The sequence below is a fragment of the Micromonospora chalcea genome (assembly GCF_002926165.1).
Classification (GTDB): Bacteria; Actinomycetota; Actinomycetes; order Mycobacteriales; family Micromonosporaceae; genus Micromonospora; species Micromonospora chalcea.
On sequence record NZ_MAGP01000140.1, the window covers coordinates 1 to 40,497 of the forward strand.

38 protein-coding genes are annotated in these 40,497 nt (G+C 74.1%); 17 read left to right on the plus strand and 21 right to left on the minus strand.

Annotated elements, in window-relative coordinates; genetic code table 11:
- Nucleotides 1-117: 117 nt before the first annotated feature.
- From BAW75_RS23515 to BAW75_RS23535, 5 genes are all read right to left on the minus strand, one after another.
- Entirely contained in the window at nt 118-1,128 is a 1,011-nt protein-coding gene (locus BAW75_RS23515; RefSeq protein WP_104114950.1) for an aldo/keto reductase, read from the minus strand.
- Between the two features lie 11 nt (nt 1,129-1,139).
- Nucleotides 1,140-2,087, minus strand: coding sequence for an LLM class flavin-dependent oxidoreductase (locus BAW75_RS23520; RefSeq protein ID WP_104114951.1), 948 nt, complete (start codon nt 2,085-2,087; stop codon nt 1,140-1,142).
- A gap of 69 nt (nt 2,088-2,156) precedes the next feature.
- A complete protein-coding gene (locus tag BAW75_RS23525; RefSeq protein ID WP_064448296.1) occupies nt 2,157-3,035 on the minus strand; it encodes an oxidoreductase in 879 nt (292 codons plus the stop codon).
- A gap of 73 nt (nt 3,036-3,108) precedes the next feature.
- Complete coding sequence (locus tag BAW75_RS23530) at nt 3,109-4,443, minus strand: low temperature requirement protein A (protein WP_043329334.1); 1,335 nt, start codon at nt 4,441-4,443, stop codon at nt 3,109-3,111.
- A 44-nt stretch (nt 4,444-4,487) separates the two neighbouring features.
- Complete coding sequence (locus BAW75_RS23535) at nt 4,488-5,054, minus strand: TetR/AcrR family transcriptional regulator (protein WP_104114952.1); 567 nt, start codon at nt 5,052-5,054, stop codon at nt 4,488-4,490.
- A gap of 148 nt (nt 5,055-5,202) precedes the next feature.
- Here BAW75_RS23535 and BAW75_RS23540 point away from each other — a divergent pair, with 148 nt between their 5' ends.
- Nucleotides 5,203-6,147: an SDR family NAD(P)-dependent oxidoreductase gene (locus BAW75_RS23540; protein ID WP_104114953.1), complete on the plus strand. Its 945-nt coding sequence runs from the start codon at nt 5,203-5,205 to the stop codon at nt 6,145-6,147.
- Nucleotides 6,148-6,208: 61 nt separating this feature from the next.
- Here BAW75_RS23540 and sucB read toward each other — a convergent pair whose 3' ends face one another.
- Together sucB and lpdA are read right to left on the minus strand one after the other, a co-directional pair.
- Nucleotides 6,209-8,059 carry a 2-oxoglutarate dehydrogenase, E2 component, dihydrolipoamide succinyltransferase gene (gene sucB / locus BAW75_RS23545; protein ID WP_104114954.1) on the minus strand — a complete coding sequence of 617 codons (1,851 nt, stop codon included), beginning with the start codon at nt 8,057-8,059 and terminating at the stop codon, nt 6,209-6,211.
- Nucleotides 8,060-8,124: 65 nt separating this feature from the next.
- Complete coding sequence (lpdA, locus tag BAW75_RS23550; RefSeq protein WP_043329337.1) at nt 8,125-9,516, minus strand: dihydrolipoyl dehydrogenase; 1,392 nt, start codon at nt 9,514-9,516, stop codon at nt 8,125-8,127.
- Between the two features lie 178 nt (nt 9,517-9,694).
- On the opposite strand from lpdA, the gene BAW75_RS23555 reads away from it, so the two are divergent.
- Entirely contained in the window at nt 9,695-10,024 is a 330-nt protein-coding gene (locus tag BAW75_RS23555) for a hypothetical protein (protein ID WP_013287729.1), read from the plus strand.
- Between the two features lie 75 nt (nt 10,025-10,099).
- On the opposite strand, the gene BAW75_RS23560 is transcribed toward BAW75_RS23555, so the two are convergent.
- Complete coding sequence (locus tag BAW75_RS23560; RefSeq protein ID WP_064448300.1) at nt 10,100-11,668, minus strand: leucyl aminopeptidase; 1,569 nt, start codon at nt 11,666-11,668, stop codon at nt 10,100-10,102.
- Between the two features lie 166 nt (nt 11,669-11,834).
- Here BAW75_RS23560 and gcvT point away from each other — a divergent pair, with 166 nt between their 5' ends.
- On the plus strand, nt 11,835-12,959 hold the full coding sequence (gene gcvT / locus BAW75_RS23565; protein ID WP_167435612.1) for a glycine cleavage system aminomethyltransferase GcvT: 1,125 nt from the start codon (nt 11,835-11,837) through the stop codon (nt 12,957-12,959).
- A 42-nt stretch (nt 12,960-13,001) separates the two neighbouring features.
- On the opposite strand, the gene BAW75_RS23570 is transcribed toward gcvT, so the two are convergent.
- From BAW75_RS23570 to BAW75_RS23585, 4 genes are all read right to left on the minus strand, one after another.
- The gene (locus BAW75_RS23570) at nt 13,002-14,291 is read right to left on the minus strand and encodes a DUF2314 domain-containing protein (protein ID WP_104114955.1); all 1,290 of its coding nucleotides are present in this window, start codon (nt 14,289-14,291) and stop codon (nt 13,002-13,004) included.
- 63 nt (nt 14,292-14,354) lie between these two features.
- Nucleotides 14,355-15,128, minus strand: a complete 774-nt coding sequence (gene cobS / locus BAW75_RS23575; RefSeq protein WP_104114956.1) for an adenosylcobinamide-GDP ribazoletransferase — start codon at nt 15,126-15,128, stop codon at nt 14,355-14,357.
- A complete protein-coding gene (locus BAW75_RS23580; RefSeq protein ID WP_104114957.1) occupies nt 15,118-17,106 on the minus strand; it encodes a bifunctional adenosylcobinamide kinase/adenosylcobinamide-phosphate guanylyltransferase in 1,989 nt (662 codons plus the stop codon). The genes cobS and BAW75_RS23580 overlap by 11 nt, the downstream gene beginning before the upstream one ends.
- Nucleotides 17,107-17,154: 48 nt before the next feature.
- A complete protein-coding gene (locus BAW75_RS23585; protein WP_064448305.1) occupies nt 17,155-17,364 on the minus strand; it encodes a hypothetical protein in 210 nt (69 codons plus the stop codon).
- A gap of 175 nt (nt 17,365-17,539) precedes the next feature.
- On the opposite strand from BAW75_RS23585, the gene BAW75_RS23590 reads away from it, so the two are divergent.
- Nucleotides 17,540-17,740, plus strand: a complete 201-nt coding sequence (locus tag BAW75_RS23590) for a hypothetical protein (protein ID WP_043329344.1) — start codon at nt 17,540-17,542, stop codon at nt 17,738-17,740.
- On the plus strand, nt 17,737-18,531 hold the full coding sequence (locus BAW75_RS23595; protein ID WP_043329346.1) for a site-2 protease family protein: 795 nt from the start codon (nt 17,737-17,739) through the stop codon (nt 18,529-18,531). The genes BAW75_RS23590 and BAW75_RS23595 overlap by 4 nt, the downstream gene beginning before the upstream one ends.
- A gap of 51 nt (nt 18,532-18,582) precedes the next feature.
- On the opposite strand, the gene BAW75_RS23600 is transcribed toward BAW75_RS23595, so the two are convergent.
- Both BAW75_RS23600 and BAW75_RS23605 read right to left on the minus strand, forming a co-directional pair.
- Entirely contained in the window at nt 18,583-19,581 is a 999-nt protein-coding gene (locus BAW75_RS23600) for an aldo/keto reductase family protein (RefSeq protein WP_030500117.1), read from the minus strand.
- A 42-nt stretch (nt 19,582-19,623) separates the two neighbouring features.
- Entirely contained in the window at nt 19,624-20,283 is a 660-nt protein-coding gene (locus tag BAW75_RS23605; RefSeq protein WP_104114958.1) for a TetR/AcrR family transcriptional regulator, read from the minus strand.
- Nucleotides 20,284-20,363: 80 nt separating this feature from the next.
- Here BAW75_RS23605 and BAW75_RS23610 point away from each other — a divergent pair, with 80 nt between their 5' ends.
- The gene (locus BAW75_RS23610; protein WP_104114959.1) at nt 20,364-20,843 is read left to right on the plus strand and encodes a cupin domain-containing protein; all 480 of its coding nucleotides are present in this window, start codon (nt 20,364-20,366) and stop codon (nt 20,841-20,843) included.
- Nucleotides 20,844-20,851: 8 nt separating this feature from the next.
- Here BAW75_RS23610 and BAW75_RS33045 read toward each other — a convergent pair whose 3' ends face one another.
- A complete protein-coding gene (locus BAW75_RS33045; RefSeq protein ID WP_244206237.1) occupies nt 20,852-25,708 on the minus strand; it encodes a WG repeat-containing protein in 4,857 nt (1,618 codons plus the stop codon).
- A gap of 162 nt (nt 25,709-25,870) precedes the next feature.
- Here BAW75_RS33045 and BAW75_RS23625 point away from each other — a divergent pair, with 162 nt between their 5' ends.
- From BAW75_RS23625 to BAW75_RS23635, 3 genes are read left to right on the plus strand one after another with little or no spacing between them, the layout of a single operon-like run.
- The gene (locus tag BAW75_RS23625) at nt 25,871-26,722 is read left to right on the plus strand and encodes an ABC transporter permease (RefSeq protein ID WP_064448306.1); all 852 of its coding nucleotides are present in this window, start codon (nt 25,871-25,873) and stop codon (nt 26,720-26,722) included.
- Nucleotides 26,723-26,741: 19 nt separating this feature from the next.
- Nucleotides 26,742-27,569 (plus strand): ABC transporter permease, encoded by an 828-nt coding sequence (locus BAW75_RS23630; protein WP_244206238.1) that lies wholly within the window; start codon nt 26,742-26,744, stop codon nt 27,567-27,569.
- On the plus strand, nt 27,566-28,543 hold the full coding sequence (locus tag BAW75_RS23635; protein ID WP_064448308.1) for an ABC transporter ATP-binding protein: 978 nt from the start codon (nt 27,566-27,568) through the stop codon (nt 28,541-28,543). The genes BAW75_RS23630 and BAW75_RS23635 overlap by 4 nt, the downstream gene beginning before the upstream one ends.
- Here the strand turns inward: BAW75_RS23635 and BAW75_RS23640 are convergent.
- Nucleotides 28,527-29,087, minus strand: a complete 561-nt coding sequence (locus BAW75_RS23640; RefSeq protein ID WP_043329354.1) for a helix-turn-helix domain-containing protein — start codon at nt 29,085-29,087, stop codon at nt 28,527-28,529. The two genes, BAW75_RS23635 and BAW75_RS23640, sit on opposite strands and share 17 nt — an antisense overlap.
- A gap of 67 nt (nt 29,088-29,154) precedes the next feature.
- Between BAW75_RS23640 and BAW75_RS23645 the strand changes: the two genes are divergently transcribed.
- Nucleotides 29,155-29,901, plus strand: a complete 747-nt coding sequence (locus BAW75_RS23645) for an AzlC family ABC transporter permease (protein WP_069088990.1) — start codon at nt 29,155-29,157, stop codon at nt 29,899-29,901.
- Nucleotides 29,895-30,203, plus strand: coding sequence for an AzlD domain-containing protein (locus tag BAW75_RS23650; RefSeq protein WP_069088991.1), 309 nt, complete (start codon nt 29,895-29,897; stop codon nt 30,201-30,203). The genes BAW75_RS23645 and BAW75_RS23650 overlap by 7 nt, the downstream gene beginning before the upstream one ends.
- A 70-nt stretch (nt 30,204-30,273) precedes the next feature.
- Here BAW75_RS23650 and BAW75_RS23655 read toward each other — a convergent pair whose 3' ends face one another.
- The 3 genes from BAW75_RS23655 to nadA form a co-directional block, all read right to left on the minus strand.
- Complete coding sequence (locus tag BAW75_RS23655) at nt 30,274-30,882, minus strand: DUF3043 domain-containing protein (RefSeq protein WP_104114961.1); 609 nt, start codon at nt 30,880-30,882, stop codon at nt 30,274-30,276.
- A gap of 80 nt (nt 30,883-30,962) precedes the next feature.
- The gene (gene murA / locus BAW75_RS23660; protein WP_030500128.1) at nt 30,963-32,318 is read right to left on the minus strand and encodes a UDP-N-acetylglucosamine 1-carboxyvinyltransferase; all 1,356 of its coding nucleotides are present in this window, start codon (nt 32,316-32,318) and stop codon (nt 30,963-30,965) included.
- A gap of 214 nt (nt 32,319-32,532) precedes the next feature.
- A complete protein-coding gene (gene nadA, locus BAW75_RS23665; RefSeq protein ID WP_187693530.1) occupies nt 32,533-33,708 on the minus strand; it encodes a quinolinate synthase NadA in 1,176 nt (391 codons plus the stop codon).
- Nucleotides 33,709-33,751: 43 nt separating this feature from the next.
- Between nadA and BAW75_RS23670 the strand changes: the two genes are divergently transcribed.
- From BAW75_RS23670 to BAW75_RS23685, 4 genes are all read left to right on the plus strand, one after another.
- Complete coding sequence (locus BAW75_RS23670; RefSeq protein ID WP_205797307.1) at nt 33,752-34,912, plus strand: glycerate kinase family protein; 1,161 nt, start codon at nt 33,752-33,754, stop codon at nt 34,910-34,912.
- A gap of 137 nt (nt 34,913-35,049) precedes the next feature.
- Entirely contained in the window at nt 35,050-35,418 is a 369-nt protein-coding gene (gene erpA, locus BAW75_RS23675) for an iron-sulfur cluster insertion protein ErpA (protein ID WP_043329360.1), read from the plus strand.
- A gap of 178 nt (nt 35,419-35,596) precedes the next feature.
- Nucleotides 35,597-36,571, plus strand: coding sequence for a carbohydrate kinase family protein (locus BAW75_RS23680; protein ID WP_064448311.1), 975 nt, complete (start codon nt 35,597-35,599; stop codon nt 36,569-36,571).
- Nucleotides 36,568-37,119 (plus strand): P-loop nucleotide/nucleoside kinase family protein, encoded by a 552-nt coding sequence (locus tag BAW75_RS23685; protein WP_043329365.1) that lies wholly within the window; start codon nt 36,568-36,570, stop codon nt 37,117-37,119. The genes BAW75_RS23680 and BAW75_RS23685 overlap by 4 nt, the downstream gene beginning before the upstream one ends.
- 59 nt (nt 37,120-37,178) lie before the next feature.
- Here the strand turns inward: BAW75_RS23685 and BAW75_RS23690 are convergent, their stop codons facing one another.
- Complete coding sequence (locus BAW75_RS23690; protein ID WP_043329366.1) at nt 37,179-37,397, minus strand: sulfurtransferase TusA family protein; 219 nt, start codon at nt 37,395-37,397, stop codon at nt 37,179-37,181.
- On the minus strand, nt 37,394-38,545 hold the full coding sequence (locus BAW75_RS23695; RefSeq protein ID WP_104114962.1) for a cysteine desulfurase family protein: 1,152 nt from the start codon (nt 38,543-38,545) through the stop codon (nt 37,394-37,396). Before BAW75_RS23695 ends, BAW75_RS23690 begins: the two co-directional genes overlap by 4 nt.
- 171 nt (nt 38,546-38,716) lie before the next feature.
- Here BAW75_RS23695 and ctaC point away from each other — a divergent pair, with 171 nt between their 5' ends.
- Both ctaC and BAW75_RS23705 read left to right on the plus strand, forming a co-directional pair.
- Nucleotides 38,717-39,688 (plus strand): aa3-type cytochrome oxidase subunit II, encoded by a 972-nt coding sequence (gene ctaC, locus BAW75_RS23700; RefSeq protein WP_064445179.1) that lies wholly within the window; start codon nt 38,717-38,719, stop codon nt 39,686-39,688.
- 10 nt (nt 39,689-39,698) lie between these two features.
- Nucleotides 39,699-40,127 (plus strand): cytochrome c oxidase subunit 4, encoded by a 429-nt coding sequence (locus BAW75_RS23705; protein WP_064445180.1) that lies wholly within the window; start codon nt 39,699-39,701, stop codon nt 40,125-40,127.
- The last annotated feature ends 370 nt before the right edge of the window (nt 40,128-40,497 follow it).

Consider the following 40,497-nt stretch of genomic DNA (forward strand, 5'->3'; position numbering starts at 1 on the left):
GTGACGTGCAGGAACGGGGTCACCCGGACCAAGCCGACGGATCCGCTCCAGGACAGCAACGTCGGTCAGGCGGTGAGTCAGACCAGGCCGGGTGACCCCACCCCTACATCCTCACTGTCAGGCGTCGGCCGGGGCGGTGCGCAGGTCGGCGAGCAGGCGTTCCACCTCGGCGAACGCGGCCTGCGGCAGCGGCCCGTACGCCAGCGCTCCCAGGTTCTCCTCGGCCTGCGCCACGGTCCGGCAGCCGGGGATCGGCAGCGTGTGCGGGCTGCGGGCGAGCAGCCAGCCCAGCGCGCCCTGGGCGAGCGTGCGGCCGTCGGCGGTCAGCGCCGCACGGACCCGGGCCACCCGCTGCGCCCACTCGGCGCGCGGTACGCCGCCGGTGAACCAGTCCAGCCACTCCGGTGCCACACCGCGGACGTCGTCGCCGCCCCGGGCGGTCGGCGCGTCCTGGTACTTCGCGGTGAGCAGGCCCATCGCCAGCGGCCCTCGATTGAGGCTCGCCAGGTCGAACTCCGCGCACACCGCGAGCATGGCGGCGTTGTCCCGCAGCACCGACTGGTCGTGCTGGATCGCCGCGCAGTGCGGTCCCGCCTCGGCGAAGGCGCGCGCCGAGGCGGGGTCGTCGGTGCTCCAGCCGTACGCGCGAATCTTCCCCTCCGCGACCAGGTCCTCCAGCGTGCCGACGAGGTCCAGCGCCCGTGGCACCGGCAGGCCGCCCAGGTGGAGCTGGTAGAGGTCGACGTGGTCGGTGCCGAGCCGGCGCAGCGAACCCTCCAGGCTGCGCCGCGCGTACTCGGGACTGGCGTCCTCGCCGAGCGCCTGGCGGGTCTCCTCGTCGGTGGGATAGCCGAACTTGGTCGCGATGACCGCGCGGTCCCGGCGGCCCGCCAGCGCGCGCCCGAGTACCCGCTCGCTGTGCCCGGCGCCGTAGTTGCTGGAGGTGTCGAACAGCGTCGCGCCCAGGTCGAGAGCCCGGTGGACGGTACGCACCGACTCGTCGTCGTCCACCTCGCCCCAGCCCAGCGGCTGCGTGCCGTCCCAGAGCGGACCGCCGATCGCCCAGCAGCCCATGCCGATCGCGCTGACCTCGATGCCGCTGCGGCCCAGCCGTCGTGTCGTCGTCATGCGCCCAGTGTTCACTTTCGAGTGTGCTCGAAGTCCAGCGCTTTTCCGGCCAGCCGGGGCAGCAGCGGCAGGAGCGGCGCCACCGCGTCGGCGCGTACCGCGAAGTGGGTGACGCCCCAGCGGCGCTCGTGCCCGGCCACCGCCGCGACGATCTCGTCGGGCGTGCCGGCCAGCACGAACGGGGTGGCCAGCACCTCCGCCGGGGTGAGCCCGGTCTCGGCGGCAGTTGTGGCGGCGGCCGCCTCGGCGTCGTCGGTGACCGCGACGTGCTGGACCAGCGCCTCCAGCAGCGGCGGCGTCTCCCGGCCGGCCGCTCCGGCCGCGACGTGGGCGAGCTGCGCCTCGATCTGGTCGGCCCGCCACCGGACGCTGTGCTGGTGGCCGTCGGCCAGGGTGCGGCCGAAGCCGGTCAGACCGACCACGTCGGCGTGCTTCCCGGCCCAGCGCAGCAGCGTCGAGTTGGCCGTGCCGACGGTCAGCGGGATCCGGTCCTGCACCGGGCGCGGCCGGTGCAGGCGTGCCGCGTACGCGGTCAGCTCCTCGGTGTCCACAGTGACCTCGTCGCCGGCCAGCAGCGCCCGTACCGCCTCGGCCACTGCGACGCAGCGGCGGACCCGGGCGGCGACGTCCGGGCGCTCGCGCCCGACGGCCCGCCACTCGGCCGGGGTGTGGCCGGCGCCGAGCCCGAGCCGGGCCCGCCCGCCGGAGACCACGTCCAGCGTGGCCACGTCGGCGGCGAGCAGGATCGGTTCCCGGACAGCGGCGTTGGAGACGTACGAGCCGAGGCCCAGCGTGCTGGTCACGGCTCCGGCGGCGGCCAGCGCGACGAACGGCGACGCGCAGTCGCCCGGATGGTCGGCGGCGAACAGCGCGTCGAAACCGGCCGCCTCGACGGTGCGGGCCAGCTCGGTCCAGCTCGCCGCGTCGGTGGGATGGGCCTGTACGGAGAAGGTCGCCATCGCCTCAGCATCGGCGCGCGCCGGGCCGCGAGCCACCCCGCGCGCGCCGATTCTGCCGACGGCCGAACGTCACACGGCGTCGAGGCGGGCCAGGTCGGCGGGGGAGAGGCGCAGCGCGGCGGCGGCGACGTTCTGCTCCAGGTGCGCCGGGTCGCCGGTGCCGGGGATGGCCAGCACGTTCGGGCCGCGGGCCAGCGTCCACGCCAGCCGGACCTGGGCCGCCGTCACGCCGTGCTCCCGGGCCACCGCGAGCACCTCCGGGTGCTCCTCGCCGGTCGCGCCGGCCTCCCGACCGCTGGTGACGAGGGAGAAGAACGGCACGAACGCGGTGCCGTGCGCGGCGCAGTCACGGATCAGCTCGTCGTGCTGACGGCGGTAGCCCAGGCCGTACGAGTTCTGCACACACACCACCGGTGCGATGGCGCGCGCCTCGGTGACCTGGTGGGGGCGTACGGCGGAGACGCCGAGGTGCCGGATCAGCCCGGCGTCGCGCAGCTCGGCGAGCGCGCCGAAGTGCTCGGACAGCGGCTCCGGGCCGTGCACCCGCAGGTTCACCACGTCCAGGTGGTCGCGGCCGAGCTGGCGCAGGTTCTCCTCCACCTGGCCGCGCAGCTGGTCCGGGCGGGCCGCCGGCAGCCACTGCCCGGACGGGTCCTTGCCCGGCCCGACCTTGGTCACGATGACCAGATCCTCCGGGTACGGCCACAGCGCCCGGTTGATCAGCTCGTTGGCCGAGCGCAGCGGCGAGAAGTAGAACGCGGCCGTGTCGATGTGGTTGACGCCCAGCTCGACGGCGCGGCGCAGCACGGCGACGGCCCGGTCGCGGTCGCTCGGGCTGCCGTCGGCGTTCGCGGTCAGCCGCATCGCGCCCAGGCCCATCCGGTTGACGGTCAGGTCGCCGAGCTGCCAGGCGCCGGCCGCGCCGGCGTGGACGGTGTCGATGGTCATGTGGCCCCCGTATCCCTCAGGTGTGGCCCCGCGGCGGGGCCGACAGGTTTCACGGAGGCGGCGGGCCGGTGGTTCACTCGCCTTCGTCGCGGTCGTCGGGCCGTTCGTGCCAGCGGGCCCGCCAGGCCGCCTCGTGCGCCTCGTGGCTGGCGCGTTCCTCGAAGACCAGCTTCCGCAGGGCCCGCCGGCCCTCGTCGAAGACGATCACTTCGACGGCCACCATACCCACGGTGATGGCGGTGAGCATGCCCAGCGCGGCCAGCCCCGGCACCCGTTCCGCGACCGGGATGCTCAGGCCGAGCAGCAACGCCGTCGCGACCCGCGTCCAGCTCAGCGTGCGCAGGGTACGGAGCTGGAACAGCATGTTGCCGCAGAGATAGCAGATCACGCCGCCGAACAGCAGCGGCACGCTCGGCCCGTGCCCCGGCTCGCTGGGCGGCACGTTCGGGTCGGCGATGCCGTGCACTATCGTCTCGGCGCCGAGCGCGAACAGGATGATGCCCGCGATCATCGGCAGGAACAGGTAGGCGTACGCGTCCCGGGCCATCGCCACCCGGGGGCCGTCCTGCGCGACGTGCAACGCGATCCGGGCGGCCGGCCCGATCATGTCGTAGTGCGCCCACCAGAGCGCGGCGGTGAAGAAGATGCCGAGCACGGCCGCGGTCACGGCCGGCCAGGTGGGCGGCTGGCCGAGCAGGTTGCTGCCGACGCCGACCGAGATCACGGACTCGCCCAGCGCGATGATCAGGATCAGGTCGTACCGCTCGGTCCAGTGTTCGGCCGATGCGACGCCCCAGCCCCAGGTGCCGGCGAGGATGCCGGTGCCGTACTGGAGCAGGACGACCACCGCCCACAGCACGTCGCGGAGCACCGCCGCGGAGAACAGGTCGTCGATCCTCGGCGGCAGCAGCGCGGCGACCAGCAGCAGCGCGGTGCTGCCGATCAACTCCGGGGCGAACCGGAGGAGTTGCCGGCGCTCGTTCGGGCTGTCCCGGACCGCGTGCCGGTACAGCAGCAGGTGGATCAACCGCAGGACGGTGTAGCTGAGCGCCGCGACCATCGGCCCGGCCGCGTTGCCGGTCGGGTCCCGGAACGCCTGTGGCAGCGACAGCGCGAACGTGAACAGCGCGGCCATGCCGACTGTCATGAGCACCGGGACGAAGCCTTCGCCGAGGCGTACCCGGGTGGCGACCACGCTGTGCACCACCCACGACCACCAGAGCACGGCGAGGACCAGCAGCGCGTGCAGCAGCGCCCCGCCGGTCACCTGCAGGGCGGTGGCCCGGGTGATGATGAAGAACGAGAAGACGAAGACCAGGTCGAAGAAGATCTCGAACCGGTCGACGCGGGCGCCCGGGGCCACCGGCACCGCCGGCCCCAGGCGTCCCCGCCACCGGTTCGAGCCCACCGGCCGAGTCTGTCAGCGCAGGTCGGGCCGGGTGGCCGATTCGGTCAGCCCGTCCGGTGGCGCAGGCCGTCCATCAGCAGGTCGAGCAGGCGTCCGGCCTGGGCGTGCTGGTCCGGCTCGCCGGCCACCAGGGACACCCCGCTGAGGCTGGCGAGCACGTCGGCGGCGGCCACGTCGGCGCGTACGGCACCGGCCGCCGCGCCGGCGGCGAGGAGTTCGCCGAGCGCGGCCAGCAGCAGGTCGCGGCTCTGCGCGTACGGGTTGGCGCCGGAGGCGATGACCAGCCGCAGGGCGTCGGCCATGCCCCGCTTGGTGGCGAGGTAGTCGACGAACCGGTCCATCCACGTGCGCAGCGCCACGTCGGCGGGCCGGTTGGCGAGCAGCGCCGGCGCGGCGTCGCAGAGCTTCTCCAGCTCGTTGCGGTACGCCGCCTCGATGAGCGCTTCCCGGCTGGGGAAGTGGCGGTAGAGCGTGCCGATCCCGACCCCGGCCTCCTTGGCGACGCGGTCGAGCGTTACCTCCGCGCCCGCCTGGGAAAACGCCTGCACCGCGGCGTCCAGCAGGCGCTGCCGGTTGCGCAGCGCGTCGGCGCGCAGCGGTCGGTCGGGCACGGTTCCTCCTCGGCTCGACCGGGTCGCGGGCCCCGGTCGGTGGTAACCGGAGTCTCCTCCGGTTATGCTGAGCAAGTAACGGAGGATCCTCCGCTTCTCATCGTAGCGGGCGGACATCGGTCCGCGTCGCCGTCGACAAGGATGGACCATGACAACCCCGACACCAGTCACGACCCCGTTCGACTCCGAGACCACCGCCCTGGAAGTGGTCCGCGACCTGGACCTGACCGGCCGGCGGGCCGTCGTCACCGGCGGCGCCTCCGGGATCGGCGTGGAGACCGCCCGCGCGCTCGCCTCCGCCGGAGCGGACGTCACCCTCGCCGTCCGCAACACCGAGGCCGGTCAGCGCGCCGCCGCCGAGCTCACCGGCGCCACCGGCAACGACCGGATCCTGGTCGCCCCGCTCGACCTGGACGATCTCGCGTCGGTGGCCGCGTTCGTCCGGAACTGGGACGGGCCGCTGCACATGCTCGTCAACAACGCCGGGATCATGGCCTCCCCGGAGATGCGTACCGAGCAGGGCTGGGAGATGCAGTTCGCCACGAACCACCTCGGGCACTTCGCGCTCGCCACCGGACTGCGCCCGGCGCTCGCCGCGGCCGGTGGCGCGCGGATCGTCTCGGTCAGCTCGGCCGCCCACCTGCGGTCGCCGGTGGAGTTCTCCGACATCCACTTCCGGCAGCGGCCGTACGACCCGTGGCTGGCGTACGGGCAGTCCAAGACCGCGAACGTGCTGTTCGCGGTGGAGGCGACCCGCCGCTGGGCCGACGACGGCATCTGGGCCAACGCGCTGATGCCCGGCGCGATCCGGACCAACCTGCAGCGCTACATCACCGAGGAGGAGTTGGCCCGGATGCGCGCGCAGAGCGGTGGCGGCGCGGCCTCGTTCAAGACCCCGGAGCAGGGCGCGGCGACCTCGGTGCTGGTCGCCACCTCACCGCTGCTCGACGGCGTCGGCGGCCGGTACTTCGAGGACTGCCAGGAGGCCGGGCCGAACCAGCCGGGCACGCGGACCGGCTGGGCGCCGTACGCCCGGGACCCGGAGGCCGCCGAGCAGCTCTGGACGGTATCCGAGGAGCACCTGAAGGGCTGAGGCCGCTGACGACGAAGGGGGCGCGCGGCATGTCGCCGCGCGCCCCCTCGCCGTCTCGGATCTACAGACCCAGCTCGGCCTCGAAGTTGCCGGCCTCCAGCCGCTCCTTCACCGCGGTGAGGAAACGGGCCGCGTCGGCGCCGTCGATCAGCCGGTGGTCGTACGACATGGCCAGGTAGACCATCGACCGGATCGCCACGACCTCGCCCAGCTCCGGGTCGTTCACCACGACCGGGCGCTTCACCACAGCGCCCGTGCCGAGCATCGCCGACTGCGGCGACGGCACGATCGGGGTGTCGAACAGGGCGCCCCGGCTGCCGGTGTTGGTGAGCGTGAACGTCGCCCCGGCCATCTCGTCCGGGGTGATCTTGTTGGCCCGGGTGCGCTCGGCCAGGTCGGCGATCCGCTTGGCGATGCCGCCCATGTTCAGGTCACCGGCGTTGTGGATGACCGGCACGAGCAGGCCGCGCTCGGTGTCCACGGCGATGCCCAGGTGCTCCGCGGCCGGGTAGGTGATCGTCCCGCCCTCCAGGTCCATGCTGGCCTGGACGATCGGGTACGTCTGGAGCGCCTCGACGGCGGCGAGCGCGAAGAACGGCAGGAACGACAGCTTCACGCCGTGCTTGGCCTGGAACGACTCCTTCGCCCGCGCGCGCAGCTTCGCGACCCGGGTGACGTCCACCTCGACCACGGTGGTCAGCTGGGCCGTCTCGTGCAGCGACTGCTGCATCCGCTTGGCGATGGTGGCCCGGATACGCGGCAGCTTCTCCGTCGTACCCCGCTTGGCGCTCGGCTGCGGCTTGGCGGCCGGCTGGGCCGGCGCCTCCGCCTTCGCGGCCGGAGCGGCGGCGGTCGGCGCGGGCTTGGCGGCCTTCGCCTTCTCCGCCGCCTCCAGCACGTCCTGCTTGCGGATGCGGCCACCCACGCCGGTGCCCTTGACCGAGCCCAGGTCCACGCCGTGCTCGGCGGCGAGCTTGCGCACCAGCGGCGTCACGTACCCGGCGGAGTCCTCGCCGTGCTCGGCCGGAACGCTCCGGCGCTGCGTGGCGGCCGGCGCGGCCGGCTGGGCCGCCGCCTCGGCCTTGGCCGGCTGCGCGGCCTGCTCCGCCTCGGCGGCCGGCTCGTTGTAGGCCGCGCCCGGCGTCGGCTCCTCGACCTTCGGCTCCGGCTTGGGCTCCGGCTTGGGCTCGGGCTTCGCCTCGGCCTTGGGCTCCGGCTTGGGCTCGGGCTTCGGCTCCGCCTTCGCGGGCGCGGCACCGGCCACCCCGACGATCGCCAGCACGGCGCCGACGTCGGCGGTCTCGTCCTCGGCGACCTTGATCTCCTGCAGCGTGCCGGCGACCGGCGACGGGATCTCGGTGTCGACCTTGTCGGTGGAGACCTCCAGCAGCGGCTCGTCCACCTCGACGGTCTCACCGACCTGCTTGAGCCAGCGGGTGACGGTGCCCTCGGTGACGCTCTCGCCCAGGGCCGGCATGGTCACCGGCGTGCCCTCGCCCGACGACGCCGCCGGCTGGGCCGGCTCCTCGACGGCCGGCTGCTCGGCCTCGGCGCCCGGCTCGGCGGCGGCCTCCTCGGCCTGCTGCTCCGGCTCGGGGCCGGTGCCCTCGGCGGCGGCGGTCGGCTCGGTGGCCGGCTCGGCCTCCTGCTTCGGGGCCGCGCCCGCGTCCTCGCCCTCAGCGGCGATGACCGCCAGCTCGCTGCCGACCTCGGCGGTCTCGTCGTCGCCGACCACGATCCGGCTCAGCACGCCCGCCGCGGGGGACGGGATCTCGGTGTCGACCTTGTCGGTCGACACCTCGAGCAGGGGCTCGTCGACCTCGACGGTGTCACCCTCCTGCTTGAGCCAGCGCGTGACGGTGCCCTCGGTGACGCTCTCGCCGAGCCGGGGCATGGTGACCGATACCGGCATGTTCTCCAGACTCCTTCATTCCCTGGTGGGATTCTCGCCCGTCGCCGGACGCCGCGGTTGTCGTGTCAGGCGTGCGCGTGCAGCGGCTTGCCGGCCAGGGCCAGGTGCGCCTCGCCCAGAGCCTCGTTCTGCGTCGGGTGGGCGTGCACGAGCTGCGCCACCTCGGCCGGGTACGCCTCCCAGTTGTAGATGAGCTGCGCCTCGCCGATCAGCTCACCGACCCGGGCGCCGACCATGTGCACGCCGACCACCGGGCCGTCGTCCACCCGGACCAGCTTCACGTGGCCCGCGGTCTTGAGGATCTGGCTCTTGCCGTTGCCGCCCAGGTTGTAGTTGTACGTCTTGATCTTGTCGGCGCCGTACTGCTCCTTGGCCTTCGCCTCGGTCAGGCCGACCGACGCCAGCTCCGGGTCGCAGTACGTCACGCGCGGGATGCCGGCCTCGTCGATCACGGCCGGGCTCTTCCCGGCGATCTCCTCGGCGACGAAGATGCCCTGCTGGAAGCCGCGGTGCGCGAGCTGCAGGCCGGGCACGATGTCGCCGACCGCGTAGACGTTCGGCACGCTGGTGCGCAGCCGCTCGTCGGTCAGCACGTAACCGCGGTCCATCTTGACGCCCTGCTCCTCGTAGCCGAGGCCGGCGGTGTTCGGGCCGCGGCCCACGGCGACCAGCAGCAGCTCGGCCTCGACCGTGTCACCGCCCTGAATCGTCAGCTTCACGCCCTTGTCGGTCTTCTCGACCTTCTCGAACGGCTTGCCGACCTTGAAGTTGATCTTCCGCTTGCGGAACGCCCGCTCCAGCGCCTTCGACGACTCCTCGTCCTCGGCGGCGACCAGGCGGGGCAGCGCCTCGACGATGGTCACGTCCACGCCGAAGGACTTCCAGACGCTGGCGAACTCGACGCCGATCACGCCGCCGCCGAGCACGATCGCCGAGGACGGCACGCGGTCCAGGGTCAGGGCGTGGTCGCTGGTGATGATCCGCTCGCCGTCGACGTCCAGGCCGGGCAGGCTCTTCGCGTACGAGCCGGAGGCCAGCACGACGTTACGGCCGGTGTAGCGCTTGCCGTCCACCTCGACGACGTTCTTGCCGACCAGCTTGCCGGCGCCCGCCACGAAGGTGATCTTCTTGCTGCTGCCCACCAGGCCCTGCAGGCCCTTGTACAGGCGGGAGATCACGCCGTCCTTGTACGAGTTGACCGCCTTCATGTCGATGCCCACCAGCTCGGCCTTCACGCCGAACTGCTCGGACTCGCGGGTCTGGTCGGCGATCTCGGCGGCGTGCAGCAGCGCCTTGGTCGGGATGCACCCGTTGTGCAGGCACGTCCCGCCGAGCTTGCTCTTCTCGATGAGGGCGACGGAGAGGTCCAGCTGGGCGGCACGCAGCGCCGCCGCGTAGCCGCCGCTACCACCTCCGAGGATGACGATGTCGAAGGTCGTGTCGTTCGGCTCGCTCACATCCAACTCCCAGGTCGCGTCACTGCATCGGGGGTTACGGCGGAGTAACAGGCACACCCCACCTCGGTCATCTTGTCACCACCACGGACCGGGCGCGTACCGAGGTGCCCAACGACACGTCGGTGACACGTACCCTTGGCACCGTCCTCGATGACGGCTTGGGGGAGGAGTGGATTCGGTGGGGTTGTTCCGACGACGAAAGCGGGCCGCCCCGGCGAGCCGCGACCGTGCCGCCGACCGCGCCGATCTGGACCACTTGGAGAACTTCGTCCGGACCCGTAAGGGCGTCGAGGCGTACATCGAACCCCGTACGACGGTCACCGAGACCACGATCATGCTGATCGCCGACGACGGCGAGTGGACCCGGCGGCGCGTGGGCGGGCCGGACGAGGCCCGCCGCTGGGCGCACCGGATCGCCATCCCGATCTACGACGTGCGGCTGATGGGCTATCCGCAGCGCATGCGCGACTACAACGAACGCCGCAAGCGTCGTCCCGAGTTGTTCTGAGCGGGCGCGGGCGCGGGTGTTAAAAAGGGCCCCTTCTACAACGCGAGGCGTTAAGAAGGGGCCCTTCCTTACACGTCAGCCGTTGGTGGCGACGTCCTCGACCAGGTGCACGAGCGTACGCACCGGCACGCCGGTGCCGCCCTTGGTCCAGTAGCCGGTCGCCTCGCCCGAGTGGTAACCCGGACCGGCGATGTCGATGTGCGCCCACGCCACGTCGTCGGTGACGAACTCGCGCAGGAACACGCCGCCCTGCAGCATGTGCCCGGCCCGGTCCATCCCGGCGTTGACCTGCGAGATGTCCGCGACGTCCGACTCCATGCCCTTGCGCACGTCGTCCGGCAGCGGCATCGGCCAGGCCGGCTCACCGGTCGCGTCACCGGCCACCCGCACCCGCTCGCACAGCTCCGGGGTGCCCATCACACCGGCGATCCGCTTGCCCAGCGCGATCACCTGCCCGCCGGTCAGCGTGGAGGTCTCGAACAGGTAGTCCGCGCCGTCCGCGCAGGCCCGCGCCATCGCGTCGGCCAGCACCATCCGGCCCTCGGCGTCGGTGTTCAGCACCTCCACCTTCTTGCCGTTGAACATGCTGATCACGTCGCCCGGCCGGTAGCTGGCGCCCGACGGCATGTTCTCCGCCATCGGCAGGTAGCCGGTGACGGTGACCGACGGCTTGAGCGCCGCGATCGCCAGCATGGCCGCGCCGACCGCCGCCGCGCCGGCCATGTCCGACTTCATCTCCCACATGCCCTGCGCCGGCTTGATCGAGATGCCGCCGGTGTCGAACGTGATGCCCTTGCCGACCAGCGCGACCCGCTTGCCGTTGCCGCCGCCCTCCGGCGTCCAGGTGAGCTTCACCAGCCGCGGCGGGGCCTCGGAGCCCTGGCCGACGGCGAGGATGCCGCCGTAGCCACCGGCCTTGAGCGCCGCCTCGTCCAGCACCTCGACCTCCAGCCCCGCCTCGCGGGCGGCGGCGGAGACGGCGTCGGCGAACGCCGGGGGACGCAGCTCGTTCGGCGCGGTGTTCACCCAGTCCCGGCTGGTCCGCACCGCGCCGGCTACCGCCTGCGCCCGCGCGACCTCGGCCTGGGCGGTCGCGTCGGCCGCGTCCGGCACCGCCACCAGCACCTCGGCCACCGGCTCACGGCGGGCCGGCTGCGGCTTGGTCTTGTAGCCGGCGAACCGGTAGCCGCCCAGCAGCGCGCCCTCGGCGACCGCGCGCAGCGCGGCCGGGGCGTCGGCGTCGTCGGGCAGCGGCAGGGCCAGGGCGACGCGCGCCGCGCCGGCCAGCGCCCGTACGGCGGCGCCGGCGGCCCGGCGCAGCGACTCCGGGGCCGGAGCGGCGCCCGAGGGCTCCGGGCCGAGGCCGACGGCCACGACCAGCGGGGCGGTCACGGTGCCCAGCGTGGCCAGCTTGATCACCTCGCCCGGGCCACCTGTCGCGCCGAGCAGGGCCAGCGTCTCGGTCAGCTTTCCGTCGAACGCGGCGGCGATGCTCTCCCCGCCGGTGGCCAGCAGCAGGGCGTGGGCGGGTGCGCCGCTGCCCGGCTCGGTGGTCTGGCTGTGCACGCCGATCACGATCGCGTCGACGGCGAGTTCGGCGGGGTCGGTGTCGACCAGGCTGAGGGTGGTGCGGGGCGATGTCACGAAAGCTACTCCGGGCGGGCCGGGCCGGCCGCGTCGTCGCGTACCGGCGGTGAAGGTGTCTCCGGCGGCAACCTACCCGCCGGAAGGCGTGGGTGTCCCGCCGATGCGCGCCGACGGGATCCCGCCGATGCTAACCACAGTCGTCGCGGCCGGTAAGTTGCCACCCATGACCGAGGTGACCTCCGACGCCGCCGAGACCCGGCTGCGCCGCTCCCCGCTGCACGAGCGGCACACCGCGCTCGGCGCGAAGTTCGCCCCCTTCGGGGGCTGGCAGATGCCGCTGGAGTACGCCGGTGGCGGCGTGCTCAAGGAGCACACCGCCGTCCGCGAGGGCGTCGGCGTGTTCGACGTCTCGCACCTGGGCAAGATCCGGGTCACCGGGCCGGGCGCGGCGGACTTCGTCAACGCCTGCCTCACCAACGACCTCGGCCGGATCGCCCCCGGTCAGGCGCAGTACACGCTCTGCTGCGACGACGCCACCGGCGGCGTGGTGGACGACATCATCGCCTACCTGCACGCCGACGACCACGTCTTCCTGATCCCCAACGCCGCGAACACCGCCGAGGTGGCCCGCCGGCTGCGCGCCGCCGCGCCCGCCGAAGTCACCGTCACCGACGAGCACGAGGCGTACGCGGTGCTCGCCGTCCAGGGCCCGCGCTCGGCGGACCTGCTGGGCGCGCTCGGCCTGCCCACCGGGCACGACTACATGAGTTTCTCCACCGCCACGCTCGACGGGGTGGAGCTGACCGTGTGCCGCACCGGCTACACCGGCGAGCTGGGCTACGAGCTGGTCGTGGCGTCCGAGCACGCGGTCGCCGTCTGGGACGCGCTCTTCGCCGCAGCCGGCGACGTCCGTGCCTGCGGCCTGGCCGCCCGGGACACGCTGCGCACCGAGATGGGCTACCCGCTGCACGGGCAGGACCTGTCCCCGGAGATCACCCCGGTGCAGGGCCGCTCCGGCTGGGCGGTGGGCTGGGACAAGCCGGCGTTCTGGGGCCGCGACGCGCTGCGCGCCGAGAAGGCCGCCGGACCCGCCCGTACGCTGCGCGGCCTGACCGCTGTCGACCGGGCCATCCCGCGCCCCGGCATGGCCGTGTACGCGGGCGACCGGCAGGTCGGCACCGTCACCAGCGGCACGTTCAGCCCGACGCTCAAGCACGGCGTCGCGCTGGCGCTCGTCGACACCGACCCGAAGCTGGCCGACGGCGAGGAGCTGGAGGTGGACATCCGGGGCCGCCGTGCCCGGATGCGCCTGACCCGGCCGCCGTTCGTCAAGCCCTCGGTGCGCTGAGGCCGGAGGCGGATCGGCCCTCGGCGCGCTGAGCCGCGCGGGTCAGTCCTCGCCGCGCTCCCCGGCGTCGAGGACTGCCTGCGTCCAGCCGCCCTCCAGCACGCCGGTGCCGTCCAGCACCGCCCAGTCGACCACGTCCGACGCCTCCACCACCACGGGTGAGCCGATCCGTACGCTCGGGTCGGTGTTGGCGTCGCTGGCGCTCGCGCCGACGATCCGTTCCGGGCTCTCCCACGAGGTCACCCCGGCCCAGACGTACTCGGGGCCGTCGTCGCCGGGCAGCCCGTACTTGACCACGAGCTGGCTCTCCTCGGGCAGCCGCCCGGCCAGGAACCGGGCCCGGATGTCGCCGAGCGCCTCCCGGGCGGTCTCCACCGCGCGGCTCATCGCGTCACCGGTGCGGGTGTAGCGCACGTCCGGCTGGATGCCGTTGAACAGCGTCGCGCAGGCGGCGGCGAAGTAGCGGCCGGGCGGACCCGGATGCCCGGGCGGCGGGTTGAGGCTCAGGAACGAGTCGGCGTCCGGGTCGGTGGCCGGGTCCAGCTCCAGCCGCAGCAGCACCGGCGCGGTCGCGCCGTGCTGCTCCGGATTGCCGTACGCCACGGCGATGTCGTGCCCGGTCACCGTGGCCAGCACGGGAAGCTGCACGAACGCCGGCACCTCCTCGCCGGCCAGCCCGTCGGTCCAGTCCCGCAGCAGCCGCCGGGCCGCGCCGGTCATCACCGCGCCCCACGCCCGGGTCAGGTGGTCCGGCACGCCCTGGGCCTGCAACTCCAGCAGGCCGAACCGGCGCAGCCCCTTCGTGGTGAACCACAGCCCGTCGGAGTCCGAGGAGTAGGGCACCAGCACCCAGTCGACGAGCCGGATCCGGCCCTGCTCGTCGAGCCGCGAGCGCAGCGCCGCCGCCGGGTCGAGGAACTGGAGGCCGAAGACGTCCACCACGTCCCCGCCGACCGTCTCGGCGACCGCGGCGGCCACCGCGCGGGCGGCCCACTCGTGCGCGGGCGGCCAGCCCGGCCGGTACTCGGCCTGCACCACCACCAGGTGGGTGGCGGCGGCCAGCCGGGCCAGTTGCTCCTCGGTGGCGCCGAACGCGGTGAGCAGGTCCGGCGGCAGCTCGGGGAACTCGTCGACGGTACGGGTGTCGACGGTCATCAGCGGGCTGTCGAGCATCTGCTTGGCCAGCCCGTGCACCGGCTCGGCGAGCCGCCCGGCCAGCCCTTCCACTGCGGTCTTCGGGCTCACCTTGGGCAGCCCGGTGATCGGCACCAGATAGGTCGCGTCGAGCGACTCGGGCACCGGTACCGGCAGGAAGTCGTCCGTGATGAGCATGCCGTCCCCCTCGACCGCGCCGGTGCACTCGCCCCGAACGCTACCCGCCCGGACCGGTGACGCTCAGCCGGTCAGCACCAGTCCCAGGTAGGACAGCGTGGTGACGATCTCCACGAGCGCCCCGAGCACGTCGCCGGTGATGCCGCCGAAGCGGCGTACCAGGTGCCGGAGCAGCCCGGCCGCGACGGCGAGCGCGCCGAGCACGGCGATCGGCCCCTGCCACGGACGGTCCGGCGCCGCGGGCACGGCCGCCAGCGCGACGGCGACCGCGCCGAGCGCCAGCGCGCCCCACCCGACGGTGCCGGCCACGAGCGCGCCCAGGCCCTCCGGCCGCGCGGCCGGCACGCCGCGCCGGCAGGCCAGGCCGACGGCGAGCCGCCCGGCCGCGGCCGCGGCGACCACGGCGGCGAACGCGGCGAGCGCGTCCCGCCCGGCCAGCTCCGCGAGCACCGCGCTCTGGAGCAGGAGTACGATCACCAGCGCGACCACCCCGAACGGGCCGACGTCCGGCTGCTTCATGATCTCCAGCGCGGCCGGACCACGCCGGTACGAGCCGAGCGCGTCCACGGTGTCGGCCAGCCCGTCCAGGTGCAGCCCCCGGGTGAGCAGCGCGCCCAGCCCCACCGTGACCACGGCGGCGACGAGCGGTGGCGCGAGCGCGCCGGTGAGCAGCAGCACCCCGCCGAGTACGGCGCCGAGCAGCGCCCCGACCAGCGGGGCGAGCGCCATCGCGGTGCCGGCGGCGGCCCGGTCGACCCGGCCGGCGCGTACCGGTGCGGTGGTGAACGTGGTGAGCGCCAGCCGGATGCCGTCGGCGAGCCGCGACTCAGTCGGCACGTCGGCCGGGGGAGACCGGCTCGTCGGACCCGATCGTGGTCGGTCCCGGCCCGGCCGGCTCCGGCTCGGCGAAGTCCGGTTCGTCGCCGGTCCGGCCGGCGTCGCTGTCGTAGCTGTCGTCGCCGCCCAGCGACGGGTGCGCCGGCAGCGTGGCGGCGAGCGTCAGCGCGGAGCGCAGCAGCGGCAGCGCGGCCAGCGCGGTCGCCCCCTCGCCCAGGTCGAGCCGCAGGTCCACCAGCGGGGTCAGGCCGAGCACGTCGGCGGCCAGTCGCACACCCGGACGGCCGCCGTGGTCGGGCAGCAGGCACCAGTGCCGCGCCTGCCCGGCCAGGTCGCGGCTGACCATCGCGGCGGCGGTGCCGACCGGGCCGTCCAGCAGCACCGGCACCTTACGGGCGGTGGCGCCCAGCAGGACGCCGGTGGCCAGCGCGATGTCGCCGCCACCCAGCTCGGCCAGGATGTCCTTGGCCTCGCGGGACGAGCGCCGGGTGCGGTGCAGCGCGTCCCGTACCGCCGCGCAGCGGACCATCCAGGCGGTGTCGTCGATCTCGCCCTGCTCGGTGATCACCCGGCCGAGCACGGTGGGCGGCTCCGCGCCCGCGGTGGCCGCGAGCACCGCCGCGGCGGCGGCCTCGGCGCCCGCACCGCACGCGGCGAGCACCAGCAACTGCACCCCCGCGTCGGCGGCCTGCTCGGCGAGCCGCCAGCCGTAGCGCAGCGCCGCCTCCACCTCGTCGCCGGGCAGGGCTGGGCGGTCCTCGATCGGCGCCGACGTGGGCGCCTCGACGATCTGCAGGTCGGCGTGGTTCTCGGCGGCCAGCCGGGCCAGCGCGCCCCGGCCGGCGCGGGCCTGCCGGGCCCGGCGGGCCGACTCACCGGCCGGCGCGCCGGCCGACACGCCGCCTTCGTGGTCGCCCTGGATCAGCAGTACGCGCACCGAGTCCCACGGCCGCGGCATCGAGGTGCCCTGGGTGGCGGCCGCGAAGCCGACCACCTGCTCCAGCACGCCCAGACCGGCGCCGGGAAGGTCGAGCGTGGCGAGCCGGTCCACCGCCTGCGGACCGGTGTAGTCATCCGGCATCGGCAGTTCCATGCCCGGCTGGATCACCAGGCCGGTGGCGATCATCGGCAGCGCCATGGTGGGGGCGGCCCAGTCACCCGTACCGGGCTCGTCGGACGTGGCCGGGGCGGGCAGCGGGGCGGCGGCGGGGGTGAGTACCTCGGGCAGCGTCACGTCCCCGGCGCCGAGGTCGGCCGGTACGGCCTGAGCCGGCGCGGTCCGGCTCGCGGCGGCTCCGGTCGGCGCGGCCTGGTCCGGCGCGGGCCGGGGTGCCGTGGCCCAGGATGTCGCGACCTGGGGCGCCGCGTCGCGGCTCGGCCCGGCCTCGGGCGACGTGCCGGCGGGCGGCACGGCGTGGGCGGGGGCCGGAGCGGCCGGCTTGAGCCATGTGGTCTGACCGGCGACCACCAGCGCGACCGCGTCGCAGGCGTCGGCGACCGCGCGGTTGGCGGCGCCGAGCGCGTCAGTGAACGCCCGGCCGAGCGGCGTGGTGGGCACCAGGGACAGGCCCACCTCGGGGCTGACCAGCACCAGCCGGGCGGTGCTGGAGCGCACCGCCGCGGCCAGCTCGGCGATCGTGGCGGTGTCGTCGGCCGGCTGGTGGGCCGGGTCGAGCAGCACCGTCACCCAGCCGCCCAGGTCGTCCACGAGCAGCGTCTCGTTCGGCCCGGCGGCGGCGATCACCTCGACCAGTCGGCCCGGGTTCGCGGCCGTCTCCTCGGTGGTCCAGCTCCCCGGCCGGCGGGCGCGGTGCGTCGCGAGGCGGGCCGCCCACTCGATGTCCTCGGGATCCCCGGCCGGGGCGGTCGCCACGTACCGGACCGTGGGCGCGTCGGCGACCAGCGACTCGGCGATCTCGGACTTGCCGGAGCGGATACCGCCGAGCACCAGGAGGGTGTGCCACCCGTCAACGGACATGCTCCGTACCTTAGATGCCGCCGCCCCGGCGGGGCAGTGAGAGGTGGCTCATCGCGGTCGGCGCTCGGGGGCCTCGAAGCGATAGTCGTTGGGATTCACGTCACCCGGCTTCGGATCCTCCTGCCAGGCTCCCTCGCCGGGGCGGGCGAGAAGCGCGTCGAGCAGTTCCTCCCGGTCCATCTCGTGGGCCGCCTCGATGCCGCCGCGTACCGCCATCGCCCGTATCTCCTCGGTGTCCATCTCCCGCAACGGCCGCATGGTGTCCTCCCTCGCTGACGACGTCCGGCGTGGATACCCCGCTGGTGACGGCCGAACCTTGCGGGCACCCGCGCGTCGGCCCGCGCCGGTCGAGGGGTGAAGCGTCGTGGGCGGGCGACTAGGCTTGCGGAGGTTTGGCGTCCTGCGGGACGACGGCGGCGAGGGGAGACGCGGCATGGCGTGGAGCTGGCGGTACGAGGGCACGAACGGCGACGCGGTCGACGGGCCGGACGAGTCGTTCACGAGCCAGGCGGACGCCGAGTCGTGGATCGGCCAGACCTGGCGGGAGCTCGCGGCATCCGGCGTCACCACCGTCGTGCTGGTCGAGGACGACCGGGTGGACTACCGGATGAGCCTGCAACCCCCGGCCGAATGACCGGCTACGACCGCCCCGGCGAGCCGCTGGTCCTCGGCGTGCCCCGGGCGGCGTTCCGGCCGAGCCCGATCTTCCTGGCCCTGGTCGCGCTCTTCGTGGCCAGCGGGGTGATGGCCTGGAACCGGTACGGCAACGTCCGGTTCGACGTGTTCCTCTTCGTGGTCTCCGGCTGGCTGGTCTCACTGTGCCTGCACGAGTACGCCCACGCCGTGGTCGCGTACCGGGCCGGTGACCGGGACATCGCCCACCGGGGCTACCTGACGCTCAACCCGCTGAAGTACACCAGCCCGCTGCTGTCGATCGTGCTGCCGGTGGTCGTGGTGTTGCTCGGCGGCATCGGCCTGCCCGGCGGCGCGGTCTGGGTGGACCGGCACGCCATCCCGGGGCGGCTGCGGCACACGCTGGTCAGCCTGGCCGGGCCGGCCACAAACGTGCTGTTCACGCTGGTGCTGGTGGCCGCGGTGGCGTGGGGCCCCGAGCTGGGCGGGCCGCTGGAGTTCTGGGCCGGTGTCGGGCTGCTCGCGTTCCTCCAGCTCACCGCCAGCGTGCTCAACCTGCTGCCGGTACCGGGCCTGGACGGCGGCAACATGCTCCAGCCCTGGCTCAGCCCCGCCTACCGGCGGATGTACGACCTGTTCGCCCCGTACGGCTTCATCCTGCTGTTCGCGCTGCTGTGGAGCCCGCAGATCAACCGGGCGTTCTTCGGCGCGGTGTTCGCCGTCGGCGACGCGCTCGGGCTGCCGCGGGAGCTGTACCAGATCGGCTACGCCCTGATCCGCTTCTGGCAGTAGCCGACCGGCCGTTCCCGGGCCGGAGCGAGCCGGCCCGGGAACGACGCGACGTCACGGACGCTGCGCCGGGCTCTCGGTCTTCGCCGGGTCCCGCTCGGTGACCGGCTCGACGATCTCGTCGATCGCCTTCAGCAGGTCGGCGTCGAGCTTCACGCCCGCCGCCTTCACGTTGTCGTGCACCTGCTCGGGCCGGGACGCGCCGACGATCGCCGAGGCGACGTTCGGGTTCTGCAGCACCCACGCGACGGCGAGCTGCGCCATCGTCAGCCCGGCCTGCTCGGCCAGCGGCTTGAGCCGCTGCACCCGGGTGAGCACGTCGTCGTTGAGGAACCGCGCGATGAAGTTCGCGCCGGACTTCTCGTCGGTGGCGCGGGAGCCGGCCGGCGGCGGCTGGCCCGGCAGGTACTTGCCGGACAGCACACCCTGCGCCATCGGCGACCAGACGATCTGACCGATGCCCAGCTCCTCGCTGGCCGGGATCACCTCGGTCTCGATGACCCGCCACAGCATCGAGTACTGCGGCTGGTTGGAGATCAGCGGGATGCGCAGCTCACGGGCGAGCGCGTGCGCCTCGCGCAGTTGCGACGCCTTCCACTCGGAGACGCCGATGTAGTGCGCCTTGCCGGAGCGTACGACGTCGGCGAAGGCCTCCATCGTCTCCTCCAGCGGCGTGCTGTAGTCGTACCGGTGGGCCTGGTAGAGGTCGACGTGGTCGGTCTGCAGGCGGCGCAGCGAGCCGTCGATCGACTCCATGATGTGCTTGCGGGACAGGCCCCTGTCGTTGCGGCCCGGCCCGGTCGGCCAGTAGACCTTGGTGAAGATCTCCAGCCCTTCGCGGCGCTCACCCTTGAGCGCGCGGCCGAGCACCGACTCGGCCCGGGTGCCGGCGTACACGTCGGCGGTGTCGAACGTGGTGATGCCGCTGTCGAGAGCGGCGCGGACGCACGCGAGCGCGGCGTCCTCCTCGACCTGTGAGCCGTGGGTGATCCAGTTGCCGTACGAGATCTCGCTGACCATCAGGCCGGAGCGGCCCAGGTGACGGAATTCCATGGCCCCGACCCTAGCCCTGGCCGGTCATCCCCGCCGTGCGGCTCACCCCGGCAGCAGCGCGTCCCGCATCCGGGCGCCGAGCCACTCCCGGAAGCTCTCCTCCGTCCACCCGCACCGCTGCACCAACGCCGCGTAGTGCGCCGGGTCGTTGTAGAACCACAGCGTGTCGACCGCGCGTCCGGCGCCCGCGCCGGCCCGTAGCGGACCGTCCAGGGTGAGCAGGTGGTCGACCACCATGGTGGCGCCCGCGCGCCGGTTGCGCAGCAGCGTCTCCCACAGTTCGGCCACCTCGGGCGCCTCGTCCGCCGCGCGACGCACCGCCTCGAACGCGCCGGCTGCGCGGTGCCCGATCAACGAGCAGACCCCGGCGTACGCGTCGAGCACCGCACCCTGGTCGGTCGCCTCCCAGACCGGCTGGAACCACGGGCGACGCGCCACCGGCACCGGCTCGTCGTCGCCGGCGAGCGCCTCGTCGAGCACCTGGTGCAGCAGGGCGGCCTTGGAGCCGAACGCGGCGAACACGGTGGGCCGGGCGACGCCGGCCGCAGCGGCCACGTCGGCCAGCGACGTGGCCGCGTAGCCGCGGGTGACGAAAAGTTGGGTCGCCGCCCGCACGACCGCCTGACGGGTACGCCGCGCGTTCTCCTCGCGCACCGTCGATCGGTAGGGGCGGGTCGCCTTGCCGTCCTTGACTCCAGCCATGACCTCGCGATACTAACAACGTATTCAGCATACTGCTGACTATCGAATATTGCTCCGTTCACCGAAATTGGGAGGCCGTCATGTCCATCCGCCCCTACCTGCTCGGGCCCCACGACGGCGAGGCGTACTGGTTCCTCGGCAACCTGTGCACCCTGAAGGCCGGCGGCCGGCACACCCGGGACCGGCTCACCGTCGCCGAGTTCGTGAACCCGCCCGGCTTCGCCCCGCCGCTGCACCGCCACCAGGTCGAGGACGAGATGTTCTACCTGCTCTCCGGCACCGCCCGGTTCCTCTGCGACGGCGATACGCTCACCGCCGGGCCCGGTGACTTCGTCCTGCTGCCGGTCGGGCTCGCGCACACCTTCGTGGTCGGCCCGGACGAGCCGTTGCGCGCGCTCCAGATCACCACCCCGGCCGGATTCGAGCAGTTCGCCGCCGAGGCCGGCGTACCGGCGCCCGAACGCCGGCTGCCCGACCCCGCCCCGATCGACCCGGCCGCGCTCGGGCACGCCGCCGCCCGCAACGGCATCGAACTGCTGGGCCCCCCGCCGTCGGCGTGAGGCGGGGGTCAGAGCACCGGGCTGGCGTCGGCGAGCAGACGGTCGATCTCCGCGACCACCGCCGCGCGGCCGGGATGCACCGGGTCGATGAGCGGGTCGCCGCGCCGGTCCAGCGCGCCCCACCGGCCCGACTCCGTGGCGACCATGAACGCCACCGGATGCACCACCACAGTCGGGTACGCCGGCGTGACCACCACCCGCCCGGCGCGGTCCACCACGCCCCGGCGGCCGGCCAGCTCGACCACGGCCAGGCCGTCGGCGGTGAACCCGTCCACCTTCCGTCCGTCGGCCAGCGGCGTGCCGAGACCGTGGTACCGGGTCGGCACCACCACCTCGCCGGTGAGGTCCACCGCGCCCCAGCCGCCGTTCTGCCGTACCGCCGCCAGTCCGTTGCGGAACGACCTGACCTCCTCGTACCCGGGCGGGATCCGCACGATGTTCATCCGGTCCACGGCCATCCAGCGGCCCTTGCCGTCCATCGACACCCAGGACAGCCCCTCGGAGAAGGCGCCCACCGCCCGGTAGCCGTTGTTCGCCTCGATCAGCGCCGCGCCGGACGTGTCGATCAGCGCCCAGCGGGACGCCTCCGGACGGCGTACCCAGGCCAGCCCTTCGTGGAACGGCTGCACCTCGGCGTACCGGTGCGCGATCACCATCTCGCCGTCGGCGTTCGCGTATCCCCAGAGCTGCTGCTCCTCGTCGAACGTCGCCACCGGGGGACGCGGCGCGCCGAGCACCTCCTCGGGCCGGCGCGGGGCCGGACCGAAACCGTCGGCGGCGGCCCGCTCCGCGACCGCGTCCAGCGCCACCTCGACGCGCGCGTTCATCGCCGCGTCCTCGCCGTGGCGCAGGTCCAGCGCCCGCTCGAAGTGCAGGCACGCCTCGGTCAGCCGTCCCTGGTCGTAGCAGCTCCGCCCGGCGTGCTCGTGCAGCAACGCGCGCAGCGGGTCCGGCAGCTCCGGCGAGTTCGTCTCGGCGAAGAGCCGGTCGGCCTCCGCGTGGTCACCCCGCCACCGCAGCGCCTCCGCGAGACGGGCCCGGGCCAACGCGGTACGCCGCAGCTCACCCGTCGTCTCCGCGTACGTGACTGCCAGCCGCGCGTCCCCGAGCGCGTCGTCCAGGTCGCCGAGGATCCGCGACGCCACCGCACGCAGGCTCAGCAGCCGGGCCCGGCCACGGTTGTCCAGTGTGGTGTCGAGCTTGCCGGTCAGGCCGTCCCGGATCAGCCGCAACTGCGCCGGATCGGGTGCCTCCTCGCGCAGCGTACGCGGATCCAGCCGCCAGCCGACCGCGGCGAGGGCCTGCTCCGGGTCCGCCGGGGGCGGCGGCGGTCCGGCCGGTTCGGCGTCCGCTTCGGTGTCCGGTTCTTGGGTACGGGGAGTCGGCGCGTCGTCGGTCTGAGCGGTCGGCTCGTCGGCGGGCTCGGGTGGTGCGGGCTCGCGGTCGTGCTCCGGGTCGACGGTTGTGGTGTCGGTGTGGGGTGCGGGCTGGCCGTCGGCCGCGGGCTCGGCGGGGGCGCGGTCCGGGTCACCGGTCGGTGCGGTCTCGCCGTCGGAGTCCTCGCCGGGCGCGGTGGCCGGGGTGTCGGCGGCCTGCGGCTGCGGGATCGTGATGCCGGCGGGCTCGATGCCGACGGGTGCCGATTGCGGGGTCGCGATGCTCGTGAGGTCGGCTTCGGCTCGGCTGCCCGGAGACTCCAGTGGCGAGGCGGTGATGTCGGCGCGGTCGGCGTCGGCCCGGGGGCTGCCGGTCGGCTCCGGTGTGGTGGCCGGTTCCTCGACGTGACCGGCCCCGCCCGGCTCGCCGGCTGTCTGGCTCCCGCCGCCAGCCTCTGAATCCGTGGCGTCCTGCCCGGCATCCACAGTGACCGGCGGCTCGGCGTCGGTGACCGGCCGGCCGCTTCCGGTGTCGGCGGACGTGCCGGTGGCGGGCATGCGGTTGCCCGCGTTCTCCCCGCCGGAAGCGGTCCCGTCCGGTGTGTCCAGGTGTCCGGCCGCCGGGTCCGCGGTGCTCGTGGATTCGTCGGTGTCGGCAGGGGCGCTCGGTGTAGCGTCGCTGGTTGCGGCGTCGGATGGCGTGGTGACGCCGGTAGCGGGCGGCGTCGAGCCGGTACCGGACCCGGCCTCGGCCACCTCGGGGGTACGAATCGTCGCCGGCTCGGCCCGGTCTGCCACAGATCTTGGTACGAAATGGCCCCCACGGGGGCCGGAATCTTCCAAGATCTCCGGCGGTTCCGGTGTCTGGGCGGGGGCGGCGGGCTGGCTGGGACGGAACCATGCCTCGGCGCCGGAGTCCGTGGCCGGGGAGGGCGGAGCGGTTGTCGCCCCCGGGCGGGGGTGCTCGGCTCGCTCCGATGGCTCGCCGGTCCGGCCGACAGCCGGGCCGGTTTCCGTCCGTCCTGTGCCGGGCGCGGGACGGGCACTGACGTCGGCGTAGGGCCGGTCGGCGTCAGGGGCCGACGTGGACGGAGCCTCCACCTCGGACTCGCGCCGACGACCGGCATCCACATCCGACGGCTTGGCCTCGGCGTCCGGTCCGGCCTCGGGCTCGCCGATGGCGCCGCTCTCCACGACTGGCCGGGGCGCGATCGGGGCCGGGTGCTCCACCGAGTCGGCGGGCCTGACGTCGGATTGCTGCTCGGCCGGTGTGGGTACGGGCGGCCTGCCCGCGGTCTGCTGTGCGGGCACGGAACCGGAGTAGGCAGGCGGTGCCGGGCGAGCCCTCGCGGGTTGCGCCGTGTTCACCGGGTCGGAAGAAGGCGGGCCGTGACGCTCGGCGGTCCCGTCCTGCGACGGCGTGGGCCGGGCCGCGCCCTCGCTCCGGTCCGTCGGTGCCGCGCCACCCGGACGCTGCGCTCCAGAAGTGGGCGCTCCGGACGTGGGCGCACGGGAGACGTGCGCGTCGGAAGGAGGCGGAACGGGGGTGACCGCGCCGGAAGCGGGGCTGCCCGCGCCAGGCATGTCGGCCTGCGGCGCGGCGGGGGCGGACGCTCCGGAAACGGGAGCGTCCGCGACGGGCACGCCGGCCTGCGGCGCAGGAGGTGCCGGACGCGGGGTGTCGCCGGTCCGAGGCGCGGCCGAGCCCTCCCCGGAACGCCCGGGCGTGGCCGGCGGCGGCACCGGATCGGGCCGTACCGGGGCGACCCGGGGACGGTCGTCGGGACGCATGTGTGCGGCGGGCTCGACAGGTGCCGTCTCCCGGCCGTCGGCGACCCGGGGCGGCGGGTGACCGGCCGGCCGCACCGGCCACTGCACCGGCGGCGCCGACCTGCGCTCGTCGGGCGGTGCCGACCTGCGCTCGTCCGGCCGCACCGGCCACTGCGGGGCACGGGTCTCGGGGCGGGTGGCGTCGGACGGCGGCATCGGGTACCGCTGCGGCGCCGGCCGCTCCACGGGCGGGCGCTGCCGTTCGTCCGGCCGGCGCGTGTCCGTCTCGGAACGGGGCCGCGGCTCGATGATGGGCCACTCGCCCTGGTGCGGGCGGGACCGGTCGACCGGCGGGCGCTGACCCTGCCACCGCTGGTCGGCGCCGGGACGCGGTGCGCCGTACCGGTCGGGCTCGGTCTGCGGAGGCCCGTTCTCGGGCGCCCGGCGCTGGGTCTCCGGGTACGCGGCGGCCTCCCGGCCCGGCGCACGTCCGTCTGCCAAGGGCCGGCCGTCCACCGGCTCACGCCGCTCCGCCGGGGGACGCCGGCTCGGGTCACGCCAGCCGTCACCGTCGGTGCCGCGCCAACCGTCCCGGCCCGGCTGGCCCCACCCGGCCGCGCCCCGCTCCAGCGGCGGCACGGCGTCGTCGCGCCGATCGGCCGGGCGCCCGGCGCCGTGGTCACGCCGCCCGTCGGACGGCGGCTCCCGGCGCTCGTCCGGGAAGCGGTCGCGGCGTCCGTCGGGCATGGACTCGCGGCGCCCGGCGGGGGAGTGGTCCCGCCGCGCGTCGGACGCCGAGCCCCACCGCTGTTCCGACACGGCAGGCGGGCCCTCGACCGGGGCGCGGCGTCCGTCGGCCTGGTGCGGGCGGTCGGCCCGGCGCTCGCCATGGTGCGGGAACTCGTTCGGCTCCGGCATCCAGCCGGGCTGGGACGGCCGGCGCGGTGCGGCCTCGGGGCGTACCCAGCGTTGGTCGAGCCGCTGCTCGGGCGGCGTGGGCGGGCCGGTGCGGCGCCGATCCTCCGGCCAGGGCCGCCGCCCGTCCGCGGGGTGCCCGCGGCGGTCGTCCGGAGGGCTGCCGGCGGGGCGCTGGCCGCCGTGATCCGTGGGCCCGGCCGGGTACGCCCCGCGGGACGTGGCCGGACCGGCCGGGCCGCCACCGCGTGGACCGCCGGACCCCGGCTGCTCGGCCCCGCGCGGACCGGCGGGACCGGTCGGGTACGTGCCATGTGGGCCGGCTGGACTGGTCGGGTACGTGCCGCGTGGGCCGGCTGGACTGGTCGGGTACGTGCCGCGTGGGCCGGCCGGACTGACGGGGTACGCGTCGCGCGGACCCGCGGGACCCACCGGGCCGGCGGGGTGCGGGCCGTGCGGACCGGCCGGGCTGACCGGGTGGAATCCGGCGGGACTGACCGGGTTCGCGCCGGCCGGGCTGACCGGATACGGATCGGTGTCGGGCGCGGGACTGACGGGGTGGAACCCCGCCGGGCTGACCGGGTGCGCGCCTGCTGGGCTGACCGGGTACGGGTCGGTGTCGGGCGCGGGGCTGACCGGGCGTACCTCGGCGCGGCCGAGTGCGGTACGGCGGCGCGGCGTCAGGTTCTCGATGCCGATGTCACCCGGGTAGCGCTGCCCCGGGAACTGCGGCTGCCACTCGTGGGTGGGCTCGGCGGCCCAGGCCGGTTCGGCCGGCTCGCGCCAGCTCCCCCAGCCACTCATCGGCAACCCCTCCGGCCGCTCGCGCGGGACGGCCCCGGGGCCGGCTCGCGTCGCTCGCTCACGGCGGTGTCACCTCATTGGAAATTCGCGCGCTGGGGCGCCGGACGTGCCGGTACAGTCGCCCGGTCCAGCACGTCGTGGCTGCGGAAGGAGGGTAACGGCGTGGGCTCGGTCACCGCCACTGTGGCACCACCCACCGGCGCACACGTTACCCCATGGTTTCGGACATTCGGCGCGATCGCGGCGGCCGGGTTCCGGCGGCACGCGACCTACCGTCAGGCCGCCGTGGCGGGGCTGTTCACCAACACCGTGTTCGGCTTCCTGCGCTGCTACATCTTCCTCGCCGCGACCGGCGCGGCCGGCACCGTGGCCGGCTACGACAGGGCGCAGCTCGCCACGTTCGTCTGGGCCGGCCAGGGGCTGCTGGCGGTGATCGCCATCTGGGGCTGGACCGACCTGGCCGACCGGATCCGTACCGGTGAGGTGGCTGCCGACCTGCTGCGACCGGTGCACCCGGTGACCAGCTACCTCGCCACCGACCTGGGCCGGGCCGGGTTCGCGGCGCTGGCCCGGCTGGTGCCGCCGCTGGTGATCGGCCCGTTCTTCTTCGCGGTGTACGTGCCCCGGCACTGGGCAACGGTGCCGCTGTTCCTGCTCTCCGTGCTGCTCGCGGTGGTGGTCTGCTTCGGCTGCCGCTACCTGGTGAACGCCACCGCGTACTGGCTGCAGGACGTCCGAGGGCCGATGATCCTGTGGACGCTCGGCTCGGGCGTGCTGGCCGGGCTCTACTTCCCGCTCGGGTTCCTGCCCGGCCCGCTGGAGACGGTCCTGCGGTACGCCACCCCGTTCCCCAGCATCCTTCAGGTGCCGCTGGACGTGCTGGTGGAGCGGGAGCCGATGTCCACCGGTCTCGCCCTGGTCGGGGTGCAGGCCGCCTGGGTGGTGGCGCTGCTGGCGCTGTGCCGGCTGGTGCAGCGCCGCGCCGAGCGCCGCCTGGTGGTCCAGGGTGGCTGAGCGCGACAGCGCGCCCAGGGTGGCTGAGCGCGACAGCGCGCCCGGGGCGGCTGAACTGCGGGCGTACCGGGCGCTGCTCGGCGCGCAGGCGCGTTCGCAGGCGGCGTACCGCACGTCGTTCGTGGTGGACCTGGTCGGCAACGTGGGCGCGACGGTGTTCGACGTGGTCACGGTCCTGGTGATCTTCGGCGTGACGCGGGAGCTGGGCGGCTTCACGCTGCGCGAGACGCTCGTCGTGGTCGGGCTGTCGGCGTGCGGCTTCGCCACCGCCGACCTGCTGGTCGGCAACATCGAACGGCTTCCCCGGTACGTGCGCACCGGCCTGTTCGACGCGGTGCTGGTCCGTCCGCTCGGCGCGCTGCCGCAGCTGCTGCTGATGGACCTGCCGCTGCGTAAGCTGTCCCGGGCCGTGTTCGGGCTCGCCGTGCTGCTGTTCGCGCTGGTCTCGGCGGGGATCGACTGGACACCGGGCCGGGTGGCGCTGGCGGTCGTCGCGCCGCTGGCCGCCGTGGTCTTCTTCGCCTCGGTCTTCGTGCTGACCGCGACGGTGTCGTTCTACTGGGTCGACTCGGGCGAGCTGGCCAACTCGGTCACCTACGGCGGGCGTGACTTCACCTCGTACCCGGTCACCGTGTACGGCGGCTGGTTCCGCGCGTTGTTCGCGTACGGGATGGGGTTCGCCTTTGTCAGCTACCACCCGGCGCTGGCGTTGCTGGGCCGCGCCGACCCGCTCGGCCTGCCGCCCTGGGCGGGCTGGGCCGCGCCGGGCGTCGCGGTGGTCGCGGCGGCGCTGGCCGCCCTGGCCTGGCGCGTCGGGGTCCGTCACTACCGGAGTACGGGGTCATGAGCGTCATCGAGATGGACGGGCTGCGCAAGGAGTTCACGGTCCGGGTCCGGGCCGGGCGGTTGCGGCGCGAGAAGCGGACGGTGACCGCCGTCGACGGGGTCGACCTGCGGGTGGAGCGCGGCGAGATGCTCGGCTACATCGGCCCGAACGGCGCCGGGAAGTCGACCACGTTGAAGATGCTCACCGGCGTGCTGACGCCGTCGTCCGGGCGGGCCCGGGTGTGCGGGCTGCGCCCGGTGGCCGACCGGACCCGGCTGGCGCTGCGCATCGGCGTGGTGTTCGGGCAGCGCTCGCAGCTGTGGTGGGACCTGCCGCTGCGGGACTCGTTCGACCTGCTGCGGCACGTCTACCGGGTGCCGGCCGGCGAGCACGCGGCCCGGCTGGCCCGCTGCCGGGACCTGCTCGACCTGGACGGGTTCCTGGACACCCCGGTCCGGCAGCTCTCGCTGGGTCAGCGGATGCGCGGTGAGCTGACCGCGGCGCTGCTGCACGGCCCGGAGGTGCTGTTCCTGGACGAGCCGACGATCGGCCTGGACGTGGTGAGCAAGCAGGCGGTGCGCGGTTTCCTGGCCGAGCTGGGCCGGGCCGGCGACACCACGCTGGTGCTCACCACGCACGACCTGGCCGACATCGAGCGGCTGTGCCGGCGGCTCGTGGTGATCGACCACGGGCGGGTGGTGCACGACGGGTCGATCGCCGAGCTGCACCGCCGGTACGGCTCGCGCCGGATGGTGGTCGCCGAGCTGGACGCGGCGCTGCCCGAGCCGCCGGTGCTGCCCGGCGCGCCGGTGCAGCGGGTGGAGGCGGACGGGCGTCGGCTGGTCTTCGCGCTGGAACGGGCGAGCGTCGCCGAGGTGGTGGCCGGGCTGGCCGGCCTGGCCACGCTGCGGGACATCTCGATCGTGGAGCCGGACATCGAGGAGGTCGTGGCGCGGCTCTACCGGGCGCCGGCCGCGGTCACGGGTGCTCCATGACGAGTACGGCGAACGTGCCGGGGGCCAGCGCCTCGTACCGGTGCGGGGTGTCGCCGGGGAAGGTGACGTAGTCGCCGGGTCCCAGCTCGACCGGGTCGGTCTCCGGGCCGACGCGCATCCGTCCGGCGGCGACCACGACGTGCTCGACGCTGCGCGGGGTGTGCGCCTCGGCGATCCGTACCGCGCCGGGTTCCAGCTCCATCACGTAGACGTCCCGCCGGGCGTGCGGCGCTCCGGCGGCGAGCAGGGTGGCGGAGAAGTCGGCGTGCTCGGACCGGATCCGCGGACCTTCGCCGGCCCGGACCACCCGCACGGCGGCGGCGGGTGGTTCGACCAGGCGGCTGAACGGTACGTCCAGCGCCACGCCGAGCGCCCAGAGCGTCTCCACGCTGGGGTTGCCGGAACCGGACTCCAGCTGGGACAGGGTGGACTTGGCGATGCCGGCGCGGCGGGCCAGCTCGGTGAGCGACAGGCCGGCCCGTTCGCGCTCGCGGCGTAGCGCGGCGGCGATGGTCGCGAGTGGGGGAGCGGGGTCGATCGCCATGTGTTCGCTCCAACGGTCGGTTTGTTCGGTTTGACGAACAAGCGTTCTCGCGTTCAGGATAATGGACATGCGTACGGCATACCGAACGGGCGACGCCCGGGTGCTCCGCGACGTCGCCGCCATCGGCGCGGCGATGCTCGCCGTGGGCGCGTCGTTCGGCGCCGTGGCGGTAGCCGCCGGCCTGCCCGCCTGGGCCACGCTCGCCATGTCCGCGGTCGTCTACGCCGGTGGCGCCCAGTTCATGGCGGTGGGGCTCGTCGTGGCCGGCAGTCCGCTCGCGGCGGTCCTCGCCGGCCTGCTCCTCAACGCCCGCCACCTGCCGTTCGGCCTGGCCCTCGGCGGCGCGCTCGGCTCCCGGCGCTGGCAGCGGCTGCTGGGCAGCCACCTGATGACCGACGAGGCGACCGCGTTCGCGCTGGCCCGCCCGGCCGGTCCGGGGCGGCGCCGGGCGTTCTGGCTCGCCGGGGTGCTGCTCTTCCTGGCCTGGAACACCGGCACCGCGCTCGGCGTGCTCGCCGGCGGCGCGGCCGGCGACCCGGCCGCGCTGGGACTCGACGCCGCGTTCCCGGCCGGGCTGGCCGCGCTGCTGCTGCCCAGCCTGCGCGACCGGGAGACCCGCCGGGTGGCGCTGACCGGCGCCGGCCTGGCCGTGCTGGCCACGCCGCTGCTGCCGGCCGGGTTGCCGGTGCTGCTCGCGCTCGCCGCGCTGGCCCTGCCGCTGCTGGCCCGCCGCCGCCCGCCCGCCGCGCCACCCCGGACCGCTGACGAGGCGGCTGATGATCGGAGCGTGCGGGCCGGGGAGGTCTCGTGCTGATCGCCGTGATCCTCGCGCTGGCCGCCGGCACCTACGGCTTCCGCGTCGCCGGGGTGCTGCTGCGGGACCGGCTGGACCTGCCCGAATGGGCCCGCCACCTGCTGCCGGTCGGCGCCGCCACGCTGCTGGCCGCGCTCGCCGCCACCGCGGCGCTCACCGAGGCCGGTGGCTTCGCCGGGTACGCCCGGCCCGCCGGGGTGCTGATCGGCCTGGTGCTCGCCTGGCGCCGGGCGCCGTTCGTGCTGGTCGTGGTCGCGGCGGCGGCCACCACAGCGGTGCTGCGCCTGCTCGGCGTGGACTGACGCCGGCCCTCGCACGAGAACGGCCCCGCACCGCCGGAGCGGGAAGGGGCCGATTTCGGAGCGGGGCCGGTCAGACCTTGTCGCCGATGTTCACCCGGGGCGCGGGAGCGCGCATCCGGCGGAACGTGATCGACCGCATGATCGCGTAGAAGTAGAGCGAGCCGAGCTTCTCGGTGCTCTTCGGGAAGCGCTCGCGCACCAGCCGCTTGATCTTCCGGGAGATCAGCACCGAGTCGATCAGCACGCCGAGCGCCAGCGCGCCCCACAGCAGGTTGGACAGCAGCCGCACGATCGGCGGCATGGCCTGGTTGGAGCCGACCAGCACGATCAGCGCGCCGCCGAAGAACCAGGTGCCGACCGTACGCCGGGAGTCGACCACGTTGCGGGCCAGCAGCCGCTCGGGCCCCCGGTCACGCGGACCGCCCTCGCGGCGGAACTCCGCGGCGGCCTCGGCGCGCGCGGCGCGGCGCTGCGCGCGGGCCTCCTCCTTGGTCAGCGGCTTGGCCGGCGCGGTCGGCCGGCGGCCGGCGACCGGGCGCTTCGGCGTGACCTGCCCGAGTTCCTTCTTGCTGGGCGTGTAGCCCCGGGGGCGGGCGGCGGAGGACTCCTCGTCGGTCGTCACAGTGGTGACGGACTCCTCGACGAGGTCGGCGGACTTGCGGCGAAACAGCGACGGCACGCGGCAAGGGTAGCCAACCGGCCGCGCCCGGTGCACATCACGGGTGCACCGGGCGCGGACGGTCGAGTGAACGGGACGCCTCAGGGACGCTCGACGTGCGCGCCGAGGTCGGCCAGCTTGGCCTCGAAGTCCTCGTAGCCGCGGTTGATCAGGTCCACGCCGTACACCCGGGAGGTGCCCTCGGCGGCGAGCGCCGCGATGAGGTGGCTGAACCCGGCCCGCAGGTCCGGGATGACCAGGTCGGCGGCGTGCAGCTTGCTCGGCCCGGCGATCACCGCGGAGTGCTTGAAGTTGCGCCGGCCGAAGCGGCACGGGGTGCCGCCGAGGCAGTCCCGGTAGACCTGGATGTTGGCGCCCATCGTGTTCAGCGCCTCGGTGTAGCCGAGCCGCTGCTCGTAGACCGTCTCGTGGACGATCGACAGGCCGCGGGCCTGGGTGAGCGCGACCACCAGCGGCTGCTGCCAGTCGGTCATGAAACCCGGGTGTACGTCGGTCTCCAGCGCCACCGCGTTCAGCTCGCCGCCCGGGTGCCAGAAGCGGATGCCGCCCTCCTGGCCGGGGCTGCCGCCGCGCGGCGGGCGCAGGTCGGTGACCTCGTACTCGCCGCCGACCGAGCGGAAGATGTTCAGGAAGGTCATCATGTCGGCCTGCTGGGCGCCCAGCACCTCGACGTGACCGCGGGTCGCCAGCGCCGCCGCCGCCCAGCTGGCCGCCTCGATCCGGTCCGGGATCGGCCGGTGGGTGTAGCCGTGCAGCTTCTTGACGCCCTGGATCTCGATCACCCGGTCGGTGTGCACCTTGATGATCGCGCCCATCTTCTGCAGCACGCAGATGAGGTCGATGATCTCCGGCTCGACCGCCGCGTTGCGCAGCTCGGTGACGCCCTCGGCCATCACCGCGGTGAGCAGCACCTGCTCGGTGGCGCCCACGCTCGGGTACGGCAGCGCGAACTTCGTGCCGTGCAGCCCGTTGGGCGCGGACAGGTGCAGGCCCTCCGGCGTCTTGTCGACGGTGGCGCCGAACTCGCGCAGCGCCTGGAGGTGGAAGTCGATCGGGCGCGGACCGATGTGGCAGCCGCCCAGGTCGGGGATGAAGGCGTGGCCGAGCCGGTGCAGCAGCGGGCCGCAGAACAGGATCGGGATCCGGCTGGAACCGGCGTGCACGTTGATCTGGTCGGTGCTGGCGCTCTCGACGTTCGAGGGGTCGAAGACCAGCTCGCCCTCCTCGTCGCCGTCGCTGACCTTGACGCCGTGCAGGCCGAGCAGACCGCGGACCACCTCGACGTCACGGATACGCGGCACGTCGAACAGCCGGCTGGGTGTGTCGCCGAGCAGGGCGGCGACCATCGCCTTGGACACCAGGTTCTTCGCGCCGCGGACGCGGATCCGCCCTTCCAGCGGAGTGCCTCCGTGTACGACCAGGACGTCGTCGGTCAACGCAACCTCCAGCGCGTTGGGTGCTGCCGTGTCTAGTGATGGGTGCACGAAGTTCATCGCTACCCGGAACGCGGTCATGGGAAAACGGGCCGCGTGTGTCGTCGCCCCGGCAGCATAGCCCTCCGTGACGAAAATGGAATCGGTCACATCACCAGCGAGGGCACGAACCGGGGTGTCCGGTGCGTTTACGTGCCAGTGGGGTGACCGAGGGTGATCACGCTCCCGGAAGCGCGAGCATCTGGTCCAGCGCCGACCGGGCGTGTCGGGCGGTCTCCGGATCGACGGTGATCTGGTTCACCACGCGGCCGGCGACCAGCTCCTCCAGCGCCCACACCAGGTGCGGCAGGTCGATCCGGTTCATCGTCGAGCAGTAGCAGACCGCCCGGTCGAGGAACATGATCTGCTTGTCCGGGTGGGCCAGCGCGAGCCGGCGTACCAGGTTCAGCTCGGTGCCCACCGCCCACGCCGAGCCGGCCGGGGCCGCCTCGATCGTCCTGATGATGAACTCGGTCGAGCCGACCAGGTCGGCGGCGTTCACCACCTCGTGCCGGCACTCCGGGTGCACCAGCACGTTCACGCCCGGCACCCGCTCGCGTACGTCGTTGACGCTGTCGAGCGTGAACCGGCCGTGCACCGAGCAGTGGCCGCGCCACAGGATCATCTTCGCGTCCCGCAGCTGCTCGGCGGTCAGCCCGCCGCCCGGCTTGTGCGGGTCGTAGAGCACGCAGTCGTCGAGCGAGAAGCCCATCTCCAGCACCGCGGTGTTGCGGCCCAGGTGCTGGTCGGGCAGGAACAGCACCTTGCGGCCCTGCTCGAACGCCCAGTCCAGGGCCCGCTTGGCGTTCGACGACGTGCAGACCACACCGCCGTTGCGGCCGACGAAGCCCTTGATGTCGGCCGAGGAGTTCATGTACGTCACCGGGACGGTCTCCGCCGCGATGCCCAGGTCGGTGAGCGTGTCCCAGGCGGCCTCGACCTGCGACAGCACCGCCATGTCGGCCATCGAGCAGCCGGCCGCGAGGTCGGGCAGGATCACCTTCTGCGCGTCCGAGGTGAGGATGTCCGCGCTCTCGGCCATGAAGTGCACGCCGCAGAAGACGATGTACTCCGCGTCCGGGCGCGCCGCCGCCTCCCGGGCCAGCTTGAACGAGTCGCCCGTCACGTCGGCGAACTGGATCACCTCGTCGCGCTGGTAGTGGTGGCCCAGGACGAACACCTTCGTGCCGAGCGCGGCCTTCGCGGCGGCGGCGCGGGCCACCAGGTCGGGGTCGCTCGGCGCGGGGAGATCACCCGGACACTCCACGCCACGTTCGGTGGCGGGGTCGCTGCCGCGGCCGAGGAGCAGCAGCGCCGTGGCGGTGTTGGACGGCTCAACCCAGGTCGAAGTCACGCCCCCATGGTCCCACAGCGCGACCACCGCGCAGCCGTCCTCGATGTGGCCTGCCACACTGCTGCGCATGCGCGTGCTGCTCTGCCCGGACAAGTTCGCCGGCACGTTGTCCGCCCCCGAGGTGGCCGCCGCGGTGGCCGAGGGCTGGCGGGACGTCGCCCCCGGCGACGAACTGCTGGTCCGGCCGCTGGCCGATGGCGGACCGGGGTTCGTCGAGGTGCTCGCCGACGCGCTCGGCGGACGTCGGCTGCCGGTGCCCACGGTCGACCCGCTGGGCCGCCCGGCCACCGGTGAGATCCTGCTCACCGACGACGGCACGGCGTACCTGGAGAGCGCCCAGGCGTGCGGCCTGCACCTGCTCTCCGACGCCGAACGGGACCCGAAGGCCACCACCTCGTACGGGCTGGGGCTGCTGGTCACCGCCGCGGTCGAGGCGGGCGCGCGCACAGTGGTGGTGGGGCTGGGCGGCTCGGCCACCAACGACGGCGGCGCCGGGATGCTCGTACCGCTGGGTGTCACGCCGCTCGACGACGCCGGCCGGGCGCTGCCGTACGGCGGCGCGGCGCTCACCGCGGTGGCCGCGCTCGACGGCGAGCCGCGGCTGCGCGGCGCGACGCTCGTCGCCGCCACCGACGTGGACAACCCGCTGCTCGGGCTGCACGGCGCGAGCAGCGTCTTCGGCCCGCAGAAGGGCGCCGACCGGGCCGACGTGCTGCTGCTCGACGCCGCGCTGACCCGCTGGGCGGACGTGCTGACGCAGCGCCTGCCGGGCTGCCCGCCCGGTCTGGGCGCGCTGCCCGGCGGCGGCGCCGCGGGCGGCCTCGGCGCGGCCGTGCTGGCGCTGGGCGGCCGGTGCGAATCGGGCATCGGGCTGGTCACCCGCGCGGTGAAGCTGGACGCCGCGCTCGACGCCGCCGACCTGGTGATCACCGGCGAGGGCTCGTTCGACCACCAGTCGCTGCGCGGCAAGGTGGTCGCCGGCGTGGCCGGCGCCGCCCGGGACCGGGGCGTGCCCTGCGTGGTGCTGGCGGGACGGGTGAGCACCGGGCGGCGGGAGGCCGCGGCGGCCGGCGTGACCGACGCGTACAGCCTGGTCGACCACTTCGGCGGCGAGGAGCGCGGGGGAGTGGACGCGGCGATGACCCGCCCGGCCGAGGGGCTGCGCGCGCTCGGCGCGCGGCTGGCCGGGCAGTGGAGCCGCTGACCGGTTCCGCTGGTCACGCCGCCGGGTGGTGACGCCGACGGCGGCGTACGATCGAAACGGACCACACCGGGAATCACTGGCGGACGTGCGGCGTTGGCCAGGACGTCCGGACCTATACCGCGCAGGGAGACTTCCACGTGACCACGCCAGCGCAGACCGAGTCGACCGAGGCCAAGGCCCCCAGCACCGTCGTCCTCACCGACGTCGCGGCGCAGAAGGTCAAGGCCCTGATCGAGCAGGAGGGCCGCGACGACCTGCGGCTCCGGGTCGCCGTGCAGCCGGGTGGCTGCTCCGGCCTGCGGTACCAGCTGTTCTTCGACGAGCGCTCGCTCGACGGTGACATCGTCACCGACTTCGACGGTGTCGAGGTCGTCGTCGACCGGATGAGCGCCCCCTACCTGACCGGCGCCACCATCGACTTCGCCGACCGGATCGACGCCCAGGGCTTCACCATCGACAACCCCAACGCGGGCAACTCCTGCGCCTGCGGCGACTCCTTCAGCTGAGTCGACGCACCGACCGCAAGCGGCGGGCCGTCCCGGTGGGGCGGCCCGCCGCTTCGTCGTACCCCCTGGGGGTGACGTCCGGATGTGCGCTGATCGACCGGTTGGTGACCGACCGCCGTCCGTCCGGTCCGGGGGCCGGTAGGCTGACCGCGCCGTGCTCCCGACCCCGAGGGTTGACATGAAGATCGCCGTGACCGGCTCGATCGCGACCGACCACCTGATGAGCTTCCCCGGCCGCTTCGCCGACCAGCTCATCGCCGACCAGCTCGACAAGGTCTCGCTCTCCTTCCTCGTCGACGAGCTGGTCCTGCGGCGCGGCGGCACCGCCGCCAACATCGCGTTCGGCATGGCCCAGCTCGGGCTGCGCCCGGTGCTGCTCGGCGCGGTCGGCGCCGACTTCGCCGACTACCGCTCCTGGCTGGAGCGCCACGGCGTCGACTGCGACTCGGTGCACGTCAGCGAGGTGGCGCACACCGCCCGCTTCGTCTGCACCACCGACACCGACATGTGCCAGATCGCCTCCTTCTACGCCGGGGCGATGAGCGAGGCCCGCAACATCGAGCTGCACCCGGTCGCGCAGCGCCTCGGCGGCCTCGACCTGGTGCTGGTCAGCGCCAACGACCCGGCCGCGATGATCCGCCACTCCGGCGAGTGCCGGGACCGGGGCTACGCCTTCGTCGCCGACCCGTCCCAGCAGCTCGCCCGGATGGACGGCGCGGACGTGCTCGGCCTGGTCGAGGGCGCCGACTACCTGATGACCAACGAGTACGAGAAGTCGCTGCTGCAGAGCAAGGCCGGGCTGACCGACGAGCAGCTGCTCGACCGGGTCAAGGTGCGGGTCACCACGCTGGGCAAGCAGGGCGTGGAGATCGCCGGCCGGGAGGTCGGCACGATCCGGGTGCCGATCGCGCGGGAGATCCAGGCGGTCGACCCGACCGGCGTCGGCGACGGCTTCCGGGCCGGGTTCTTCGCCGCGCTCGACTGGGGCGTCGGCCTGGAGCGGGCGGCCCAGGTCGGCTGCCTGCTGGCCACGCTGGTGCTGGAGAACTTCGGCGGCCAGGAGTACGAGGTCCGCCGCGACCTGTTCGTGAAGCGACTCGCCGAGTCGTACGGTGACGCGGCCGCCGAGGACGTCCGGCCGCACCTGCTGTGACCGGCGCGGCCGTCCCGTCGGGCGGGGTGGACCCGGAGGCGGTCCGCCCCGGCTCCGGCGGCCCGGTTCTGGTCGCCTTCGCCGGGCTGCCCGGCGTGGGCAAGACCACCCTCGCCGCCCGGGTCGGCGTCGCGCTGCGCGCCCCGGTCCTGCCGGTCGACCCGGTCGAGCGGGCCCTGCACCGCTACGGCCTCACCGGCGACGTGCCGGGCATGGCCGCGTACGGCGCGGTCGCCGGGCTGGCCGAGGTGCAGCTCGGTCTGGGGCTCAGCGTGGTGGTCGACGCGGTGAACCCGGTCGCCAGCGCCCGGGGCCTCTGGCACGACGTGGCCGAACGGGCCGGCGTGCCGCTTCGGGTGATCGAGGTGCACTGCGGCGACGAGGAGGAGCACCGGCGCCGGGTCGAGGCCCGCCCGCCCGAGGACGGCACCTGGGAGCTGACGCTGCGCCGCCGGGCCGAGTACGAGCCGCTGATCGGCCCCCGCCTGGTGGTCGACACCGCCGTGGCGGCCGACCCGCTGCCCGGCATCCTCGCGTACCTGAGCTGAGCGTCGGGCGTTAAGAAGGGTCCCTTCCTCTACCCGAGGCGTTAACAAGGGGCCCTTCCTTACACCCGGACGTCGTAGGCGGGCCCGTCGTGCGCGGCGAGGAACTCGTGGCCGCGCATCCGGCACCACGCCGGGATGTCCACCGCCGCCGCCGGGTCGTCGGCCAGCACCCGCACCACCGCGCCGGCCGGCAGCCCGGGCACCAGCCGGGCGAGATTGATCACCGGCAGGGGGCAGCGCTGCCCCCGGCAGTCCAGCACCTGATCCGGCTCGCTCACAGGTCGGTCACCCCCGCCTGCGCCCGCAGGTCCGCCACGATTCCGGGCAGCTCGGCCAGGAACCGCTCCACGTCCGCCTCGGTGGTCTCCCGGTGCAGCGACACCCGCACGTTGCCGTGCGACAGCACCCCCATCGCCTCCAGCACGTGCGACGGGCGCACCGTTGACGACGTGCACGACGAGCCGGAGGACACCGCGAACCCGCGCCGGTCCAGCGCGTGCAGCAGCGCCTCGCCGTCCACGTACAGGCAGGAGAACGTCACCAGGTGCGGCACCCGGTCGACCGGGTCGCCGACCACCTCCACGTCCGGCACCTCGGCCGCCACCCGCGCCCGGATCCGGTCCACCAGCGGGCCCAGCCGCGCCGCCTCGGCCGCCGCGTCGGCCGCCGCCGCGCGCAGGCTCGCCGCCGCCGCGACCACCGCCGGCAGGTTCACCACCCCCGGGGTACGCCCCGACTCCCGCTCGTCGGCCGGGTACGGCGACTCCCACCGGGCGCCCTTGCGCACCACGAGCAGCCCGACGCCGGGCGGCCCGCCCCACTTGTGCGCGCTGGCGCTCAGCACCGACCAGCCCGCCGGCAGTGGCGCCCGGCCGGCGAGCGGCGCCGCGTCCACGTACAGCGGCACGCCCGCCTCGGCGCACAGCTCCGCCGCGGCGGGCACCGGCTGCACCGTGCCCACCTCGTGACTGGCAGCGATCAACGCCGCGAGGGCCACGCCGGGCGCGGCCACCGCCGACGCCCAGGCGTCCAGGTCCACCCGGCCCAGCCGGTTCACCGGTACGGACACCGCCGCGCCGCCGGCGGCCGTGTGCCGCTGCGCGGCGTGCAGCACCGCCGAGTGCTCGACCGCCGAGTGCACAAGCGTCGCCCCGGCCCGCCGGCGCCCGGCCAGGCCACCGAGTACGGCGGCGTGCGCTGCCGCCGTACCGCTGGGGGTGAAGGACAGCTCGTCGGCGCGGACGCCGAGCGTCTGCGCGGCGGCCTCGCGCGCGGCGTCGAGGAGCTGGCGGGCCCGGCGGGCCGCCGAGTAGAGCCGGGCCGGGTCGGCCCAGCCGTCGTCCAGGGCGGCCAGCATCGCCTGCCGCGCGACCGGATGCAGCGGGGCCGCGGTGGCGGCGTCCAGGTAGACCGGGGAGGCGCTCATGACGTTCCACGCTATCGCCCGGTTACGCCCAAGATCCCCCCGATGGGGGTGGACAGCGACCCCAAGACGGCCTGGCCGGTCATGGTCGAGTAATCTGCGACCGTCGGTGACGCCTTTGCCGTCGGTGTCAAGGAGAACAACCGCCGCGGCGCGCTAGGGAGGCAGGACCAGGTGGTCGCAAGGAGTTCGGAGGTACGGCGCTCGGCCGTACGGGACAGCGCTTCCCCGGGGGCCGGTGGACGCCGGCGGCGTGGTGCTGGTCGAATCGCCGGGCTCGGTCTCGGCGCGGCGGCGCTGCTGGTCTCGCTCACCGGCTGTGACGTCGGCAAGGCGTTCGGCGGGTTCGGCTGGCCGCAGGGCGGCATCACGCCCGAGTCGCAGCGCATGTACGACCTGTGGATCGCGTCCTGCATCGCGGCGCTGGCCGTCGGTGTGTTCGTCTGGGGCCTGATCTTCTGGTGCGTGGTCCGCTACCGCAAGCGCGGCAACGAGCTGCCGGTGCAGACCCGCTACAACCTGCCGATGGAGTTCCTCTACACCATCGCGCCGATCCTCGTGGTCTCCGTGCTCTTCTACTACACCGCGGTCGTGCAGACCGACGTGATCAAGGAGTCGAAGAACCCGGACGTCACCGTCGAGGTCGTGGCGTTCAAGTGGAACTGGCAGTTCAACTACCGCGACGGCCAGGGCCGCGACGCCAACACCGTCGCCTCGGTGCTGGGCACCAGCGAGGTCATCCCGGTGCTGGTGCTGCCCAGCGGCCGCTCGATCCGGTTCGAGGAGACCAGCCGCGACGTCATCCACTCGTTCTGGGTGCCGGAGCTGCTGTTCAAGCGCGACGTCATGCCGGGCAACGTGCGCAACACGTTCGAGGTCTCCCGCATCGACCAGGAGGGCGCGTTCGTCGGCCGCTGCGCCGAGCTGTGCGGCAGCTACCACGCCTTCATGAACTTCGAACTGCGGGTCGTCTCGCCGGAGAAGTACGACCAGTTCCTCGCGGCCAAGAAGGCCGGCAAGTCGACCCAGGAGGCGCTCGGCGCGATCGGTGAGCCCGAGTACGCCACCGAGACGAAGCCGTTCGACACCCGGCGCGACGTGAACAACTTCAACCCGTCCGACGCCCAGGCCGGCGCGGGAAGCTGAGAGGTCCGGCATGAAGACCGAGTGGAAGATCTTCCTCACCATCGCCACGTTCCTCCTCGGCGCGACCATCCTCTACGGCGCCTGGACGTACGCGGACAGCGACGGCCGCATCGAGTGGATCGGCACCGTGGCGCTGCTGCTCTCCTTCCTGCTCTGCGCCATGTGCGGCGGCTTCTTCTGGTTCGTCTCCCGCCGTATCGACCTGCGCCCCGAGGACCGGCCGGACGGCGAGATCGCCGACGGCGCCGGTGAGGTCGGCTTCTTCAGCCCGGGCAGCTACTGGCCGTTCGCGTTGGCGCTGGCCGCCGCGATCGCCGGCCTGGGCCTGGTGTTCTGGCAGTTCTGGCTGCTGGGGCTGGGCCTGGTGACGGTCGTCTTCGCCACCTGCGGGCTGCTCTTCGAGTACTACTCCGGCACCCGCCGCACCGCCGAGCACTGACCCAGAGCGCCACGGCAGGCCCGCACCCCCTCCGGGGGAGCGGGCCTGCCGCGTTCCGCGTTCCCCTCCGCCGTCCCCGTTGATCATGAAGTTGACGGCACCGGCGGTCCTTTTTGTCCCCGCCAACCTCATGATCACCGCCCGTGCGGCCGGCCCGGCGCTCTGGCGCTCTCCCGTTCCGCCTCCGGTGCGCACCACCGGCTCACGCCGGACTGCTCCATCAGCCGAGAGCGCCGTTCCAGTTGGCAGGACCACGAGAGATCTTGGAAGAAAACGGTCTCCATGACAGCTGTCATGTCCCGGGACATGTGTCAACGGGAAGTCCCGATAGATGTGTCAGGGGTTGTGGATCGTGGGGGTGGGGGTGAGG

Excerpts from the sequence above, each read along its gene's own strand:
- BAW75_RS23515 (WP_104114950.1), bottom strand. The coding sequence starts at position 1,128 with ATGACGACGACACGACGGCTGGGCCGCAGCGGCATCGAGGTCAGCGCG.
- BAW75_RS23520 (WP_104114951.1), bottom strand. The coding sequence starts at position 2,087 with ATGGCGACCTTCTCCGTACAGGCCCATCCCACCGACGCGGCGAGCTGG.
- BAW75_RS23525 (WP_064448296.1), bottom strand. The coding sequence starts at position 3,035 with ATGACCATCGACACCGTCCACGCCGGCGCGGCCGGCGCCTGGCAGCTC.
- BAW75_RS23540 (WP_104114953.1), top strand. The coding sequence starts at position 5,203 with ATGACAACCCCGACACCAGTCACGACCCCGTTCGACTCCGAGACCACC.
- sucB (WP_104114954.1), bottom strand. The coding sequence starts at position 8,059 with ATGCCGGTATCGGTCACCATGCCCCGGCTCGGCGAGAGCGTCACCGAG.
- gcvT (WP_167435612.1), top strand. The coding sequence starts at position 11,835 with ATGACCGAGGTGACCTCCGACGCCGCCGAGACCCGGCTGCGCCGCTCC.
- BAW75_RS23570 (WP_104114955.1), bottom strand. The coding sequence starts at position 14,291 with ATGCTCATCACGGACGACTTCCTGCCGGTACCGGTGCCCGAGTCGCTC.
- BAW75_RS23580 (WP_104114957.1), bottom strand. The coding sequence starts at position 17,106 with ATGTCCGTTGACGGGTGGCACACCCTCCTGGTGCTCGGCGGTATCCGC.
- BAW75_RS23585 (WP_064448305.1), bottom strand. The coding sequence starts at position 17,364 with ATGCGGCCGTTGCGGGAGATGGACACCGAGGAGATACGGGCGATGGCG.
- BAW75_RS23590 (WP_043329344.1), top strand. The coding sequence starts at position 17,540 with ATGGCGTGGAGCTGGCGGTACGAGGGCACGAACGGCGACGCGGTCGAC.
- BAW75_RS23595 (WP_043329346.1), top strand. The coding sequence starts at position 17,737 with ATGACCGGCTACGACCGCCCCGGCGAGCCGCTGGTCCTCGGCGTGCCC.
- BAW75_RS23600 (WP_030500117.1), bottom strand. The coding sequence starts at position 19,581 with ATGGAATTCCGTCACCTGGGCCGCTCCGGCCTGATGGTCAGCGAGATC.
- BAW75_RS23605 (WP_104114958.1), bottom strand. The coding sequence starts at position 20,283 with ATGGCTGGAGTCAAGGACGGCAAGGCGACCCGCCCCTACCGATCGACG.
- BAW75_RS23610 (WP_104114959.1), top strand. The coding sequence starts at position 20,364 with ATGTCCATCCGCCCCTACCTGCTCGGGCCCCACGACGGCGAGGCGTAC.
- BAW75_RS33045 (WP_244206237.1), bottom strand. The coding sequence starts at position 25,708 with ATGAGTGGCTGGGGGAGCTGGCGCGAGCCGGCCGAACCGGCCTGGGCC.
- BAW75_RS23635 (WP_064448308.1), top strand. The coding sequence starts at position 27,566 with ATGAGCGTCATCGAGATGGACGGGCTGCGCAAGGAGTTCACGGTCCGG.
- BAW75_RS23640 (WP_043329354.1), bottom strand. The coding sequence starts at position 29,087 with ATGGCGATCGACCCCGCTCCCCCACTCGCGACCATCGCCGCCGCGCTA.
- BAW75_RS23645 (WP_069088990.1), top strand. The coding sequence starts at position 29,155 with ATGCGTACGGCATACCGAACGGGCGACGCCCGGGTGCTCCGCGACGTC.
- BAW75_RS23670 (WP_205797307.1), top strand. The coding sequence starts at position 33,752 with ATGTGGCCTGCCACACTGCTGCGCATGCGCGTGCTGCTCTGCCCGGAC.
- BAW75_RS23680 (WP_064448311.1), top strand. The coding sequence starts at position 35,597 with ATGAAGATCGCCGTGACCGGCTCGATCGCGACCGACCACCTGATGAGC.
- BAW75_RS23695 (WP_104114962.1), bottom strand. The coding sequence starts at position 38,545 with ATGAGCGCCTCCCCGGTCTACCTGGACGCCGCCACCGCGGCCCCGCTG.
- BAW75_RS23705 (WP_064445180.1), top strand. The coding sequence starts at position 39,699 with ATGAAGACCGAGTGGAAGATCTTCCTCACCATCGCCACGTTCCTCCTC.